The following is a 57,671-nucleotide window of genomic DNA, read 5'->3' as shown; positions in this document are numbered from 1 at the left end:
CGTCGCTGATCGACCTGGCGAGCCAGTCGGTGGCAAGCACCCCGGCCGTCCTCGCAACCCGCAAGGACGAGGTTCCGTTCTTCGACACGTGGCTCACCGCACTGAAGCTCGAAGGTTTGCGCATCGGTAATCCGTTGGCCAACACCATCTCCGACGCGGCGATCCTCGGGGCGGTAGCCGAGGCGGGTGGAGACGAGAAGGCCCTCGATGCGGTGTCGACGGCGCTCGTGCCGATCGCTCAGGCTCAGGCCGCCACCCGCGGCGAAGCCGATCCCACCACCCGGTTGGACGATCTGGTGGCCGACGGCGGCGTGGCCGTGGTGTCCGAGCAGACCATGTTGGAGTACCGAAACGACACCGGTGCCGAACTCGGTGCGACGGTGCCGCCGACGGGCAGCATCTTTCTGAACTTCCCGCTGGCCGTCACCGAGCCTGCAGGCGAGCGGCACGACAGCGCGAAGTCGGTCGGCAGCGCGCTGGCCGCGGTCATCGAATCCGATCGAGGTCGGGAGATGTTGTCCGAGGCCGGTTTTCGGTCGGAAGACAACGCGCCCCTCGAGTCCGATCGTGGTATCGGTGCCGTCGAGAGTCTGGCGATCGGCGACCAGCAGGCTGCCGAATCGGTGCTGCGTCAATATCAGGTGCTCGCGCTCCCGTCGCGAGCGCTCGTGATGGAAGACGTGTCCGGCTCGATGAACTACAGCGCCGGGGCGAACACCCGGATCGCGATGACGGTGCAGGCCAGCGAGACCGGGAATCGACTGTTTCCCGACAATGCGTCGATGGGATTGTGGGCCTTCTCCATCGGGCTCGGCGGCGGCGATCAGGATTACCGTGAGCTGGCACCGATCCGGCGCATGGACGAGAAGGTCGGCGACACGACCCAGCGTGAAGTGCTGCTGCAGCAGACCCGCACCCTTCCGTCCCTGGTCGGTGGTGGAACCGGACTGTACGACACCACGTTGGCCGCGTTCCGCACCGTGCAGCAGGGCTACGACCCCGATGCGGTGAACAGCGTCATCATCCTCACCGACGGTGCCAACGAGGATCCGAACAGCATCTCGCTCGACGAACTGCTGGCCACACTGCGTACCGAACAGGACCCGTCTCGTCCGGTCGTCATCGTCACCATCGGTATCACCGACGACGCCGATGCGGGTGTGCTGCAACAAATTTCTGCTGCCACCGGGGGCACCAGCTTCGTAGCGCGAAACCCCGCCGAAATACCGAACGTCTTCGTCAATGCACTGAGAAGCCGTTCCGGTCGCTGACGGGAGCGGCTATGCTGTGCGCCGCGTGCTCTCCGTCACGTGGGGTAGTGCGGAGAAGTCCCGCAACACAGTCGTGTCGGGGGTATAAGTAGGGGAGTCAGCGATGTCAGGACGTCACAGCGGCAGTAGTCGCAGGTTCAGTCCTGTCGTGACCTGGGGTGCGGCCGCGCTGGCAGTAGTCGTGGTCGCGGCCGGTGGCTGGTTCGGCGTCCAGGCCGTACGCGCAGCGGGTTCGGACTCGTGCGAATCGCTGGACACGGTCTCGCTCGCGGTGGACACCTCGATCGCCGAACCGGTGCAGCAGATCCTGGCCCAGGCGGGCGAGGTGGACCGCGGCTGCGTCGACTTCGAGGTGCGGGCCGAGCGCCCCACCGACACGGCGACCGAGATCGCAGGTACCGACGAGAACCGCCCCGACCTCTGGATCCCGGACTCGACGTTGTGGCTGCTCAAGACTTTGCGTTCGACCGGAGCCCTGCCCGAACTCGCCAAGACGTCGGTGGCGAACACACTGCCCGTGCTGGTGTCGGCGTCCGACGGCGCCCCGGTGACCGACACCTGGCTCAGCGTGCTGCAGATGCCGGGCCAACGCATCGGCGATCCGCTCACCAGTAGTGCGTCCAACGCTGCGATCCTCGGTGCGCTGGCCGAGTCCGAGGTCGCGATCTCCGACGCCAAAGCCGTGTCCGCCGCTCTGGTGCCCATGGCACAGGACTTCGGCCGGATAGCCGACACGCCCCACGACACCCCGGACCTCGTCGCCCAGGTGGCGACCGAGGGCGGAACCAGCGTCGCCACCGAACAGGCCGTGCTGGCCTACGAGGCAGCGAACCCCGGATCGTCGCTCACCGAGTCGGTGCCGCCGACGGGCAGCTACTTCCTCAACTACCCCCTCGCCGTCACGGCTCCGGCCGGGCCGGAGTACGACCGCGTCAAGGCCGCCGGGGCCGCGTTGGCGTCGGTGCTGGCCTCGCAGTCGGCGACGGACACACTCGTTGCAGCCGGCTTCCGAACGTCGAGTGGAACCCCCTTGGCCGACGGCAGAGGCGTCGGCTCGGTCGCCGCGTTGGAAATCAAGAATCCGCTGTCGATCGAGACGACGCTGCGCGACTGGGCGGTGCTCGCGTTGCCGCTGCGGACCCTCGTCGTCGAGGACGTATCGGGTTCGATGGCGGCGAAATCCGGCGACTCCACCCGCATCGCGTTGACCGTCGATGCGTCGCTCGGTGCCAACGATCTGTTCAGCGACCAGACGCAGATGGGGCTGTGGGCCTTCTCCATCGGACTCGGTGGTGCAAAGCAGGATTACCGAGAACTGGTGCCGCTCGGCCCGGTGAGCAACACGTTTGACGGTAAGCCGCAGCGTCAGGCCATTCTCGATGCAGTCCGTGGGCTACCGGCTCTGGTCGGAGGCGGGACCGGACTCTACGACACCACTCTGGCAGCGTTCCGACGTGTCAAGGAGGGCTACGACCCCGATTACGTCAACAGCGTCATCATCCTCACCGACGGCGCGAACGAGGACAACGGCAGTATTTCCCTGGACCAGCTTCTCGCCGCCCTGCAGAAGGAGCAGGATCCGGTGCGTCCCATCGTGATCATCACGGTCGGCGTCACCAGTGATGCCGATCCGGTTGCGCTGCAGCAGATCTCCGCGGCCACCGGTGGTACGAGCTATGTCGCGGAGGATCCCCGCGATATCCCGGACGTGTTCGTCAAGGCGTTGAACTCACGCACCGAGCGTCTCGCGGGGGAGTAGCTCACCGCAGCAGGAAGCTGATCGCGATCGCGGCCGCGCAGGCCAGCGTCACCACCCCCAGAGTCGCCGCGTCCGAGGCCTTGAAACGTGCCTCGGTGGCGGTGATCATGCCGGTGCCCCCGCGTGCGGTGATGGCTTCACCCATCTCGTCCGCGCGCCTGATGGCCACCGACATCACCGTGGTCACGATGTCGACCAGCGAGTTGTCCGACGCACTGTTGACCACGGGTTTCGGGCGCAGCCGTCGGGCGGCGTTGAGGGTGCGCATCTCCTCGATGAGCAGTGGAAGCGACCGCAGGCTGAGCGCTACGGCGATCGCCCACTCGTCGACCGGCAGCTTCAGCTTCTTCAGCGGTGCACCGAGTTTCGACACCGCCGGAGCGATGTCGCTCATCGACGTCGTCCACCCGATCATCATCGATGCACCGAGCAGAACGAACACGAACAGCGTCGCACGGAAGTACAGCAGAACCGCTGCGCCGCCGATGGGCAGATTGATCAATGCTCCGACGCCGAAGAGTGCCCAGATCCACCACGGCGGGCGCGGTAGTGCTGTGATCGGAATATGGGCAATGGCAGCGGCGATGACCAGCAGTGCGAACACGATGCCGAGGGCAGGCCACGTCGGAGCCACGACGAGCGTGATGCTGAGCAGCAACACCACGATGAGCTTGGTGCCCGCCCACAGTCGATGAATGGGTGAGAACCGCGGAACCTGGCGCAGTACGACGGTCGTCACGAATGCACGCTCCCATGAATCGAATCGGAGACGATATGGCCGTCGGCCATCGTGATGGTTCGACTGCAGACGGCGTCCATACCGTCCACGTCGTGCGAGATGACCACGATCGATACGCCGCGCTCACGCAGGCCGGCGAGGACGCCGATGATGTCGTCGCGTCCGGGCGGGTCCAGTCCGGCCAGCGGCTCGTCGAGCACCAAGATGCGGGGTCGACGAGCGATCAGACCGGCCAGCACCACGCGTCGCATCTGCCCGCCGCTGAGCGAGTCGACGTCGCGTGCGGCCAGTGACCGGTCGAGGCCGACGGCATCCATCGCGGCCGACACTGTGGCAGAACCGGTTTCGGGCCCCGCGGCCGCGGCGATGTCCTCGGAGACGGTCCGCCGCTGCAACTGCAGCCGCGAATGCTGAAAGGCCAACCCGACGTCCCCGACTCGCGACGTCATCGCCTTGCCGTCGAGCTGCGCGACGCCGGTGGTGGGCCCGGTCAGCCCGGCCATGATCCACGCCAAAGTCGACTTGCCCGAACCGTTTCCGCCGAGAACGAGAACTCCCTCGCCTCGCTTGACGGTGATGTCGACGCCGTTCAACGCCGATTGTGCCCACGGGGTGCGCCTGTTGTAGACGTGCCGCACGTCGCGTAGTTCGAGCAGGCGCGGGCTCGAATTGTCGTGCAGAACAGCAGCGTTGCCGGTCCTGGTCTGCATCCACAGAGTGTCGTGCTCCACCTGCATGCCCTCGTGTAGATGTACGACGCGATCAGCGGCAACAGTTTCCGAGACATGATGGGTGACGAGTACGACCGACATCCCGTGCCGACGGGGCAGTGCCGCGAGTAGCGAGACCAGATGTTCCCGGCCCGAGGCGTCGATCATGGCGGTTGCCTCGTCGGCAATCAGTAGAGCGGGACGCCGAGCCAGGGCCGCGGCGACAGCGAGTCGCTGCATCTCGCCGCCGGAAAGCGAGGCCGTGTCGCGAGCACCCATGCCGCTCAACCCCACCTCGTCGAGCAGGGCGTCGACGTCGGGGCGAGAGTCGCCGGGTGGCAGTCCCCATACGACGTCGTCGGCGACGCGGGTACCGAGGATCTGACTTTCGGGTCGCTGCAACACCACTGCGGTGCCGCCGTACCGTCCGAGTCCGGTGGAGCCGGGACGAGTCACCGAGCCCTCGGAGGGTTCACGGCCTGCGAGAATTCGCGTCAGCGTGGATTTGCCGGATCCGTTGTGGCCGACGATCGCGACGAATTCTCCCGGTTCGATGTGCAGGTCGATACCGCTCAACGCTGCCGATCTGCTGCCGGGATACCGGTAGCCCACGGCGGTCAGGGTGACGGGCAGTGGCGCGATCTCGTCGTCGATGCCCGAGACGAACGGCTCCGGGGTGGGGATGGCCGAGAGGCGATCGAGGATGGCGGTGAGGATCAGCCACGCGAACAGCGTTCCAGTGACGATGCCGAATGCGATGGATCCGCCGACCCACCACCACCAGTTGTCGAGTACCGCTGTGCTGCTGCTGCGAATCACATCGGGGATGGCCTGCGGGGCGGATACGCGCTCGAACAGTCGGGAGATGCCTTCGATGGTGTTGCGGAGCGTCTCGAGAAACAGCTGCCGTAGCGGGACGAGGATCAGCAGCAACAGCACCGCGAGGGCTCCGAGTGCCGGTCCGACGATTGCCGACGTGACGAGCACGCCGAACAGGCCTTGTTTCCGGCGCTTCGCCCGGCCGACCAGACCGCCCAGCAATGCCGCACTGGCCACGGTGAGCGCCGTCTGAGTGCCGGCCGCGACGAATCCTACGAGTATGCCCGCCACCGCTGAGGTGACCAATGCTCGCGTGCGATAGCGCAGGGCCACCACCGACATGGGAATAGCGGCGACAACCTGCAGAATCGCTGCCATCGGCACCAGCACGCCGATCACCGTCAGCGCGACGGTGAAGCTGCTCATCACCGCAGCGGTCGCCAATTCTTGCGGACCGAGGGGCCCGGACTCGGGACGGTGGGCAGCGCTGACGGTCACCGCTCCAGTGTGCCAGCTCGACTGAGGCACACTGTCTGCGTGACTTCCGAGATCGCGACCCGCAGGCGACTTCATCCGGCATGGATCGTCGCCGCGGTGGCCTTCCTCGCTCTCGTCGGTGCGGCGGGGTTCCGGGCCGCACCGAGCGTGTTGATGGTGCCGCTGCAGGAAGAGTTCGGTTGGCCGCGGTCGATGCTGTCGCTGGCGGTGGGCGTCAACCTGGTGCTGTTCGGTCTGACGGCACCGTTCGCCGCGGCGTTGATGGAGCGTTTCGGGATCCGAGCTGTGACGTCGACGGCGTTGGTCGTCGTGGCCGCGGGCAGCGCTCTGAGTGTGTTCGTGACCCAGGCATGGCAGTTGGTGTTGACGTGGGGCGTCATGATCGGGTTGGGCACCGGGTCGATGGCTCTGGTGTTCGCGGCGGTGGTGACGAATCGATGGTTCGTACAGCGTCGCGGGCTCGTCTCGGGCGTGTTGACCGCGGGCAGCGCGACGGGGCAGTTGATCTTTCTGCCGTTGATCGCTCAGCTGGTCGACCGATCCGGTTGGCGCGCAGCGTCGTTCCTCATCGCCGGGGGCTCGCTGATCGTGGTGCCGTTCGTGTTGCGGTGGCTGCGCAACATGCCGGCCGATGTCGGCGTGACTCCGTACGGCGCACCCGCCGACTACGTCCCGCCGGCGGCGGTGTCGACCGTGAACCCCGCGCGCGCAGCGGTGCAGGCGCTACGCGACGCGAGCCGAGTACGAACCTTCTGGGCGTTGGTGCTCGGATTCGCGATCTGTGGCGCAACGACCAACGGGCTCATCGGAACTCACTTCATACCGTCTGCGCACGACCACGGAATGCACGAAACCACCGCAGCGGGTCTGCTGGCGGTGGTGGGAATCTTCGACATCGTCGGGACGATCGCATCGGGTTGGCTGACCGATCGGGTGAATCCGCGGTATCTGTTGGCGGCCTATTACGGCTTTCGCGGAATCTCGCTGCTGTTTCTGCCGTGGTTGCTGTCGGCGACCATCCAACCGTCGATCGTCATCTTCGTGGTGATCTACGGATTGGATTGGGTGGCAACGGTTCCGCCCACGATTGCTCTGTGCCGAGAGGTGTTCGGCGACAAGGGTTCTCTGGTGTTCGGGTGGGTCTTCGCCTCACACCAGATCGGAGCGGGCATCGCGTCCGTCGTCGCGGGCATTGTGCGTGACGCCACCGGCGCATACACGATGGCGTGGTTCGGCGCGGCCGGCTTGTGCGCGGTTGCTGCCGTCGTGAGCATCAGAACAGGAAAGCCCTCGTAGCGAGGGCTTTCCTGTTTCAGAGGTTCGGGTCAGCGGCTGCGCTGGCTCGTTGCCGGGCCCGCTGCGCGACGGCTGTGGCCGCCGCCACCGCTACGCGGCTGTCCACCACTGCGCGGCTGTCCACCACTGCGCGGCTGACCACCCGAGCGGGCCGGGCCGCCGCGTCGCGCGTTGTTGTTGCGCGGGGCTCCGGTGCGTGCCGGTGCCGGCTCTGCCTTCGATGCAGGCTCGACGTAACGGGCCTGCTCGCCGACGAGGTTCGCCACTGCAGGCGAGTCGGCGGTGACGCGGATCGGGGTGACCTTGATGTCGGCCTTGCGCAGCAGAACTGCGGTGTCCTTGCGCTGCTCGGGCAGAACCACGGTCACGACGTCGCCTGCGCTGCCGGCGCGCGCGGTGCGGCCGGAGCGGTGCAGGTAAGCCTTGTGCTCGGCTGGGGGATCGACGTGGACGACGAGCTGAACGTCGTCGACGTGGACGCCGCGGGCTGCGACGTCGGTGGCGACGAGCACGCGGGCCTGGCCGGAGGAGAAGGCCGCGAGGTTGCGGTCACGTGCGGCCTGCGAGAGGTTGCCGTGCAGGTCGACGGACGGGATTCCGGCGTCGGTGAGCTGCTTGGCGAGCTTGCGGGCCTGGTGCTTGGTGCGCATGAACAGGATGCGGCGTCCGGTGCCGGAGGCGAGCTGGTGAACCAGCTTCTTCTTGGCTTCGACGCCGTCGACCTCGAACACGCTGTGAGTCATGGCCTCGACGTGTGAAGTGGCCTCGTCGACGGAGTGCGTGATCTGGTTGTGCAGGAAGCGCTTGACCAGTTTGTCGACACCGTTGTCCAGCGTCGCCGAGAACAGCATGCGCTGACCCTTGTCGGGGGTGGCGGCGAGGATCCGGGTGACGACGGGCAAGAAGCCGAGGTCGGCCATGTGGTCGGCCTCGTCGAGGACGGTGATCTGTACGCCGTCGAGGGTCAGGTGGCGCTGCTTCATGAGGTCTTCGAGGCGTCCGGGGCAGGCGACGACGATGTCGACACCCGACTTGAGTGCGGACACCTGACGGACCTGCGAGACACCACCGAAGATCGTCGTGACCTTCAACGAGTATGCGGCGGCGAGGGGTTCGATCGCGACGGCGATCTGGGTGGCGAGCTCACGCGTCGGCGCAAGGATCAGTCCGCGCGGGCGGCCGGGCTTGCGGTTGCCGGGGAGTTGGCCGGCGAGGCGCGCGACCATGGGGATGGAAAATGCGAGTGTCTTTCCGCTGCCGGTCTTTCCGCGTCCGAGTACGTCGCGTCCCTGCAGTGTGTCGGGGAGCGTGTCGGCCTGGATGGGGAAGGCCTCGGTCTTGCCCTGGCTCGCGAGTACGTCTGCGATGGCCTGGGGTACTCCGAGTGCAGCAAAAGTCTGTGGGGTCGTCATTGTGATGAAAAGTGCCTTTCGGGCAGGGTGTTGCACCTGCGGGCCTTCGGGCCGAGATGCAAGGTGGCGAGACTGCCGGTGGGCAGTTTCGATCGCCGTAAGAGAAGCCTGTGCGGGGTGCACATGGTGATTCGGGAGCATTCCACGACGTCTGACGTGCAGTTACGCGCGTCGATACCGAGTGTAACCGAGTGCGGACCCGATCTCTTCCCGCGGTCGACGGTCACGCGGCGTCGGAGCCGAACAGTCCGTCGATGTAGACGTTCTCCGCCGGCGAGCTGTAGAGCTCGACCACCGGCATCGGCGGCGCGCTCGAATCGTACGTGTGCCCGGTGGGTGAGATGAGCCTGTACCGATGTCGCGCGTTCCGTTTGTCTCGTAGTGCTTCGGCCGTCCAGCCTTCGCCTTCTTTCGCGTAATTGCATGCGGCACAAAGACCTGCGCCGTTTTCGGCGCTTGTCGCTCCGCCCGCGGTGTGTGCGGTGATGTGGTCGTGGTGCCGGATGGGCGCGTCGCACCACGGGGTGCGGCACGTGCGATCGCGGAGATCGATGAGGCGTCCCAATGCGGTGGGAAATGCGCGGGATGTGGATTCGACGGCTGTCAGTGCGCCGGTTTTCGGGTGGGCATAGAGGCGACGTAATGCGACGCGCGTCTCATTGCCCTGTGCGCCGTCGAGTGCGTCGCGCACGAGTTGGCGTGCGACGTCCGACGGGATGTCGCCGTAGCCGTGCAGATATGCGGACGTGTCGCCACCGGCGAGCAGGGTCGAATCCGAGATGACGATGTCGACGGTGACCGGTGGACCTTGAGCGGCCGATGCGCCGGTGACTCTCTCGAACACCAGGTCGGCCATGATCTGGTCGCGGCTGCGTGTGTCGCCACCTGCGTTGATGACGGTGTCGGCGTCGCGCCGCAGGGTCGCCCACATGCAGACGGTCTTCTCCATCGAGGTGAGCGCGGTGAAGAATCCCATCAATTCGGGTGCGGGGCGCGTACTGACTCGGCGTGCGGCGTATGCCTTTGCGCGTCGCTTGACCTGGGAGGCGGCGTCCAGTTCGTTGGCGAGTGCGCGGGCGCGACCCTCGATGGTGCGATCTCCTGCACCGGCGAGGGTGGCGGGGTCTGCGCACAGGCGTTCATCGATGGTTCGGCGATCGTCGACGGTGAGACACGCGGTTTCGCGGGCGAGAATCATGACGCGCCACTCGTTGAGTTCGCCGGCTTTCAGGCGGGCCAGGGTGTGTGGCATTTCGTGAACGAGCGCACGAGCAAGCCCGAGATGAGTGCCGCCGCGGTTGGGTGACTCTCGTCGAGCCAGGCCGATCTGCGACGCAATTCCTTTGCGCCACTGGGCTTTCGGCTTGCCACGTTCACGACGTTCGGTGCTGATCACGGTTGCAACGGCATCGGTCACGACGGCTTGGGTTGCCACGCTGACGCATTTGACGGTTTCGAGAGCAGAGATGAGATCGATGCCTGCTGCTGCGTCGACGACTATGTCGGACGCCTGAAGACGCGCAACGAACCTCAACACCTCAGCGGATGTGAGCGGTGATTCTGGTATAGCTGTGACCACGAGTTCCTCCCCAGTACTCGAATGCATGTTCGAATGTACGCCGGTTCGGGAGGTAGTGCAACAGGGCGGGGTGTGAAATCTGAGAGTGCGCGCCGAAAAGCGATGCTGGTGCCCTCGGCAGGATTCGAACCTGCGACCTACCCTTTAGGAGAGGGTTGCTCTATCCCCTGAGCTACGAAGGCTGGTGATCGAATGAGTGCTCCAAAGTCCCTGTGCGGCAAGGTCTTTCGATCAGTCGAACAATCGGGTTGCGGGTGGGTCGCTGTCGTACTGCACAGCGGGCCCACATCGCGGTCGTCAGTCTAGCGGTCCGCACCGCAGATCGTGAAGCAGGTTCGCGCTGCTGGTCACTACACCGGTCAGTGATGCGATCAGATTCAGGGCGGTGCGGTGCTGGTGGGCGGTGTAATCGGCGACCGATTCGATGCCGACGAAGCACTGAATGTCGCGGGCAAAAGCGTCGAACGTCGTCGCGAGAATTCCCGCCGAGGCGAAGACACCCACAATGACCAGCTGGTCACGGCCTCGTCGGCGTAGTTCGACCTCGAGATCGGACGCGTAGAACGCGCTGTAGCTGCGCTTCGCGATCGGAACGAAGTCCGATTCGGTGACCGCCACGTCCTCGGCAGACGGGCCCAACCCCCACATCGGCCCCAGCAGTCCACGCTGTTCGATCGCCTCAGCCGCCCGCGGACCGCTCGCCAGAATCGGCACTCCGGCAGACCTGGCGCACGCGAGCACCGCCGACGCTTCTGCGGCCACCCGCGCACGAACCGAGGAGTGCAGCACGTTCAGGTAGTACGGCTGCATGTCGTGGACCAGAAGTGCCGCGCGCTCGGGCCGCAACTCCCACTCGGGACCACCCACACAGTCGCGCAGAGTCTCGACCGCGTACTTCTCTACTTCGACGCTGAATGTGGCCACGTCGGTCATCCTCGTACAAACGCGCGCGCATTTGCCAGACGCGCGCAGAGTCGTCAGCCGCTGGCTGTCTATTTCGCTCGCACCTGACAAACGCGCGCGCGTTTGCGGATCCCTAGGCCCCAGCATCGCAGAACGAGCCCGATCCCCACCACTCAATCCGCGGCAATAGCATCCACGATGTTCAGGCGTGATGCGTGTACCGCAGGCGGAGCCGATCCCAGTAGTGAGAGGCCCAACGCGACGAGTCCGTACAACAGCACCGTCCAACTGGCGTTGTACTGCACGGGAATTCCGATGCTGGCACCGAGGATCAGTGTGCTCAGGTATTGCAGGCCGGCACCGATGATGAGGCCGAGCACACCGCCGACGATGCCCACAGACAGTGCCTCTGCGAGCACCATGCGTGCCAGGGTTCCTCGGCCGCCGCCCATGGCGCGCAGTACTCCGAGCTCACGTCGACGTTCGAGTACCGACAGCGTCAACGTGTTGAGCAGAGCGACGGCAGCGACCAGTGCGACGATCCACTGCAGTGCGATGGCCAGCGCACCGGATTGGCGGATGGCCGCGCTGGTGCCCTCGAGTGCCGCGGCGCCCGTGTACACGAATGCCTCGGGCGGCAGAGTCGATCGCAGCGAATCCTGCACGGCGGCAACGTCTCCGTCGACGGTGATCTCGAGGTACGTCGCACCCGGGCGGTCGTAGAAGCGCTGCATCGATTCCAGTGAGATCGCCATCGTGCCGCCTGCGGCGTTGATGTAGTCCACGAGATCGAGCACGCGTACGTTCTGCACTCCGGTCGGCGTCGGCAGATCGATGGAGTCTCCCGCCGTCACTCCCAGCGTCGTACCGAGCGCCTTCGAGAGCACCACGCCGTCGCCCGCGAGCAACCCGGCGCGTACGTCTGCGGGGAGCGAGGCCAGCGTCACCGCGTTGCTTCCGTCGGCGACGCCTTGGATGGAGACCAGCTCGTTGTCGATGGTCGCGTAGGCCCACTGCCCTTCGACGACGCGGGAGACGCCGGACGTCGCCCGCACGGCCTCGTCGACCGCGGCGGGAACGATCGGGCCCGACGGTATCGCGTCGGGTGAGCTCATCGATACGTACAGGTCCGTGTCGGCGAGCGAAGACAGTGATTCGGCGGCGGAGTCGGTCATGTTCGTCAACGAACCAGACACTCCCACACTGACTCCCACGGCGATGACGATGGTCATCACCGTCGCCCAGATGCGCCGCGGAGCGCGTTCGATGGTTGCGGTGGCAAGGCGTCCGGCACCACCCCATCGGCGGGGCACAGCGCCGGTGGCCCAGACGATCGGCCCGGTTCCGCCGACGCACAGTGCGACGACGCCGAACATGAACAGGGCACCGGCACCGAGGGTCAGTTGCCCGTCGACGTTGACGGCGAACACGAACGATCCGGCGATGGCGAACAGACCGAATACGGTGGCGGCCAACGTGAACGACAGCTTCGGACCGCCGGACGTTTCTCCGCCGCCGACCGCCAATGCTTCGATCGGCGAGATGCGATACACCTGCACGGCAGCCAGAGCGGACGCGCCGACGCAGGCCAGCACGCAGGCCACGATCGCGACGGGAATGGCGAAGCTCGGCAACACGTATTCGATTCGCGCATCGAATGCTTGCGACAGGAACGGCGGCAGGCTCTCGATGGCGATGCGGCCCATGATGATTCCGAGAGGTACCCCGACGGCACCGCCGACGAGACCCACCAGTACCGACTCGAACAACAGGTCGCGGACGATGTCCGCGCGCCGACCGCCGACCGCTCGGAGCAGGGAGATGGTGGGGCGACGCTTGGCGATGGCCATGTTCATGACGTTGAACACCAGGAACGCCGCGACGACGAACGCGATGAGGGAGACCATCAGCGTCGCATTGCGCGTCAGACTCATGGCCTGATCGGCTCTGTCGGCCCGGAATTCCGGATTCATCACCGAGACTCGGCCGGCCAACGCTGCGTCCAGGTCGGACCGTAGCGAATCCCCGCCACCGAGAACGAAGATGGAATCGAGCTGACCCGGACGGTCGGTCAACGCCTGCGCGGTGGGCAGCAACGTGACCGCGAACATGCCCCCACCGATGCGCTGCGTACCAGGGCCGTCGATCACGCCCACCACCGCAGTGGGTCGGTCGGCGATCGTGACCGTGTCACCCTGCGTCAATCCCGTTGCTGCTCCGACCAATACGCCCGACGGGTCGGACAGCAGACCCGCTGCGTTGCCCACGGCACCTTGCAGATCGGACTGCAGTGCCGTGATCGATGAATCGAAACCCAGTACCGTCAGCTCGCCGACATCGGATCGCACGATGGTGCGGAGCAGGGGTACCGCCGCATCGACGCCCGCAACACCGCGTACGACGTCGAGTTCGTTCTGGTCGAATCCGGAATCGGTCACGCCGACCACTTCGTACTGCGCGTTGCCTGCGATCGACACCGCCAGACGTTCGACTGATCCGGTCAGCGATCCGTAGGTGCCGAGGACGGCGATGAGCAAACCCGCGGCGACGGCCACGACTCCCGCCGAGACCAGCGAACGCACCCAGTGCATTCGGAGGTCTCGGAGGCTGATGACGCGAAATCTGCTGAGCGCGGTACCGATCACCGAGGTGTACCAGCGGTGTCGGTGTCGACGCGGCCGTCGATCATGCTGACGACGCGATCGGTCGATCGAGCCGCCTCGAGATCGTGGGTTGCCATCACCACTGCCCGACGTCCCTCGCTGCCGTGGGCGACGTCGGCAAGAATCTCGAGGACGTTGTGGGAGGTCTTGGAATCGAGGTTGCCCGTCGGTTCGTCGGCTATCAGCAGCGCCGGGTCCATCATCAGGGCTCGGGCTATGGCGATGCGTTGAATCTGACCGCCCGACAGTTGCGCCGGGCGGTGTTCGGATCGCTGCGCCAACCCCACCATGTCCAACAGCCGCATTGCGTCGGCTTTCGCCTTCTTGATGGGGGTGCCGTCGAGCAGCTTCGGAACGGCGACGTTCTCCCACGCCGACATGGTCGGGAGCAGGTTGAAGAACTGGAAGACGAAGCCCACCTGGTGGCGTCGGAAATCGGACTGGGCGTTGTCGTCGAGGGTGGTGACCTCGACGTCGTTGAATCGGATGGACCCGGCCGTCGGGGTGTCCAGCGCGCCGAGCATGTGCAGCAGTGTCGACTTACCTGCTCCGGACGGCGCGACCAGCGACACGAACTGACCACCGTCGATCGTGAGATCGATGCCGTCCAACGCACGGACCGGTTGTTCGCCGGTGGGGTACTCCTTGACCACGCCGGACAACTGGAGCTTCAACTTCGTCATGCATGATCCCCTGCTTCTCGAATACTTCCGACGCTACCTGCCGTCGGGTCGAGAAACCGGTCGGAGTTCTCAGATCACGCTGCGCCGCGCGAGGATTCGAGCCGTCTGGCCACCAGTGCCGCCTGGAGGTGGCGGATACCGGAGGGACGAGTCGGGTCGAACCCGGTCAGTTGTGCGATTCGCTTGAGGCGATAGTCGACGGTGTTGGTGTGCAGATGGAGTTGCCGGGCGGAGCGCTGACGGTTGAGGTCGTGCGAAATGTGGATCTCGAGGGTCTCGAGCAATTCGGGTGACGAATCGAGTGGCTCGAGGATCTGGGTGAGGTGGCGTCGACCCGGTCCGGGACGAGTGAGCTGGTACTCGAGCACCAGGTCGTCCATCCGGTACAACCCGGACGGGCGGTGCAGCTGATGAGCCAGGGACAGCAGTTCGTGGACCTGGTCTGCGGCGGTGGGAATGTCGGCTGTCGCAGCCTGCTCGGCGGTCGCGGTGACGGGGACCTCTGCGGCGGTACCGATGCGGTGCACCAGCGCCTCGACCCACTCGTCGTCGTGGACGCCGGGGATCAGGACGGTTCCGCCCTCGGTGCTGAGCAGCGACAGGGGAGTGCGTCCGCACACGGTGGCCAATTCGGCCTGCACGCGACGCAGTTTGCGTCGTGCAGCCACCGTCTTCTGGATGTTGGGGTCGTTCTCGTCGGGGTGCGGCGGTACCGACAGTGCGAGCACGAGGTAACTGTCGGCGAGTTCGATGCCCGACTGGCGGGCCATCGAGACGGCGTTGTGTCCGCTCAGCAACGAGGTGACCAGCGTGTGCGCGGCTGTGTGATGCTCGCTCGCCACTGCCTGAAGCTCTTCGACGTAGCTCTTGCTGGCCGCGATCGAGACCTTCTCCGACAGCAGCACGAACATGCGTGCAGCCTCGATCAACTGGGCGGCGTCGCCTTCTCCTGCCCGCTTGGACACCAGATTCCAACCGATCTGAATGCCCTCGTGGTAGACGCTGAGGACGGACTCGAGCGGGACACCCTCACGAGCCCATTGACTGGCCTTGGCGCGCAGTTCGGCCAAGTCGGACTCGGCAGGTGCGCGGCGCTCGTCGAGCATCTGCACGGCGATGCTGATGCACTTGACGGTGAATTCGGTGACGTCTCCGTGGAGTTGTTCACCGGGAAGTGAACCGCAGGGAGTATTGGCGGCGAAGTGGCCTACCAGGAGGCGCGCCACTGCGCGAAAATCGCGAAGGGGAGCCGAAGCAGGCTGCCCTGCGACCATGATTCCGAGGCCAGTCGAGTTGTGAACGGTCACAGATCAACCCTTCGTGTTGGATTCTTCAGGTTTTGAGAGAGCTAACGTACTCACGCGTAGAAACGCGCTTCCTGTCGTGAATCTATGCAACTTCAGCCGAAATGGCAGGTTTTTCAAACTTTGAGTTTGTTTCCTGGCCTCTAACAGGATCGATCATAGGTTGTTATCTACGTGTGATCCATGGTTTCGGCAAAACTCGTTGTGATTTATCTCGAGCGGGCCACGAGAGGCCTTGCGACTTGCCCTAAACAATGCAGAAGGCGGTCCCATCGCCTGCGCTGCGCGCCTACTTTGATCTCGGATCGGTCCGGACGAGCGGGGTGAGAGGACGAGTATGCGCAGCGACATCGGGCAGTTCACGGTTCTACGGGAACTGCAGCCGACGATCGACGACAACCTCGCGCGCCACCGCTCGACAGCTGTCTCCTGGCAGCCCACGGATTTCGTCCGGACCGAGATGTACTGGGGAACGCGTACGTCACCGCTGACCGAAGCCGCCAAGGCTGCACTGGTCACCGATCTCCTCACCGAGCAGAACATTCCGCTGTATCGGTGCGAGGTCGCGGCGTCGGGTACCGGCTCATGGCCTGCCTGGCTCGCCGAGTGGAGCGCCGAGCGCACCCGGCATGCTGCAGCCGTCACCGACTATTTGGTCGCCACGCGCAGCGTCGATCCGACGGCACTCGGTCGAGCTCGCGCACAGTGCAAGACGGTGGGATTCGACTCCCCGATGAACGGCGCTCACCTCCTTCGTTCTCTGGCGCAGGTGACCCTCGACGAAACGATCAGTAGCGTCTGCCATACGAATACCGCGCACCAGTGCCACGATCCGGTTGCCGATCGCTTGCTCGGCCGGATAGTCGACGACCAGAACCTGCACGTCACCTTCTTTGCGAATCTGGTGTCGGCAGCGCTCGACGTCGCCCCCGCTCCGACTGTCACGGCAATCACCGAAGTAGTCATGAACGCGCAGTTGCCGGGTACCAACCTGCCCGGCTTCGGTCGGAGCGCCATGCTCATCGAGCGGGACGGGATCTTCGATCTTCGACGTCATCTCGACGAGGTGCTGCTGCCGACGCTCGCTCGGTGGCGCGTCTTCGAGCGGACCGACCTGGGCGTCGGTGTCCGCAGCCGCGACCAATTGGCCGACTACCTGGTCCATCTCGACACCCGGGCCGCGGCAGCCGAGGCGAACCGCACCCGAACTCCGGGGTACGCAGACGCGCTGCGCGCCAGCTGACGTGAGTGCATCACGCCTTCGGCGACCATTCATCGACTAGCCTGAACCCCTGTTCGTCATTCACCGAGCCAGCGGGCTCGGGGCTACTACCGGAGGCCGGCACGTGACAGGGCATCGACCGATCATCGTCGGCATCGACGGTTCCGCTGCGGCCGACAAGGCTGTGATCTGGGCGGCCCTGTGCGCTCGGCGACGGGATCGGCGATTGCACATCGTGACGGCCGTCGACATGCCGGGGGTTGTCGATCTGAGCGAATTCGCAGGCGAGGCAACGGAATTCGTCGCCACGGCTAAATCCCGGCTCGCAGCCGCGGAAACGCTGGCCGTGTCGGTCGTCGACGACCCGACGTTCGAGGTGACCTCGAGTGCCGTCGAAGGCGGCGTGATGGACGTACTCATCGGCGTGTCGGCCCAAGCCGAGCTCCTGGTGATCGGAGCGAGCGAAACGGGCGCTGTCACACTCTCTCTGGCCGCCCACAGCGTGTCACCCGTCGCCGTCGTACGCGGCCGGGACATCGACGGCCGTCCCGTCGCCGAGGGCCCGGTCGTCGTCGGCGTGGACGGATCCGACGTCAATCAGGCAGCGGTGGAGTGGGCGTTCGTCGAGGCCTCGGCACGTGATGCTCCGTTGATCGCGGTACACGTGTGGTCCGACGTGGATCTGACGCGCTCGTTCGGTCGCGCGCCTGCGGATTGGCAGGCCATCGCCGACACCGAGGAAGCGTTGCTGGCGGAAAGTCTCGCCGGGTGGCAAGAGCGGTTCCCGGAGGTCGACGTCCAACGCGTCGTCGCCCAGGATCGCCCCGTTCGAGTGCTCAGCGGACTGTCCGAAACGGCAGCGGTGATCGTGGTGGGTAACCGGGGGCGCGGCGGATTCGGAGGAATGCTGCTCGGGTCGACGAGCTTCGCTCTGGTCAACACCGCAGATTGCCCGGTGTTGGTCGTCAGGAAAGCGGTTACATAGCGACGGTCAGCAAGAAGCTGACGTCTTCGAGCGCCTCGACGCTGTGCCGTGCGTCGGGGATGACGAGGAGATCGCCGGTCGAGCCTTTCCAGGTCTTCTCACCGCTGATCAGCTCCAACTTGCCGCTGAGGACGAGGACGGTCGACTCACCGCTGAGATCGTGTTCGGCCAGCTTGTTACCTGCGGCCAGCGCCACGACGGTCTGCCTCAATTTGCGACTGTGGCCGCCGTACACCGTCTGCGAACTGCGGCCACTCGACGCGCCGACTGCGAGCTTGAGTTGCTGACGGGCAAGTGCGGTGAGTGACTTCTTGTCCATAGCCGCCAGTATGACGCACCACCCGCAGCCGCGATGGGGGAATCATGAACGCGCTCAAACAGTTTGGGTAGGCTTCCCGTACTCCACATATCTGAACTGCCTACCGTCCACTCTGCTGGTGAGCCAGTCGCCCGTCTTCTTGATCCAATCGCCTTCCACCGTTGGCGCATCCGTATCGCCCGGTACCTCGACATCGATCTCGGTCACATGCAGGGTTGTGGCGAATGGCATTGCCGATCGGTAGATTTCACCGCCGCCGATGATCCACACGGTCTCGCCTCCGACCAGGGCCAGGGCTTCGTCCACCCCGCCACAGGTCTCGGCACCGGGTGCCTCGAGTGAGCGGTTGCGGGTGACCACGATATTGCGACGGCCCGGAAGCGGTCTGAATCTTGCGGGCAGAGACTCCCAGGTTTTGCGTCCCATGATGACCGGGTGATTCATCGTCACGGCTTTGAACCGGGCCATGTCCTCCGGTACTTCCCACGGAATCCTGCCGGCTTCGCCGATTTTGAGGTTGGAACTCTGCGCCCAGATCAGGCCGACTTCTCTCGATGCACTCACACCGCTACCGGGGCCTTGATTGCAGGGTGGTGCTGATAGTCGACGATCTCGACGTCGTCGAAGGTGTAGTCGAAGATCGAATCTCGCTGTGCCAGTTTCAGAGTCGGGTAGGGGTACGCCTCGCGGGAGAGCTGCTCGGCAACCTGGTCGCGGTGGTTGTCGTAGATGTGGCAGTCGCCCCCGGTCCACACGAACTCGCCTACGTCGAGGCCGGTCTGTGCGGCGACCATGTGGGTGAGCAGCGCGTAGCTGGCGATGTTGAAGGGCACGCCGAGGAACATGTCTGCGCTGCGTTGATACAGCTGGCACGAGAGCTTGCCGTCGGCGACATAGAACTGGAAGAACGCATGGCACGGCGGCAGGGCCATCTGCGGGATTTCGCCGACGTTCCACGCCGAGACGATCATTCGCCGCGAATCCGGATCGGTCTTCAGAGTCTCGATGACCTGGCTGATCTGGTCGATGTGCTCGCCCGACGGGGTCGGCCACGAACGCCACTGCACTCCGTAGACGGGGCCGAGTTCGCCGTCCGGCGCTGCCCACTCGTCCCAGATGCTGACGCCGTGTTCCTGCAGCCACGTGACATTGGAGTCTCCGCGCAGAAACCACAGCAGTTCGTAGACGATCGACTTGAGATGGACCTTCTTGGTGGTGATCAACGGGAAGCCCGCGGCCAGATCGAAGCGCATCTGATGCCCGAACACGCTGGTCGTCCCGGTTCCCGTCCGGTCGGATTTGGCTGTACCGGTGTCGAGGATGCGGCGCAGCAGATCTTCGTACGGAGTCGGAACCATCACGACGGCCATCGTAGCTGCATACTGGACGCATGCCGGAATTACCCGAGGTGGAAGCCCTTGCCGGCTTCTTGCGCGAGCATGCCGTCGGTGCCGTGATCGGCCGCATCGACATCGCGGCACTCAGCGTTCTCAAGACCTTCGATCCGCCGATCACCGATCTGCAGGGTCGCGACGTCACCGATGCCGCGCGGTTCGGAAAACATCTGGCGCTGCAGGCGGGTGACCTGTGGCTGATCACCCACCTGTCGCGTGGGGGTTGGCTGCGATGGGTGGACAACCCCAGTGTTGCTCCGCCGAAACCGGGCAAGGGGCCGCTGGCGCTGCGGATCCACTTCTTCACTCCCGAGGGCGCAACCCCGGCGATCGACCTGACCGAAGCCGGTACCAAAAAACGATTGGCGGTCTGGGTGGTCCGTGATCCTCAGCAGGTCGCGAGCATCGCCCGGCTCGGGCCGGACGCAATGACGGTCACCGAGCTCGAATTCGCCGAGATACTGGGCGGCACCACAGCTCGTCTGAAGACCTCGTTGGTGGACCAATCGTTGCTCGCCGGAATCGGCAACGCCTACTCGGACGAGATTCTGCACGTCGCCAAGCTCTCGCCGTTCGCGTCGTCGAGCAAGCTCGACGCGGAATCTGTTTCGATTCTTCATGCCGCGATGCGTTCGGTCCTGTCCGACGCGGTGGACCGCTCGGCCGGGCAGGATGCGGCGCGTCTGAAGGGGGAGAAGCGATCCGGCATGCGGGTGCACGCCAGAACCGGGCTGCCGTGCCCGGTGTGCGGAGATCCGGTGCGCGAGGTCGCCTACGTGGACCGCTCTTTTCAGTACTGCGCGACGTGCCAGACGGCCGGCAAGATTCTTGCCGACCGCCGGATGTCGCGGTTGCTCAAGTAGCGGGTTCGAGCGTCTGGCTGGCGTAGCCGCGATAGCCTTCCCACGCTTTGCGGCGATCGCTGCGCGGATCTTTCTGCACCCGAGTTCGCGTGTCGAAGATCAATGTATTGCGCTCGGTTTCGTCGTAGGCCGGCCACGATTCCAACGGCTTTCCGTTGGTGGCGAACGCAATCCAGTGTGACTGCACCTGCTCGGTGACCTCCGCGAACGACTTTCGTCCCCCTGTCGCGGTCAAGGCCTTGCCGAACAACGTCTCGTTGATGCCGAAGACTGCGAACAACTCGAACCCGTGAGTGGCGTCGAGGCCCAACAACTTCATCGACCGAGGGGCGAAGTCGAAGCGATAGAAGTACGTCGGTGCGTGACGCGAATGTCCTTCGGCCACTTCGAGAGACGGCTTCCAGAACGTGAAATCCCCGCCGAAGTCGATGGCGGCCCGCTCGCTCGGGTATCCACGGTATCCGCCGGTGACAACCGGTTCCGCCGAGGGATCGGTGAGGGAGAAGAGTTTGGAAATGCGTTCGGGGTTGGTGGGCAACGCGTCCAGAAACTTCGGAAACAGTGTTCCCTCACGGGCGTTGGTGCCGATGATCAGCGGCACATTGTGTGCGGTGCCGTTCGCGTACGCCTCGACCGGATCGACAGGAAGGAAGTCACCGTCGATCACCGGGCCGAAGGGGAGCAGGCCGGGAGTGCGGTGCAGCGTGGTGAGTCCGAGCTTGGTGCCTGCTCGGCCGAGTGCCAGTACCTCGGCGTTCTCCAGGGTTTCCACCGCGGTCTCGGCGGTGCCTCCGAGGTACCCGACGTACTCGCTCGCCCACTGGTCCGCCCGGTGCTTGGCGGTCGTCATGCCCGGTGCTGAGCTTTCGGCAATTGCCTGGGCGAAAAGGCCTTTCGCGGCGGGCACTGTCATCAGGGTGGTGACGGCATTGCCGCCTGCGGACTCGCCGAAGACGGTGACGTTGTCGGGATCTCCGCCGAATTCGGCGATGTTGCGCTTTACCCACTCCAATGCCGCCACCTGGTCGCGTAGTCCCAGGTTGGAATCGAACGGCCGCTCGGGGGTCGAGAAGCGCGACATGTCGAGGTAGCCCAAAGCGCCGAGTCGGTAGTTGACCGACACGTAGATGATGCCGTCGCCGTCCTGCAGCGAGCGCCGGACCAGCGAACCTCCGCCGTACAGCGGGGTGGCCGACGTGCCGAGGGTGTACGCACCGCCGTGGATGAACACCATGACCGGTCTGGGTGTCGTGCTCGGCGTGCTCGGTGCCAGGACGTTGAGTGTCAGGCAGTCCTCGCTCGACGGTTGGTACTTGCCGATTGCGAGCATCGTGCCCCGCTTGTGCTGAACGGATGCGTTGCCCCACTCGGTCGCGTCGCGCACGCCCTGCCACGGCTGGGTGGGTTGAGGTGCGCGAAACCGAAGCGGACCGACGGGAGGGGCGGCGTAGGGAATGCCCCGCCAGGTGGTGAGATTGCCGACCGGCTTTCCCTCGATCATGCCGTCCGTAGTGGTCACGCGTGTTTTCACAGCCATTTCGCGATACTACCGGGCGCTTCTTACCCGGTGGTAAGAACCGGCAGGGTCGGGTACCGGGCAGACTCGAAAGCATGCCTTTCGAGTATCGAGCCGAGATAGTGGAGCTGCTGCGAGCGCCCTCGCACGCGTACTTCGGGAGATCCAAGGACGGCCCGGCCGAGGTGCCGACCGAATTGCCGGACAGCGTCGAGATCGTCGCCCACAAGGGCATCCGCGGCGATCGGTTCTTCGGGGTCAAGGCTCATACCGAGGCAGCGGTGAGCTTTCTGGCACTCGAAGCCTGGGACGCCGTCGGCGAGGTACTGGGCGTCGACGTTCCCGACCCGGCCGTGGCCAGGCGAAACGTTGTGGTCCGCGGTTTGGAGCTCGACCCACTGCGCGGACTGGAATTCGAGCTCGATTCCGGTGACGGCTGGATTCGCTTCCGGGGCGGGCGACCTGCCCATCCGTGCGCGTGGATGGACCGCATGGTGGTCGACGGCGCTCGCAAGGCACTGATCGGTCGCGGTGGATTGCGGGTCGAGCCGCTCTCGGACGGAATCCTGCGAGTCGGGCCGCTGTCGGTGCGTTCCCCGGTCGAACTGGATGCCTCGCGAGCTGCGCTGTCGATTCGGCGCGCACAGCCCATCTGACGCAAAGCTGGGGGTCACTCTTGCTCACAAAGTAAATCTGTGCCCATAATGTGAGCAATGGTGCGACGCATCACACCGGCCCGTCATGCATGGCGGCGGTCACTCTCTGGTGGAAAGACCTACCGATGTCCGATTTGTGGATCGTGATCAACACCGTCGTCGCAGTACTGGCGGTGGTGGTCTTCATCGTTCGTTTCCATTTCAACCCGGTGATCTCGCTGGTGCTCGGGGCTGCGTACCTGGGCCTGGCGACCAAGCTGGGAGTGTCGACCACTGTCGACACGATCACCGGCGGATTCGGCGAGATCATGGCCGAGGTCGGATTGCTCATCGCGTTCGGCGTCCTGATGGGTTCGGTGCTGCAGGAGATGAGCGCCATCCAGCGTCTCGTCGGCACTTTGCTGAGAGCCTTCGGCCCCAAGCGGCTCCCGTACGCGCTGTCGCTGACCATCGCGACTCTGTTGCAGTCCATCTTCCTCGACGTGTTGCTCGTGATCTCCGCACCGCTCGCTCGCAACCTCGCACCCAAGATCGGCAAGTACGGCACGGCGAGGATGGCGACGGCGCTGGCCATCGCTCTGGAATGCGGCATCGTCTTCATGGTCCCCGGAGTCGCGACGCTGGCGTTGGCCGGACTGCTCGGCGTGCCGTTGGGCAAGATGATGATCTACGGACTGATCCTCATCATTCCTGTCGTCGTGCTGTCGGTGGCCATCATGTCGTTCGTTTTCCGGCACGGTTGGTGGAACGAGGAGAAGGACGAGCAACAGATCATCGCGGTGTCGGAGCCGGTGGTCTCGGAGCCTGTCGAGTCCGACGACGAGCCCCTCGGCGCCGGCGGCGGCGTGGCCCAAAAGGTGCGCACCGAGAAGCAGACCTCGCTGCTGGTGTTGCTCTCGCCGTTGCTGCTCGCGCTCGTCCTGATCGCCATCGGTGCCGTTCTCGAAGTCGCCGAGATCTCGGTTCCGGTAGTCGAATTCATCGCCAGCCCGGTCATCGCGTTGCTCCTCGGACTGGTCGGGACGTGCCTCATCGGCCGTTACCACGTCGGTCAGGAGCGGGTGGAGAAAGCTCTCGCTCGTGGTTTCGCCGAGAGCGGCCAGATCCTCATCCTCACCGGTGTCGGTGGATCGCTCGCAGCCGTCATCAACGAGGCGGGTCTCGGCGACATATTGGGCCAGTACTTCACGGCCAGTACCGCGGCTCCACTGTTGATGGTGTGGGTCATTGCGGCCGCGTTGCACATCGCCGTCGGATCGGTGACGATCTCCGCCATCACCTCGGCCGGCATCCTCGCGCCTGTCGCGCCGCTGATCGGTCTCGACCCGGTGTTCATCGCGCTCGCCGCCGGTGCCGGATCGCTGTTCGCCGTGCACGTCACCAGCAACACGTTCTGGCTGCTGCAGTCCTTGATGGGCCAGTCGACGAGGGGCACACTCAAGACGTGCTCGGTGGGTGTGTCGGTGGCATCGGTCATTGCCATTGCCTTGATCGTGCCGATGAGCTGGATCCTGTGACCTCTTCCGCGAATATCGAAAGGAACACAATGGCATTGCCGCTCAGTGGAGTTCGAGTTCTCGAACTCGGCAACTACATCGCCGCACCCACGGCGGCCAGGATGCTCGCCGATTTCGGTGCCGAGGTGATCAAGGTCGAAAGGCCGGGTACCGGCGACGAATTGCGCAATTGGCGGCTGTATTCCGGTACGACGTCGATGCTGTACCGCACGATCAACCGGAACAAGAAATCGATCGTGTTGGACCTGCGCACCGAGCAGGGCCGCAAAGATGTGGTCGACCTCGCCGCGCACTGCGACATCGTGCTGGAGAACTTTCGGCCCGGCACACTCGAGAAGTGGGGGATCTCGCCCGAGGTTCTCAGTGCCGCCAATCCGGAGCTGATCATCACGCGCATCTCGGCATTCGGGCAAACCGGTCCGATGTCGCAGCGACCCGGATTTGCCGCTGTGGCAGAGGCGTACGGCGGTTTCCGCAACCTCGTCGGTGATCCGGACAGGCCGCCCGTGCGGGTCGGTGTGTCGATCGGCGACTCGATCGCCGGTCTCTATGCGGCGTTCGGATGTGTCATGGCGTTGTTCCAGCGACAGACGCAGCGCGCAGCAGAGAAATCGGACCCGTTGTCGCTCGAACAGCGTTCCATCGACGTGGCCTTGAACGAATCCATCCTGTCGATGATGGAGTCGCTGATCCCGGATTATCTGGCCTACGGCGTCGAACGTGAACGGACGGGCGGCCGGATGGAGGGCATCGCGCCCTCGAATGCGTACCCGTGCAACGACGGTCACTCGATCATCATCGCCGGTAACGGCGACGCCATCTTCCAGCGTTACATGGAAACCATCGACCGTCCCGATCTGGGAGCCGATCCGGACCTGGCGACCAACGCCGGCCGGTGGCGTCGCCGGGACGAGCTGGACGCCGCGATCTCGGCTTGGACCGGATTGCGTTCGCGCGCCGAGGCATTGAAGATACTCGATGCCGCGGGGGTGCCGTCGGGTCCGATCTACACCGCTGCGGACATCGTCGCCGACGAACAGTACGCGGCCCGCAACATGATTCAGCACTTTCCGGTCGACACCGGCCAGGGAGAGCCCACCGACGTCGGGTTCGTCGGAGTTGTCCCGGTGATCGGTGATGCATCCCTGCCGATCCGTTCGGTCGGGCCGGATCTGGGCGAGCACACCAGAGAAGTACTGTCGACGCTGCTCGGCCGGACCGACGAAGAGATGGGCCTGTAGATGTACCGATTCACCCCCACCGCGGAGCTACGCGACGTCACGATGCGCGACGGACTACAGCTCACCGGCAAGATGCTCCCCACCGAACGCAAACTCGAGATCATCAGGGCCCTCATCGAACTCGGCGTGCCGGCACTCGAGGTCGGCTCGATGGCACGCGGCGACAAAGTGCCGCCCATGGCCAACACCCTCGAGGTCATCGGCGAGCTGACCGCCGAGGAACTCGAGCGATGCTGGGTGTGGGTCGCCACTCCACGCCACGTCGAGAAGGCCGCTGCTGCAGGGGCTCGCAACTTCCAGTACTGCTTCTCCGCGTCGGACTCACACAACCAGGCCAACATCGGGCGCACCACCGAGGTGTCGCTGGCCGCGATGCCCGATGCCGTCGACATCACCCGCTCGGTGGGCGGACAGATCGAGCTGTGTATCGCAACGTCGTTCACCTGTCCTTTCGAGGGACAGGTACCGCCGGATCGGGTCATCGAGATCGCCAACGACGAACGAGCCACGGGCGCAACGGATATTGTCATCTGCGACACACTCGGACAGGCAGTACCGGTTCAGGTGTCGTCGCTGATCTCACGGGTGCGCGCGGAAACGCCGGACCGCCGGGTGGTGTTCCACGGTCACGACACCTGGGGTCTGGGCGTCGCGAACACTCTCGCCGCCATCTCGGCCGGAGCCGCGATGGTCGACGGTTCGCTCGGCGGACTGGGCGGCTGCCCCTTCGCCCCCGGTGCCAGTGGCAACACCTCGTCCGAGGACATTCTCTTCGCGACGAGGCCGGATTGGTTCGAGCCGAAGACGCTGGCACGCATGGTCTCTCTGTCGGAGGGCCTGCTGGTCGAACTGGAGGAGCCCATGCGATCGAAAACCGTGCAGGGTGCCAGGTCCGAGGCGCACGTGTTCGAGTGGGTCGTATGAGCCGCATTCTCGTCACGTCGGAAATCCCGGCTCCCGGCATGGACATTCTGCGGGCCGCCGGCGAGGTCGACCTCCGCTCGTTGGACCACGAGCAGCTTCTCGACGCCTGCGCATCGGGTACGTATTCCGTGGTCGTCTCGCAGTTGCGCGACCGGTTCGACGCGGAACTTCTCGCTACGGCGTCGATCACCGGGATCTCCAACTACGCCGTCGGATTCGACAACATCGACATCGCGGCCGCCACACGCCACGGAATCACCGCGGCGAACACTCCAGGTGTGCTGACGGATTCGACCGCGGACATCGCGATGCTCCTCATTCTGTCCACGGCCCGCCGCGCCGTCGAGGCCGATGCCTTCGTTCGGTCCGGATCCTTCACCGGGTGGGAGCCCGAACTGCTGCTGGGCAGCGATGTCTCGGGCCGTGTGCTCGGCCTTGCCGGTTTCGGTCGGATCGCGCGGGCCACCGCTCGGCGGGCACTGGGGTTCGGCATGACGGTGAAGTTCTGCCCCCGGCCGCCCGGCGACCGCGAGGTCTCCGACGACGAACTCGGTGAGTTCGCCGGCCGCGTCGAACATGCGGCGTGGGACGAGATCGTCGCAACGAGTGACTTTCTGTCGCTGCACGTCCCGTTGTCGGACTCCACCCGGCATCTGGTCGATGCTGCCGTGTTCGAGGCCATGAAGCCGTCGGCGATTCTGATCAATACCGCGCGTGGGCCGGTGGTCGACGAGGCAGCGCTGGTGATTGCTCTACGTGAGAAATCGATCGCTGCAGCAGGATTGGACGTCTACGAACGCGAACCTGCGCTCGAACCGGGCCTGGCCGAACTGTCCAATACCGTGCTCCTACCGCATGTGGGCAGCGCGACGGTCTCGGTGCGCTCGGAGATGGCGCGCCTGTGCGCCACCAATGCCGTGGCGATGCTGCGCGGTGAGCTCCCGCCGCACCCGGTCAATCCCGAGGCCTGGGGTCACGCGGGGTAGCGGCCGCCGAGGGTCCGGGTGATCTGTTCGGCATGCGAGATCAGCAGGTCCACCCAGGCCTCGCACTGCGACTGCGGCATCCGTAATGTCGGGCCGCTGATGGTGACGGCACCGACGATGTCCGAGGCCGAATCGAACACCGGAGCGGACAGCCCCGATGCGCCGGTTTCGCGCTCACCGGTGGTGATCGCGTAGCCGTCGGACCTTGTCTGCGCCAACAGTTCCCGCATCGTCTCGGCCTCGGTCACCGTCTGCTCGGTCAGCGATTCGAGTTCGCGGGACAGAACACGCTCTGCCAGTTCCGAGTCCCAGGCCAGTAGGACACGGCTGGCCGATCCTGCGCTGAGCGGAATGACCTTGCCGACGTACATGTCTCGTCGCAACGCATGCCGCGTCTCGGCAATGGCCACGCATACACGGTAGTTCTGCTCGGGCCGAAAGAAGCACGCGGTCTCGGTCGTCAGATCGCGCATGTCCTTGAGGATCGGGTTGACGACCGACAACACGTCGAGATCCTTGGTCGCCGTCGCGGCCCAGTACGCCATCCGCACCCCGATGCGGATGCGATCGCCGCCTCGATCCAGGAAGCCCTGTTGAACCAGGTTGGTGACCAGACGCTGCACCGTCGAGGTGGGCAGCCCGGTGCTCTGCTGAATCTCGCCCAGCGTCATGGCCGGGCGATCGAACGAGAACGCATCGAGAATCTCGGTGATCTTGCCCAGCACGAGAAGCGGCTGCTGCTTCGGTGAATTCTCGGTCACTCGACCAATCTACGTGTAGTGCGTCGATCGGCGAAGTGGTTGATCGGCTTGGCCAGCAGCAGGATCAGCAGTGACCACAGGCCGAGTGGTGTGAACGCCAGACCGAACGCGATCAGGATCAACGCCGAGCCGACGGCGCCGGTGCGGACTCGTTCCACGTCGCGAGAGTCAGCGGCCACGATCGACGGGTGCCGCGAGACGACGACGTCCGCGACGAACATGGCGATGACGGAGACAGCGATTGTGGCGACGTACAGCGTCGACGAACTCGAGTCGTATCCGTTCTTCTCGGCGATCAGCTTCGTCGGAAAGGGGAGGAACACGATGGACAGTAGCCACACGAAATTGATCCACATCAGTGCAGGTGTGTAGCCGATCAGATTTCGGAAGACGCGGTGGTGGCTGAGCCATTGAGTGAAGATCACCAGAAAGCTCAGGACGAATGCATAGAATTCCACACCGTGCTCACGAAAGACGTCCACGAAGCTGTCGCTCCGGCCAGGGTCGGCCAACTCGACGAGCGGTAGAACCAACAGCGTGGCCGCGATGGCTACCACGGCATCGCTGAAATTGACCAGTCTCTCGAAACCGCGTTGATATTCCATGTCAGCCCATCTCGTATTCCATGTCAGCATTGTGCTCCCAGTACGGGTAGCGTCCCAACGATGTCCGAGCGACGTACTCTGACCACCGGGCGAGTGGTGTTTCTGGTGGTTGCTGCCGCAGCACCGATGGCGGCCATGATCGGTAATGTGCCACTGGCATTGATTCGCGGAAACGGGGCTGGGTTGCCTGCCGCGTACGCGATCAGTTCCGTTGTGCTGCTCTGCTTCTCGGTGGGGTTCGCGGCGATCGCGCAGCAGGTCTACAGTACCGGTGCGTTCTACACCTACATCGGTCTCGCGTTGGGTAAACCGCCCGGAATTGCTGCCGCATATGTCGCAGTTGTCGCGTATACGTCACTTGCGTGCGGGCTTTCGGGAGCATTCGGCTATTTCACCCATCTGGTCTTCGCCGATTCGGGCATCGATATTCCGTGGTACGTCTTCACCGGCGTTGCCGTGGTGATCGTGGCAATTCTCGGGTTCAGAAATGCCGACCTCTCCGCCAAGGTCTTGGGGACACTGATGGTGCTGGAGTTCGCTTTTCTGGTGGTGTTCGACGGCTTGGTCGTCAGGCAGAAGGGCGCTGCCGCAGTGCCACTGGAGTCGTTCACACCCACTCAGGTGTTCTCCGGTTCGCTCGGTATCGCCATGATGTTCGCCTTCTCGAGCTTCATCGGGTTCGAATCCGCAGCGTTGTACGGGGAGGAGACCAAGGACCCGCGGCGGAGCATCCCGCGTGCGACGTTCATTGCGGTGTCGATCATCGCGGTCTTCTACGTCACGACGAGCTGGATCGTCGTCGGTGCGGCAGGCGGTGTCGACGCTCCGGCGCTGGCCCAGACCGAACTGGGCAACCTACTGTTCACGCTGGCGCGTGAGTACGGCGGAACCGTGCTGTACGACGGCACCGCAGTGCTGCTGTGCACCAGCGTGCTCGCGTCGTATCTGGCGGTGCACAACGCCGCCAGTCGTTATCTGTTCGCGCTGGGGCGTGAGCGGGTACTTCCGGTGTGGCTCGGCCGAATTCACCCGCGGCACGCGAGCCCCCATATCGGAAGCATCACCGCATCGGTGGTGGCAGCGGTATCGCTGACGGGCTTCGCGGTGGCCGGTGCCGACCCCTACCTGAGTTATGCGGCCGGTGCCATCGGCCTCGGCACTCTGGGTGTCATTGCGCTGCAGGCCGCCGCGGCACTGTCGGTGGTCGTGTTCTTCATCGGCCATCCCGATCGATCCGTGTGGCGCACCGCGATTGCCCCGGGCATCGGATTTCTCGGGTTCACGACCGGATTGATCCTCGCCGGAACGCATTACAGCGTGCTCACCGGATCCGATTCTGCCGTCGTCAACGCGGTACCGGTGGTGTTGATCCTCGCAGCGATCCTCGGGGTCCTGGTGGCTCTACGCCTGAGGCGAACCGACCCGACAACTTACGCAGGCATAGCTGCGGCATATGCGCGGAGCTGAACCTGTCACCGGCGCGATTCGAGTAGTCGGAGCCAGATTTCGCTGACAGTCGGGTACGACGGCACCGCATGCCACAGATCGTCGAGCGATACCTTCCCGACCACGGCAACGGTGGCCGCGTGCACCAATTCCGCCACCCCCGGCCCGACGAAGGTCGCCCCGACGAGAGTGTCGGTGGCCCTGTCGATCACCAACTGCGCACGACCCGAGTAGTCGTCCTGCTGTAGGGAGGAACCCGCGACGGCGATGTCCTGGGCCGCGATCTCGACGTCGATACCGGCTTCGCGCGCCTTGGCCTCGGTGAGCCCGACCGAGGCGACCTCGAGGGGCGTGAACACGACCTGGGGAATCTGTCCGTGGTCGGCGGTGGCGCGAAACTTCTTGTGATCGAGCGGCTTTCCCTCGGCCCGGGCGGCGATGACGTCACCGGCCACCCGTCCCTGATACTTGCCCATGTGCGTCAACGGTGCCCGGCCGTTGAGATCGCCGACGGCATAGAGCCAGTCGTGGTCTCCCACAGTGAGGTGGTCGTCGACGTCGACGTATCTGCCGTCGGGAAGACCGACGGAGGACAGTCCCAGATCCGAGCTCGCCGGGGAGCGGCCCGCCGCGACCAGCACCTCGTCCACGACGAGGTCCTCGCCGCCGACTGTGAGAGTGACCGGACCACCGTGGATTCGGCCGACGCCGGTGTCGGCGGGATCTTGCCGCGACACGGCCGTCAGGGACGCGTCGAGCATGATCGTTGCGCCGCGTTGTTTCAGTGCGTCGGCGACGAGCTGCCCGGCGAACGGCTCGGAGCCGGCCAGCAGGGACGAGCCGCGCACGATCATCGTGACTTTCGCCCCCAGGGACAGCAGCCACGTCGCTGCCTCGCTCGCCACGACACCGCCGCCGATGATGGCCACGTGGCCGGGGGTCTCGTGAATGTTCGTGGCGTCGCGGGAGATCCACGGTCGGGCATCGCGAAGGCCAGGCGTGTTCGGCACCGACGCGGTGGTGCCGGTGGCCAGCACCACCGCATGCCGAGCTGTGAGCGTTCTGCCGTCGACCTCGACGGTCTTGACCCCGCTGAGCCGTCCGTGGCCACGGATCACCGAGATGCCCGCGGACTCGGCCCACGACACCTGCGACGAGTCGTCGAGGCCGTGGGTGAAGGATTCGCGTCGGGCCAGTACGGCGTCGGCGTCGAGGGGTTGGTCGCCGACCAGTTCTTTCACGCCCGGCATGTTTCGGGCGGTATCGAGCACCTCGCTCGGCCGCAGGAGCGCCTTGCTGGGCATGCATGCCCAGTACGAGCATTCGCCGCCGACGAGTTCGTGTTCGACGATGGCGGCGGTGCGGCTGCTGCCTTGTATCGCGTACTGCGCGGCATTCTCACCGACGGGTCCTCCGCCGATGACGATCACATCGAATTCCGAGCTCTCTGGGGCCATTGCTCCACAGTGACATAGGCTCCCCGCTTATGGCGACCACTCGGAGCAAGATTCTGATCACCGGCGCGAGTTCAGGACTGGGCGAGGAGATGGCGCGCCGCTTCGCGGCCATGGGCCGGGATCTCGCGCTCTGTGCGCGACGGGGCGAGCGGCTCGACGAACTCCGCTCCGAACTCATGACGCAGCACCCCGGGATCACCGTGGCGGTGCGCGCCCTCGACGTCACCGATCACGATGCCGTGGTGACGGTGTTCGGCGAACTGCGCGACGAGTTGGGCGGCCTGGATCGAGTTGTCGTCAATGCCGGACTCGGCAAGGGTGCGAAAATCGGATCCGGTCGCGCGGACGCCAATCTGCAGACCGCGCGCACCAATTTCGTCGGTGCGCTGTCGCAGGCCGAGGCCGCGTTGGCGATATTCCGGGCCCAGAAGCACGGGCACCTGGTGTTCGTCTCATCCATCAGCGCCGATCGGGGTCTGCCCGGTGCCAAGGCGACCTACTCGGCCAGCAAAGCGGCGGTGGCCTCTCTGGGCGAATCGTTGGCCACTGAGCTGGCTCGCACCGACATCGTCGTCACGACGCTGCTGCCGGGCTTCATCGCCACCGACATGTCGGCCGGCGCAGGTGACAGTGCTGCTCTCACAGCCACTCTGGACGAAGGCGTCACCGCGATGGTCCGTGCCATCGAAAGCGAAACGCGCCGCGCCGCGCTGCCCGGCCTGAAATGGCGAGGCATCGACGCGGCGCTGCGGTTCCTGCCGAACGTGCTGACGGATCGAATGGTCTGACTGCAGGAGTGGAGCCTGCGGAATGACCCGGTTACTGCAGGAGTGGAGCCTGCGGAATGACCCGGTTACTGCAGGAGTGGAGCCTGCGGAATGACCCGGTTACTGCAGGTATCCCTCGACCTGGTCGACGCTGTTGGCCGTCGCGGAGTCGGGGTCCTTGCCTGCGTCGATGCGTGCGCGGCGCTGCCGGAGCAGGTCCCAGCACTGATCGAGAGCGTGTTCGAGTGACGCGAGCTGCGCCTTTTCGGTGTCGGGATCGATCTCCCCGGCCTGGGTGTCGGTGCGCAGCTTGTGCTCGGTGGCGATCAGCTGCTGAATCTTGGTGTGGATATCGTGCTCGTTCATGGCTGCAACGGTAGACCTACCAGGGTGTACCGGCCAGGTTTCGCCGCGCCAGAGCGCGGTGCACCGCTGCGGTGAGCTCTGCCGCCGATCCGACCAGCGCGTCGTCGGTGCACACCAGGGAGAGTGTGTAGCGCCCGTCCATCCGGGACAGGTAGGTCGACAGCCTGATCGTCGACAGCGGGATCGGTCCCGTCGGTGCGGGGTGGATCGCGCGGGTGGCCAGACCGCAGGATCGATGCGGCCCGAGGGTCGTCAGAGCATGCGGAATGTCGCCGATGTTGGAGCACAACACTTCTCCGCGCCCCGGCGTCGAGGTCAACTTCGCCGCAAGGCGGTGGGGGAGCAGTTGGACAACCTCGGGCGGGTACCCCGCGGGCGCTCCGACGGGCGCGGCGAAGGCAGCTTTGCACGCCGCGCGCACTGCCGCCGGTGAATCGTCTCCGCGAACGTCGACGGTGGCCATCCCGATCGAGTTCGCGTCGCCGGATCCGGTGCGGAAGGGGATGTCGACGGTCACCGTGGGTGAGCCGAGTTCTGCCATGGTCGCGGCGACGACGCACACGAACAACGAATTGGGTGAGCCACCACCGAGCTCGGCAGCCGAATCCCACTGCGCTGCATCGATATCCAAAACCACCGAGGAGGCGCGTCGAACACTGTGGGGGCGTGTGCGATTCGAGTCGGATGCCGTGAACGCGCGCAGCTCGGCCCGAGCCTTCGCGCTCACCCACAGTCGAGCGGTCGCGACGATCGACCGCACGAGCACGGTGACGATCATGCGCAGAGCGTCCGCCGCGTCCGAACCGGGGGAGGCGATCGGTTCGGTTTCTACCGAGCCCGAAAACGACTGTGCAGCAGCGTCGATGAGCCCACGGGCGTCGGCGAGCGCATGCGAGCACACCAGCGATACGACGGTACCGCCGCCGGCCAGCGGAGCTGCCGTCAACCGCCAGCCCGGTCCGTATTGCGGATCCAACTGCACATCGGCCTGGTGGTCGGCCCACTCGATGGCGTCGTCGACCGGCTCGGAGGCGACGGTCAGCGGCAGCGAGGTGGAACAGACGTCCCATCGGAGCCGGGCACCGGGGATGCGAGGCACGCCGACCTGCCGTCCCAGCTGCCCGCGTGCGAGCGCAGCGTGTACCCGTTCGAGTTCGTCCTGGGTCACCGACTCGGCAGTACGCCAAATACCCTGCAGTGCAATCGGTGTGCCGTACCCGCGGTGTGTGCGGAGAAAGATCTCGTCGATCACCGACAGGCGGGTCGAGGTCACGGACTGGGGGTACCGTGTCGCCCCGCGCCCGAGGCGAACCGACTCGCTCCGGTGAGCGCGTCGGCGGTGATCGAGATGGCACCGTGCCGAAACTCGTTCTTCAGCGCGGCTTCCTCGTCGAGGCCGTCCTGCTCGAGGACGGACAGTCGATCCTCGCGCATGCAGGTCTGGGGCAGCAATGCCAGTTCGGCGGCCAATGCCTCGGCCTCGGATCGGGCACGGCCGACCGGAACCACCCGGGTAACCAATCCGATGTCCAACGCCTCCTGGGCGGCCACGGCACGACCGGTGAGAATCATGTCCATCGCTCGTCCGGTACCGATGATGCGCGGCAATCGCACTGTGCCGCCGTCGATCAGAGGCACGCCCCAGCGTCGACAGAACACGCCGAACGTGGTGTCGTCCTCCGCGATGCGTAGGTCGCACCACAGGGCGAGTTCGAGCCCACCCGCGACGGCGTATCCCGACACCGCGGCGATGACCGGCTTGGACAACCGCATTCGCGTCGGGCCCATCGGACCGTCGCCGTGTTCGGTCGCGTGGTTCGACCTGGGTGTGCCGAGCGACTTCAGATCGGCACCCGAGCAGAAGGTTCCTCCTTCGCCCCACAACACGGCAACCGACGCGGATTCGTCGGCATCGAATTCCTCGAAGGCCTGGGTGAGTTCCTGAGCAGTGGGCCCGTCGACGGCGTTGCGTGCCTCCGGGCGTGAGAGGACCACGGTGGTGACGGGGCCTGATCGTTCGATCCGTACCGGCATGGTTACGAACCTACTCGAGTCCCCTTGCGTGAAGCACTGAATCAGTGCTTCAATCCTTCAATGGCCTACCGGCGAACACCCGCAGTGCAGGCCCGGCTCGATGCCGGCCGAACGAAACTGCTTGCTGCCGCCGTCGAGGTCCTGTCCACCAAGGGATACGCCGGCCTGTCGGTGGCCTCGGTCGCCGCGGCCGCCGGCGTGTCCGCGGGCAGCGTCTACACCCACTTCGACGGCAAATCCGACCTGGTCGTCGAGATCTTCCGGCAGGTCTGCACCCGAGAAGTGGCTGCGGTGGTCGCCGTCGCCGCACACGGCAGCACATCCGAGCGAGTCGCCGCGGTGGTGCAGACCTTCGCCGGGCGGGCCCTGAAGAACCGCACGATGGCCTACGCGCTGCTCGCCGAACCGGTCGATCCAGCAGTGGACGCCGAGCGGTTGGTGTTCCGGCGCAAATTCACCGCTGCGTTCGCCGACGCGATCGTGGCAGGAATCGCGGCCGGGGAAATTCCCGATCAGGACGCGGCGATCTCGGCCGCCGGCCTCGTGGGTGCCGTCGGCGAGGTGCTGGTCGGTCCGTTGTCCTCGCACGAGTCCGTGGACGTGGTCCCCGGTCTCGTCGCTTATTCGTTGCGTGCGTTAGGAGTTCGAGATGAACACACATGAGGTCTTCAATCAGGCGACCGACCTGACGCCCTACGACGTGTCCGACGACGCCTCGCTGCTGGACGGTCTCGACCGAGCCGGCGGCGGCTGGGCGCGCGACGAGGTGCGTCAATTGGGCGCTCTCGCAGGCGGAGTCGAGGCCCAGGAGTGGGGCAGGCTCGCGAACGAGAACCCGCCGGTGCTCAGGACTCACGATCGGTACGGCCATCGCGTCGACGAGGTCGAATTCCATCCGCACTGGCACGATCTGATGACCGTCGCGGTGCAGCACGGACTGCACGCCAGCCCGTGGACGGACGACCGAGTGGGTGCGCACGTGGCCCGCGCCGCGAAATTCTACGTATGGGGACAGGCCGAAGCAGGCCACATGTGCCCGATCTCGATGACCTACGCCGTCGTACCGGCGTTGCGGCACAACCCCTCTCTCGCCGCGCAGTTCGAGCCTCTGCTCGCGTCCCGGGAGTACGACTTCGGGCTGCGCGAGCCGTCGAGCAAACGCGGCTTGATCGCCGGTATGTCGATGACGGAGAAGCAAGGCGGCTCGGACGTTCGCGCCAACACCACCACCGCTACCCCGTCGTCGGACGGCACCTATTCGATCGTCGGTCACAAATGGTTCACCTCGGCACCGATGTCGGACATGTTCCTGACGTTGGCCCAGGCACCGGGCGGGCTGTCGTGCTTCATGTTGCCGCGGGTGCTGCCCGACGGCACCCGTAACCGAATGATGTTGCAGCGCTTGAAGGACAAGCTCGGCAACAAGTCCAACGCCTCGGGAGAACTGGAGTACGACGGTGCGACCGGCTGGCTCGTCGGCGAGGAGGGCCGCGGGGTGCGCACCATCATCGAGATGGTGAACATGACCCGGCTGGACTGCGTCATCGGCTCTGCTGCCGGTATTCGCAACGCCACCGTCCGCGCGGTGCATCACGCACGTCACCGAGCTGCCTTCGGTGCGCAGCTGATCGATCAGCCACTGATGCGAAACGTGTTGGCAGACTTGACCATCGAATCCGAGGCCGCCACCGCCGCCATGATTCGTCTGGCGCAGGCCACCGACGGTTCCGCCCGCGGCGACGAGCAGGAGAGCGCCCTACGCCGAATTGCGTTGGCCGTCACCAAGTACTGGGTGTGCAAGCGCGCACCCGCACACGCCGCCGAAGCACTCGAATGCCTCGGCGGCAACGGCTACGTCGAAGAATCGGGCATGCCTCGGTTGTTCCGCGAATCGCCGCTGATGTCGATCTGGGAGGGCTCGGGCAACGTCGCCGCACTCGACTCCCTGCGTGCACTGGCCCGTCAACCCGACAGTGTCGAGGCCTTCTTCGGTGAGATCGGCAAGGCGTCGGGCGTGGACTCTCGACTGGACGACGCCATCGCCCGCGTCGGGAAAGAACTCTCCGACACCTCCGACATGGAATACCGCGCCCGCCGCGTCGTCGAACTGATGGCACTGACCTTCCAGGGCGCGCAACTGGTGATGCACGGAAATCCCGCAGTGGCCGACGCCTTCTGTGCGAGCCGACTCGACCGAGACTGGGGCATTGCCTTCGGCACCCTGCCCGTCGGAGTCGATACCTCAGCTGTGTTGGGTCGGGTGTGACGATTTGGCTCGTGTCCTGCGGATCAGCTCCCCACATTCGTAAATGTGACGCCGATCGGAGTCAGTTATCCGAAACTGGGGAGCTGATCCGCCGCCATCCTCTGGTCGCCGAACCATCCGCTGGGTGCCGGTAGCGCAGCTGCGCGGGCGAAGGCCTGCTCGAAGCGGCGAAGCAGTGCTCGGGGATCGTCGAGTTCACGCCAGTTCCACCGCACGATGACCCAACCCAGTTCGCGAAGTCGGTCCTCGCGATACTTCTCATCCAACAGAACGCGTTTCGAGTCGTACTTCGATTCGCCGTCGAATTCGCCGATGACACCCAGCTCCCAGAACAGGAAGTCGACTCTTCCCACGAAGCGGCCGGCTCCGTCGTGCACCCATTGGTTGAGCAGAGGTGTGGGGAGCGGGAGGGTTTCGAACAGCACTCGGCTGCGCGATTCGCCGACGCTCTCACTACGCCCGTTCATCAGAGACACCGCGCGTCGGGCGGCTGCGATGCCGGTTCGGAATCGTGCGGATTCGACCGCGTGGGCCAGCGCGTCCGAGTCCGTGTGGCCGGATCTCAGTGCACTGTCGCCGACGCATACCGATCGATCCACACTGCTGGTGCGAGCGATGTCCACGACCGTTCGAGCCGCGGTGGTGACCGGGTAGCCGTTGACGGTTGTGCGTTCGGCGGGGTCCAATGTAGTCCCGTGGAGAATTCGGAGCGGGCGACGCTTGCTCGCGTAATCGAGACCGTGTGTCATGTGTACCTTGTCGAGCGGCAGCTTCCAGACGTCGAAGCCCCAGGCGATGGCCGCCGAGACGTGGCTGAGCACTTCGTCCGCCGGTGCGGACATCAGATACGACCGCGCCAGCAGGAAATGACGTTCGGTCGGGCTGGCCTCGTGCATCAGCGTGGTAGGCACATAGAAGCCCGGTCGCAGCACCGACAATTCACCGGCGCGGCGCAGCCTTTTCAGGTCGTCGTCGGTCAACCCGAAAGTAAGTGCGTCAGCTCTGGTGAACAGGTCGGTGTGAGGTAGGTCCATGGATGCTTGGACGCGCCGACCGTCGATTCGGATCCGTATGCAGCGAAAAAGCTCCCCAGTTTCGGATATCCGACGCCGATCGGAGGCATAAATCCGAAACTGGGGAGCTGATCTGCGTCCCGGCCGGGCCCGACCGAACTCAGGCCGAACGACCCCGCTGCGCCCGGTACCAGCGCACCAGGGCGTCGGTGGATGAATCCGATTGCACGGCAGGGGCTTCGGGGTCGGTGAGTACCGGTGTCAGTTCGAGTGCCTGGGTCTTACCGAGTTCGACGCCCCACTGGTCGTAGGAGTCGACTCCCCAGATGACGCCTTCGACGAAGACCTGGTGTTCGTACAGGGCGATCAATTGTCCGACGACGGACGGGGTGAGTTTGGGGGCGAGGATCGAGGTGGACGGTCGGTTGCCCGGCATCACCTTGTGCGGCACCACATCTGCGGGTGTGTCCTCGGCGGCGATTTCCTCGGCGGTCTTGCCGAACGCGAGCACCTTGGTCTGGGCGAAGAAGTTGCTCATCAGCAGGTCGTGCATCGAGCCAGTGCCGTCACGGGTGGGCAGGTCGTCGGTGGGCTCGGCGAAACCGATGAAGTCCGCAGGCACCAAACGTGTTCCCTGGTGCAGCAATTGGTAGAAGGCATGCTGTCCGTTGGTGCCCGGTTCGCCCCAGAAGATTTCGCCGGTGGAGGTGGTGACGGGGGAGCCGTCGGCCTTGACGGACTTGCCGTTCGACTCCATGGTCAACTGCTGCAAGTACGCGGCGAAGCGGGAGAGATCATTCGAATACGGCAGCACTGCACGGGTTTCCGCGCCGAAGAAGTTGCTGTACCAGAGGCCGATGAGGCCGAGCAGAACTGGTGCGTTCTCGGCGAGCGGTGTCGACCGGAAGTGCTCGTCGATCCGATGAAAACCGTCGAGGAATTCGGCGAATGCCTCTTTGCCGACGACGGCCATGACCGACAGTCCGATTGCCGAGTCCACGGAATAGCGTCCGCCCACCCAGTCCCAGAAGCCGAACATGTTGGCGGTGTCGATGCCGAAGTCCGCGACGCGCTCGGCGTTGGTGGACACGGCGACGAAGTGCTTGGCCACGGCGTCTTCACCGAGCGCGTCGACGAGCCAGCGGCGGGCCGCGGTGGCGTTGGTCAGCGTCTCGAGGGTGGAGAACGTCTTGGAGGCGATGATGAACAGCGTCGACGCCGGGTCGAGTCCGTCGAGTGCGCCGACGAGATCGGCGGGGTCGACGTTCGAGACGAATTTCGCCGAGATCCCCGCGTCGGCGTAGTGACGGAGTGCGTTGTAGACCATGACCGGGCCCAGATCGGATCCACCGATGCCGATGTTGACGACGGTGGAGATCTTCTCGCCGGTGGCACCGACCCATTCGCCCGAACGCACGCGATCGGTGAATTCGCCCATGGCCGTGAGGACTTCGTGCACATCGGCGACGACGTCCTGGCCGTCGACGGTCAACGACGCGTCGGCGGGAAGGCGCAGCGCGGTGTGCAGAACAGCGCGATCCTCGGAGGTGTTGATGTGCTCGCCTGCGAACATGGCGTCGCGCTTGCCTTCGACGTCTGCGGTGCGGGCCAGTTCGATCAGCAGGTCGAGAGTCTCGCTCGTGACCCGGTGCTTGCTGTAGTCGATGTGAAGATCCGCGGCGGCGAGGGTGAAGGTGCGCCCTCGGTCGGCGTCATCGGCGAACAGAGTTCGGAGATGAGTATCGGCAATCTCGGAGTGGTGATCGGTCAGTTTCTGCCAGGCATCCGTGCCGGTGATATCGACGCTCATACGAACCAACAGTAATCCGGTGCCGAGTCATGCGCGCGTCGTTTGTCGTTTGCATCGGGCGCTGCGGAGGCATCATGGACGGTATGGACCAACGTGCATTGATCGATTCGATTCCGGCAAAACTGTGGATCGGCGGCAAGGCCGTCGACGCCGAGGGCGGTAAGACGTTCGCGGTGAACGATCCGGCGACCGGCAAGCCCCTGACGGAGGTGGCGGACGCATCCCCGGCCGACGCGATGAAGGCCCTCGACGCGGCTGCTGCGGCGCAGAAGAGCTGGGCGGCAACACCTGCCCGCGAACGCAGTGAAATTCTTCGAGCGGCGTTCGAGAAGGTCACCGAACGTGCCGACGACATCGCGCTGCTGATGACCCTGGAGATGGGCAAGGCCCTCGCGGAGTCGAAGGCCGAGGTGAAATACGGTGCGGAGTTCTTCCGGTGGTTCGCCGAGGAAGCGGTGCGCATCGGTGGTCGCTACACCCCGGCCCCGGCGGGCAACGGCCGCATTCTCGTGACCAAGGCTCCGGTCGGCCCGGTACTGGCGATCACCCCGTGGAATTTCCCGTTGGCGATGGGTACCAGGAAGATCGGCCCTGCCCTGGCCGCCGGTTGCACAATCGTGGTCAAGCCGGCACGAGAGACCCCGCTGACGATGCTGCTGCTCGCGCAGATCTTCGACGAGGTGGGTCTACCGGAGGGCGTGCTCTCGGTGCTGACGACCTCGAAGTCCGGCGACGTCACCGGGCCGCTGCTCGAAGACCCGAGGCTCCGCAAACTCACCTTCACCGGATCCACCGGCGTCGGCAAATCGCTCGTCGAGAAGTCCGCGACGAGGTTGCTGCGGACGTCGATGGAACTCGGTGGCAATGCCCCGTTCGTCGTGTTCGACGACGCGAACATCGACGACGCGGTGGACGGCGCGATGCTGGCGAAGATGCGCAACGGCGGCGAGGCCTGCACGGCGGCGAACCGTCTGCACGTGCACAACAGCGTGCGTGAGGAATTCACCACCAAGTTGGTGGCGAAGATGTCCGAGATGAAGCTCGGACCCGGCGTCGACCCCGACACCAAGCTCGGACCGCTGATCAACGCAGACCAGCTCGAGACCGTGCAGGAGCTCGTCGACGATGCCGTGGAGAAGGGCGCGACGGTAGCGCTCGGCGGTAGCGCACCGGGTGGCGACGGCTACTTCTACCCGGCGACCGTGCTCACCGACATGCCGACGTCGGCCCGCATTCTGAAGGAAGAAGTGTTCGGCCCGGTGGCCCCGATCGTCGGGTTCGACACCGAACAGGAAGGAATCGACGCAGCCAACGCCACCGAGTACGGATTGGCGTCGTACATCTACACCGAGAGCCTGGACCGTGCGCTACGGGTGGCCGACGCGATCGACAGCGGCATGGTGGGTGTCAACCGCGGAGTGATCTCGGACGCGGCAGCACCGTTCGGTGGAGTCAAAGAATCCGGATTCGGCCGTGAGGGCGGATCCGAGGGAATCGAGGAATACCTCGAGACCAAGTACATCGCACTGAAGTAGAGCATCGGTTGGGCGTGCATCCTGCGCGCCCAACCGGGGTTCGATCAGTGGCCGAGGCGACCGCGGCCGAGGCGGAGCAGGAGCATGGCCAGCGTGTGGCCTTCCTGACCGAGGCTGCTGAAACGCTCGAGAACTTTCATCTCACGGCTGTGCACGAGGCGCGGGCCGCCGGACGCCATGCGGGTGCGTCCGATGATCTGCGAGACCTCGGAGCGACGCCGCACTGCCGCGAGGATCTCGGCGTCGAGACGGTCGATCTCCTGACGCAGGTCGTTGATCTCGGCTTCGCTGGAAGGCAATGCAGTCTCTGAATCGATCTTCGTCGTCATAGCCATCGTCTCTCCTCGGGTCACATCTTGGATCGTTGCGTCGTCCGGCACCGTTACGCCTTTCGTATTCGGAACTGCAGCGGCTGTCGGCTGGGTTTCGTCTCGAAGGACCGAAATCGACGAGATTCCCGCCGGGAAAGCTGGGGCGTTACGACTGTCGACAGGCTCCCGCTCGTCCGGCTGCGCAGTGGCCGATCCGACGCAAGCGATGACGCACGACTTTTTCGATCACCGATCCAGTGTGCCACGGGGTAACCGTCCTGAAAAGTCGGAGATGACGCCGACGACCACGGGATGTGGGTTTGTCGGTACGCGCCGGTAGCCTGGCCAGACGATGAACACATTCCTCCAGGGCCTCGAGTCCCGTAAGAACACCTCGTCCGACGCGCTGCTGGAGGGGCTCAATCCTCAGCAGCGCGAGGCCGTCGTACACACGGGATCGCCGCTGCTCATCGTGGCCGGTGCAGGCTCGGGCAAGACAGCGGTGCTGACGCGTCGCATCGCCTATCTGCTCGCGGAGCGGGGGGTGTCGCCGGGGCAGGTCCTGGCGATCACGTTCACCAACAAGGCCGCCGCCGAGATGCGCGAGCGAGTGGCAGGTCTGGTGGGGCCGCGGGCGAACGCCATGTGGGTGTCGACGTTCCACTCCAGTTGCGTGCGCATCCTGCGCGCCCAGGCGGCATTGTTGCCGGGATTGAACTCCAACTTCTCGATCTACGACGCGGACGACTCACGTCGGCTGCTGACGATGATCTCCAAAGACCTGCAGATCGACACCAAGAAGTTCTCGGCTCGTCTGCTCTCGACGGCGATCTCCAACCTCAAGAACGAGCTGATCGGCCCGGACAAGGCCGCCGAGGACGCCGACGGTGACCCCGCCGAGCTGCCCCGACTCGTCGCGAAGGTCTATCGCATCTACCAGCAGCGTCTGCGCGCAGCCAACGCCATGGACTTCGACGACCTCATCGGCGAAACGGTGGGAATTCTGCAGGCCTTCCCGCAGGTGGCGCAGTACTACCGACGCCGGTTCCGGCACGTACTGGTCGACGAGTACCAGGACACCAACCACGCCCAGTACATGCTGGTTCGCGAACTCGTCGGCACGCCCGATGCAGACGGCGCGCTCGAGGGCACCGTCGCGCCGGGTGAACTCTGCGTGGTGGGTGACGCCGATCAATCGATCTACGCATTCCGCGGCGCGACCATTCGCAACATCGAGGAGTTCGAGCGCGACTACCCCGACGCTCGCACCATTCTGCTCGAGCAGAACTACCGATCGACGCAGAACATTCTGTCGGCGGCCAATGCCGTCATCTCGCGCAACATCGGACGACGCGAGAAGAAGTTGTGGACCGACACCGGTGAAGGCGAACTGATCGTCGGGTACGTCGCCGACAACGAGCACGACGAGGCGTCGTTCGTCGCGTCGGAAATCGATCGTCTCGTCGACAGCGGGGATGTGCGTTTCGACGAGGTGGCGGTGTTCTACCGGACCAACAACTCTTCGCGCGCGCTCGAAGAGATCTTCATTCGTCTCGGCCTGCCGTACAAGGTCGTCGGCGGCGTCCGGTTCTACGAGCGCAAGGAGGTCCGTGATCTCGTTGCGTACCTGCGCGTGCTGTCCAACGAAGACGACACCGTCAGTATGCGGCGCATCCTCAATACCCCCCGCCGCGGCATCGGAGACCGCGCCGAGGCGTGTGTGGCCGTGCACGCCGAGCAACGCGACATCAGCTTCTCGCGAGCGCTGCACGACGCGGCCGCGGGCAAGGTGGCGTTGCTCAACTCGCGGCAGCAGAAGTTGATCGCTCAGTTCATGGAACTACTCGACGAGTTGCGTGCCGTACTGACGGCCACCGACGGAGACGGCAACGACATCGCCGATATCGGCGACGTGGTCGAAGCAGTTCTGGACCGCACCGGCTATCGCGCCGAGCTCGAGGCCAGTAGCGACCCGCAGGACGGTGCTCGCCTGGACAACCTCAACGAATTGGTCAGCGTCGCACGAGAGTTCACGTCCGAGGCGCGTAACCAGGCCGCAGTGGCCGAAGAGGCGCTCGAAACAGGTGACGACCGAAACGACGACGACGGCGGGGTCGACGGTCTGGCCGAGCCCGGTTCGTTGGCCGCTTTCCTCGAACGGGTTTCTCTGGTTGCCGATACCGATCAGATCCCCGACTCGGGCACCGGCGTCGTGACGTTGATGACGCTGCACACCGCCAAGGGGCTGGAATTTCCGGTCGTCTTCGTCACCGGGTGGGAGGACGGCCAGTTCCCGCACATGCGTGCGCTCGGTGATCCGAACGAGCTGTCCGAGGAACGACGCTTGGCGTACGTGGGCATCACTCGCGCGCGGCAGCGGCTCTATCTCACGCGCGCGATCATGAGGTCGGCGTGGGGTCAGCCCATCGCCAACCCGGAATCACGCTTCCTGCAAGAGGTTCCGCAACATCTGATCGACTGGCGTCGCGAAGACCCGGGCACCGGCGGCGGCCGCGCAATCGGCGGCGGTAGATCCGGCAGCTACGGATCGAACAGTTACGGCTCGGGCGGCGGTTACGGCTCGGGCAACTACGGCTCCGGTAGCTACGGCGGGTCGTCGAGTCGTGGCCAGAGTTCGTCTCCGAGCTTCGGTGCCGCGAAGGGCCGAAACTCCAATCTGGTTCTGGCCGTGGGTGATCGAGTCAGCCACGACAAGTATGGACTGGGTACGGTGCTCGAATCCACCGGTGCCGGAGTCAAGGCGATGGTGCTGATCGATTTCGGCTCGGCAGGTCGCGTCAAGATGATGCTCATCGGCGGCGTTCCGATGACCAAGCTGTAGAAGTCCCGACAACGCGAAAGCCGGGCCCTGCGAAAAGCGGGGTCCGGCTTTGTTGTGAAGCGGTGGAGAAGGACTCAGTCCATTTCGGGTCCGAGGGAGATTCCTCGGGACGCGAGCCAGGGGAGGGGATCGATCTTGACCTCACCCGGAAGGTGGACCTCGAAGTGCAGGTGCGGGCCGGTGGAGAAGCCACGGTTGCCCATGGTTGCGATCTGGTCGCCGGCCATGACGTCCTGGCCCACGGTGACTGTCGAGGTGTCGATGTGGCCGTAGACCGTGATCGTGCCGTCGGCGTGCTGCAGGCGAACCCACATTCCGAAGCCCGACGCGGGACCGGAATCGATCACCTTGCCGTCGGCGACGGCGTAGATGGGGGTTCCGATGGCATTGGCGACGTCGACGCCGGCATGCAGGACGCCCCATCGAGTGCCGAAGTTGGAGGTGTACGTGCCCTGAGCCGGGAGGGAGAACAGCGGGCGACGGGCCGCGGCCTCGCGGGCGGCACGCTCTTCGCTGAAACGCTGGCCCTTGGCGAGCAGGTCGTTGAACTGGCTGAGGTCGACCGGTGCGGCGACGCTGAGGATCTGCGGTGCCTGCGAGGGAGTTGCGCTCGAAGCGTCGGCTACCGGCTCGTCGGCCTGCGGTGCGGTGGTGGCTGCGAGTGCTGCGGCGGCCGGTGCTTCACCCGCGGCGAGTGCGTACTCGGAGGTGGCGACTGCGGTGGGCGCATCGTCGTTGATGACGGCTTGCCCTGCGGCCACGACGGCACCGGCGGCCACGGCCAGCACGGCGGCGCGACCCTTCAGTGCAGTCGGAGGAACGGGGATGCGGTGCGCTCCGCCGCGACGAGCCACGGGGGCGGCGTCTGCGGTGGTTGCGTAGGTCGTGACGACGGTCGGTGTCTCGTCGGCTGCTGCTGCACCGGCGAAATCGGCTTCGACGTACTCGTATGTGGGGTAGGAATAGGCCTCGTATGCACTCGGCTCGGTGGTGGGCTCGTAGCTGTACACCGTGGTCGCGTCGTCCGCCGTCGGGCGAGAGAATCGGCTGGAAGTAAAGGACGCGCGGTGCTGCTGCAAGACCTACAACCTCCGATATCTGTGACCTGGCCGTTACTGAAAGACTCGGCAGACGGTAACGAAATGGTTGCGGCGCGCGCAAGTTAACAGCCGAAACCAGGGCAATATGTGAGATGGCTCACAGGGTGACCAGGGTTTATGTGGGGACACGCCACATCCGTAATCGGACACGAATGCGGCACGTACCGTGACCGACGGCTCGGGGCGCGACCGAGCCGATACCGTCCTACGGGTGCCGACCCCCACCTTCGACGACTCGTCCGCCCACGGCTCCGACCGAGCCGAACCGCAACGTATCGCGCCGCAGGATGCCCGCGGCGGCGTGGAGGATCATTCGCCCACGTCGCGCATCGTCGCCGCCGTCGTGCTCGCTGTCGTCGCCGCACTGTGTGCCGCTGCAGCTCCGTTGATCGGCGTCGTCCAGGCCGTCGACGGTTCGCCGGTGGGCGACGGGGTTTCGTCGGCCGCTGTGCTGGCCGTTGCGCTCCCGGTCGTGGTGGCGGTTGCTGCAGCCGTCAGTGCTGCGATGCGACGCGTCGAATTCGGTGCCGCTCTGCTCGCAGGCTTCGGCGCGGTGACGCTCGGAATCGCGATCCTCGATCTCGCTGTGCTGTCCGATCCGATCGATGCGAACCGGCTCGAGCTGTTCCGTCCCCTGAGCGCCGCGATGCTCGACGCCACCCTTGGCTCTCATGTTCTGCTCGCCGGTCACGCTGCGTCGGTTCTGGCGGGTGCAGCGGGGTGGTCGGCAGTGCATCGCGCAGCGCTCGGTGACGGGTACGGACATTCGGTCTACTCGGAGCACGTGGGACGGGCGACGGCGGGCCGGGTGGGTCCGATGTTGGCGATCCTGCTCGGAGCGTTCGGTGTCGTGGCCGTCGCAGCGGCATTCGCCTCGCTGTACCGGTCGGCCGATCCGGTGGTGATCGTCTCGGCGGTGGTGGAGTCGCCGGTGTTCGTGGCGGTGGGGTCCGCGCTGGTCGGGATCGGCGCGCTCGTGGTCACGGCCTCGGCGTTGGCGTCGCTGTCGCCGGTGGTCGCGTCCGGTGCCGCCGTCGGCGCGGGTCTCGGGGTCCTCTCGTTCGCGGGTGTCGGTCTGCTCGCTGGAGTGGCTACCGGTGCTCGGATCGAGGCCGGCCTCGGGGCATACCTCGGCACCGTTGCCGGGCTCGGGTTGACTGTCGGAGGCGCTGTACTCGCACCTATTGCCTCCGGCCGTGATCGCCGCGCTCTGGCGGCGGCGCGATCCGTCGCCGAGGGTGGTCGGGGTCCGCGCGGGGTCTCGGGGCCCGGCACCACGAGGTGGCATGCGGCAGCAGGCAGTGCGGGCGTACTTGCCGGCGTACTGCTGGTGGCGGGGTCGCTGTTGCCGATTCTCGAGACCGACGCCGCGGGAACTGCGCCCACGATCCTGGCGACCCGCGTGGTGCTTATAGCGGGCTTCGTCTCGATTCTGGCCTCGGTGCCGCTGCTGTTCTCCGAGTTCGCTGCGGCGGCTCGTCCGTTCTTGTCCGTCTTCTGGCTCGCCGCGGTGTCCGCCGCGGCGGCCGTGTTGCAGTCGGTGGTGCTGGCCGAGGATCTCGCGGGCGTCGATACCGGGACGGGTGCTCTGCTGATCATCGCGGGCGTCGTGTTCGCGGCCGTCGCCGGACTGCTGGCCCTGTTCGCCGGATCGGCCGAGCGTGACGACGTCGACACGTCCGAGGATGCGGCCACTTACTTACCGGTGCTGGGAACTGCGCTCGTCGGGGCCCTTCTACTGGCAGTCGGATTGGCCCTGCCCCTGTATCGAGGCAGCGATCTGACCGCGGCGACCATCACCGAGTTCCCGTGGGGTTGGGATACCTGGGGGCAGCTGCTGCTCGCCGTCGGCGTCGTCGTCGCCGCCCTCGTTGCCGCCCGGGCCCGCCCTGCGCGTGGCAGCGTTCTGCTCGCCGGTGCGGCCGTCGCGGGTGTCGTTCATCTCGCGTCGTGGCCACTGACGTCCGCTCGCGCAGCCGACCCGGAGATGGGACCCGGTGTGGTGCCATCGGTCGCCGGAATCGTCGTTCTCGGTGTCGCGGCGGCACTTTCGGCTCGTCGCACCGATCGGTGACGCCGGTTTCACTGCGGCCGCAGCGGTGAGATAGACCACATAGCATCCATGCGCCCGATGCGCCGTCGGGGCACCTGGATAAAGTCCATGCTCAGACCCGCTCACACCCCTGGAGCGGGCGTCAACGTAGACGAGACGGTGAGCTGATGGATCTCTTCGAATACCAGGCGAAGGAATTGTTCGCCAAGCATGGCGTACCCACCTCCGCCGGTCGTGTCACCGACACGGTCGCCGGAGCAACACAGATTGCCGAAGAAATCGGCAAGCCAGTAATGGTCAAGGCGCAGGTCAAGGTCGGCGGCCGCGGCAAGGCCGGCGGCGTCAAGTACTCCAAGGACGTCGCAGCAGCAACCGAGAACGCAGAAGCGATTCTCGGACTCGACATCAAGGGCCATGTCGTCAAGAAGCTTCTCGTCGCAGAAGCCTCCGACATCGCCGAGGAGTACTACATCTCCTTCCTGCTCGATCGCACCAACCGCACCTACCTCGCGATGTGTTCGGTCGAAGGTGGAGTCGAGATCGAGGTGACGGCGGAGGAGAACCCCGACGCACTCGCACGTATCCCCGTCGACGCAGTCAAGGGCGTCGACCTCGCGTTCGCTCGTGAGATCGCCGAGAAGGGCAAGCTGCCCGCCGAGGTGCTCGACGCCGCTGCGGTGACCATCCAGAAGCTGTGGGAGGTCTTCATCAACGAAGACGCTCTCCTGGTCGAGGTCAACCCGCTGGTTCGCACCCCCGACGATCAGATCCTCGCCCTCGACGGCAAGGTCACGCTCGACGCCAATGCAGACTTCCGCCAGCCCGGCCACGCCGAGTTCGAGGACAAGGACGCAGCCGATCCCCTCGAGGCCAAGGCCAAGGAGAACGACCTCAACTACGTCAAGCTCGACGGACAGGTCGGCATCATCGGAAACGGTGCCGGACTGGTCATGTCGACCCTCGACGTGGTCGCATACGCAGGCGAGGCACACGGCGGCGTCAAGCCGGCCAACTTCCTCGACATCGGCGGCGGCGCTTCGGCCGAGGTCATGGCCGCAGGCCTCGACGTCATCCTCGGTGACGAGCAGGTCAAGAGCGTGTTCGTCAACGTCTTCGGTGGCATCACCGCGTGTGACGCAGTGGCCAACGGCATCGTCGGCGCGCTGAAGAAGCTGGGCGACGACGCCAACAAGCCGCTGGTCGTCCGTCTCGACGGCAACAAGGTCGAAGAGGGCCGCAAGATTCTCGCCGACGCCGCGCACCCGCTGGTGACGCTCGCCGGAACCATGGACGAGGGCGCCGACAAGGCCGCCGAGCTGGCAGCGAAGTAGAGGAAACAATGTCTATCTTTCTGAACAAGGACAACAAGGTCATCGTCCAGGGCATCACCGGCGGCGAAGGCACCAAGCACACCGCCCTGATGCTCAAGGCCGGCACCCAGGTCGTCGGTGGCGTCAACGCACGCAAGGCCGGAACCACGGTCAAGCACGTCGACGCACAGGGCAACGACATCGAATTGCCGGTGTTCGCTTCGGTTTCCGAGGCCATGGAGAAGACCGGAGCCGACGTGTCCATCGCGTTCGTGCCGCCGGCATTCTCCAAGGACGCCATCGTCGAAGCGATCGACGCGGAGATCCCGCTGCTCGTCGTCATCACCGAGGGCATCCCCGTGCAGGACTCCGCATACGCGTGGGCCTACAACGTGGAGAAGGGCAAGAAGACCCGCATCATCGGCCCGAACTGCCCCGGAATCATCACTCCCGGTGAGGCATTGGTCGGCATCACGCCCGCCAACATCTCGGGAACCGGCCCCATCGGCCTGGTCTCCAAGAGTGGCACGCTGACCTACCAGATGATGTTCGAGCTCCGCGACTTCGGATTCTCGACGGCCATCGGCATCGGCGGCGACCCCGTCATCGGAACCACCCACATCGACGCCATCGAGGCGTTCGAGGCGGACCCCGATACCAAGATCATCGTCATGATCGGCGAGATCGGTGGCGACGCCGAAGAGCGTGCAGCCGACTACATCAAGGCCAACGTGACCAAGCCGGTCGTCGGCTACGTCGCAGGCTTCACCGCTCCCGAGGGCAAGACCATGGGCCACGCCGGCGCCATCGTCTCCGGCTCGCTGGGAACGGCACAGGCGAAGAAGGACGCACTCGAGGCCGCAGGCGTCAAGGTCGGCAAGACGCCGTCCGAGACCGCTGCCCTCGCGCGCGAAATCCTGGAATCGCTGTCCGTCAAGTAGGACTCGCTTCTGAAAGAGCCCGCCACCGATTTCGGTGGCGGGCTTTTTCGTGCCCCAATCCCTTGTGCGCGTTTTGCGTACCTGAAGGTACGCAAAACGCGCACGACGTATGGGCAGCGCTATTCGGTCTCGAACTTGTCCACTCGCCACAGGACGAACACTGTCATCGCTCCGAACAGCGCCGCCGCGAGTGCGTAGTAGAGCGATTCGAAAGTTCCTGCAGCCCATGCCAGGACGATCGCGGACATCAGAAACAACGCGACTTTGAAGTACTCGAACCTCTTGCGTGTCATGTCTTGCCCTCCCGTTCGACGATGTCGCTGCCCATTCTTCCTGAAAAGTGTTGTGTTGCATAGTAATTGAAATTCACAATGAAGGTAAATGGGAGTCAATAGCTAAAGTAACGACATCATGTCACAATCTCTGTGACACCGTTCGGGGAGGGCTGATGTCGGAATTTCTGCACCGTCTGTATCGACAGGGGTGGCACGCGGACCCGGCTGTACGACCGGTCGGCCGGTTGATGATCGCGGCCATGGTGGTCTCGTGTCTGTATGCACTCGCCTCGGTGGCGCTGGCGAAGTCGCTGGCGGATTTCCAGATGCATCGACAGGGCATGGACGACGACTCCCTTCCGGCCTCGGCGAAAGCGATCGTCTACGGGGCCTACTCGCTGCGGGTGATCACTGCGGTCAGCCTGATCTTCGGCTACTCGTATCTTGTCCAGCGACTCTCCAGGCGCAGTCCATCCGAACATCGGCTCTTGTTGAGCTGGAGCATCTTCGGAGTTGCTGCCTACTCCTACCTGATCTTCACCCCGAATCTTCCGTGGACCCACGTGGTGCAAGCGATTCAAATGGTCATCCTGCTGGCGGTCGCAGTGCTGCTGTTCACGCCTCGTGTGCGGGCCTACTTCGCGGGCGCGTCGGTGGACTAGATTGGCCCCGTGCACAACATCTTCACCACCGCTTTCGTGACGGTCCATCGGCTCTACATCAACAAGGTCGAGCGAAAGGGCCGCACTGCAGCGGAGGTCGACGAGATCGTCCGGTGGTTCACCGGGTTCGATCAAGCGACTCTGAAAGAACACCTCGAGGCCGAGACGACGTTCGAGGACTTCTTCGCGGCGGCGAACCTGAACCCGAACGCGACACTGATCACCGGAGTGGTCTGCGGCATCCGCGTCGAGAATGTCGAAGATCCCCTGATGAAGAAAATCCGATTGCTGGACAAGCTGATCGACGAACTCGCCAAAGGCAAAGCAATGGAGAAGATCTTGCGCGGATGACCGTTGCTCAGTAAATCGAATGAGTGAGCGTTGCGGTGTAGGTGTCGGCGAGCAGATCGCTGTTCGGTACCAAGATGTTCACGGTGGCCGTCCAACTCGTCAGGCACGCTACGCCCCCACCGGTTTTCGCATTGACGGCCGTAGCCGAGAGCGGCACGTTGCTGACGCCAGGGGATTTCACCAACAGAAGCAGGCAGTTTGTCTCGGGAGCGGAGTAGGACGCGACCGGCGTGACCGTCCTACCGGTGTTTTGGCCTCGGAACGGCGAGAGACTCACCGTAGAAGTCCAGTTGCCGAGCACGTTGACGACGCTGAGGCCCATATTTCCGGTCCACGGCACACCAGGCGTGAGCGCACCTTGTCCTGCCTTGGGTGTCAAATCGCTGGTCGTTTCGATATTCAGCAGGCTAGCCGCAGAAGGTGCCGCGGCCGCGCGCGCTGCCGGAACAGGTGATGGGGCAGAGCCGGTCGTAGTCTCGATCGGAACCGTAGGAAGCGTCGGTGTCGTCGTATTGGTAGTCGGCGACACGGCTGGCTCTGTTGTGGGTAGCTCGAAAGTCGGTACGACGCCGGATGTTTCGGTCGGTGCGCTGGACACATCCATCGTGGTCGTGGTGGTGGTCGTGGTGGTGGTCGTGGTTGTTGCGGATGGTGCCGGAGCGTCAGTGGTGGCGATCTGTACCGGAGGGATCGAGGCGGTCGTGTCGGTGGTCGTACATGCCGGTGTCGGAACCGCAGTGGTGGTGGTCGGCACGGGACTTGTGGTCGTCGTAGGTGCGACGACGCAATTCTGTTCGGCTGCAGGGGGATCTGTCAATTGTTGCGCAGACGCTGCTGGGTTGGCGGCGGCTGCAAGAACCACCGCCAACCCGACAGCTACCGCGTGGCGTCGCATCTCAACTGACCTTTCGTCGCCGTATCAGCACGACGACCGCAGCTGCGATCGCGACGGCGATCAGCGCGGCGAGTCCCCAGATCCATACAGGAACACCGGAATCCGACGATGTTCCAGCCGCCGTGACCGAGCCCTGATCAGGGAACGTCAACTCGACGGCCGATGTCTTGCTCACCAACCCGCTCGTGACGGTCACGGCCGCCTGCCACGGTCCCGCGGGAAGCGCGGGGCCGAGCGTAAAGGTAACGCTTCCCGATTGCCCTGGCGCGACAGATCCCCCCGAACCCTTGACCGGTGCAGTCGAAATCCCGCCGGGACCGCCCGACAGCTCCACGGTTCCGCTCGGGTCGAGGGCTCGGCCGCCGGTGTTGGTGATGTTCGCGACGACCTGTGGGGCACCGTCATCGCTGCGAGCAGCGGTGACCCCATCGACGGACAGGTCGGCGGCGGGACCGTTTCCGGCTCCGACCGAAAGATAAGTGCGAATACCGACACGGCTGACATTCTGAATTCCGGTTCCGGTTGGGGCACCGGCAGTTTGCGCCCATACGACGGCATACTGCTCACCCTCGGGGGCGTCGGGTGGAACTGCGATGGTCACCACCGCTTCGGCCGCCGAGTTCGGAGCCAGCGTGAGGTCCGTCGGCGTCACCGACATCCACGTCGTGAGCTCGTTGACGGCGCGGTCGTCACCTACCTCGAAGCCGGAGTCGTCGGCTCCGATCGATGCAGCAGCGGGGTACAGGGTGACCGGCTGCTGCTGATCGGTGCTGTTGCTGACCTCGATGCGCCTGGTGATGGTGGTGCCGGGCGGCAGGTTGTCGATGATGTAGGCCAGCGCCCGCGGATCGTCCTGTAGCGATACGGGCGCCTCGAGCAGGCGAATGCCCACGCTGCCCACCGGTGCCGATTCGGTTGGTTGTTGAGCGGCAGCCGGAGCCTGCGCGACGAACGCCGAAGCGAACATCAGCACGGTCAGGACTCCGGCCGCCAATCCCCGATGAAGTGACATGTACAGATCAGGCCACCGAATGCGTGACAACGCCCGTGTACGTACCGGCCACGACGTCGCTGGGCAGTGCGACGGAGACGGTGCCGGTCCAGGTGGCGGTGTTCGCTCCGACGACCGCTGTCGCGACCACGACAGGCTTGGTGGAGTCGATGGTCTGAGGAACCAGTACTCCGGCCACCGTCGAGACGCCGGTGCGCGCAGGCAGGAGCGGTGCCGAGTAGGTTACTGCGGTCGCAGGGATGGACGCGGGGTCCGGCGCGGGCTTGTCGAACGCGGTGCTGATCGCCGACGCAGTCCAGCCGTTGATTCCGAGTCGCTGGTCGGACACGACGACCGGGGTGATTCCTCCGCTCGCTGTATTGCCGGTGACGGTCAGCGCCTGGGATGTCGGGGCTGTGATGGTGAGTGCACCGCCCGCGACAACGAAGGTCACGTTGGTGGGGACGGCGTTGGAGACGGCGGGCGTGATGACGGCAGCGGCGAGGGCACTGGCAACGGCAACGGTGGCGAAGAGGGACTTGCGCATGAGGGGCGTCCTAGGGGAGTGCGAGTGTTGCGACCCGCCGGTTTGTGATGTGTACAACACTAATCGTCAATTGGTGTGACACGTTACAAATCGTCCTTATCTGTCACGGAGATTTTTTGGCGGCCTGTAACAGGGCGGCGGCCTGAGTTATCGGGTGCACGGTTTTCGACTCGGCTGGCATATTCGACTGGCAATCTTCTTCCTGCGATGGCCGACAGCTGAGAGATACCAGAGTGTTTCTCAGAATCACGCTGAGTCGAACTGTGGTCATCGCTTCGACGCGGGACTTCACTGTGCGTCATGACAACTACCGAAAATCGTGCACTCGCCAAGAACTGGCCCGACGCTCCCACCACTGCCGCCGGATGGGTGTCCCGCGCAGGTGAGGTAGCGCAGCTTCTCGCTGTCGACGCCGTTGCCCGTGACAAGGGTCGTGAGCTTCCGTCCGCAGAGGTTCAGTTGCTCAAGGACGCCGGGCTCGTCACGCTGCTCGGTCCCGTCGAGCACGGTGGCGGCGGCCAGGATTGGCCCACGGCCTACCAGGTGATTCGCACCGTCTCGAAGGCCGACGGCTCGATCGGTCAGCTGCTGGGCTACCACCTTCTCTGGTTCTGGGCTGCGCGTCTCGTGGGCACACCCGAGCAGATCGAGGCCGTCGAGGCCGACGCCACGAAGAACAAGTGGTTCTTCGGCGGTGCCGTCAATCCCCGCGACAACGACGTGTCGGTCACCGACGAGGGCGACACCATCGTGTTCGACGGTTCCAAGACGTTCTCCACCGGCAGTCGTGTCTCGGACGTGACCGTGCTCGAAGGTGCGCTCGAGGGCAGCACCGATCACGTGTTCGCAATCGTGCCGTCGAACATCGAGGGTCTGTCCTTCCACGACGACTGGGACAACATCGGCCAGCGTCAGACCGAAAGTGGCAGCGTCACGATCGACAAGGTTCGCGTCGACTGGGCAAGTGCAGCGGGGTTCGTGGACAAAGTGTTTCAGCCACGCGTCTACAACACCCTCAACGTGCCGACCATTCAGTTGGTGTTCGTCAACTTCTACCTCGGAATCGCGAGGGGTGCTCTCGAGGAAGCCGCGTCGTACACCAAGGACAAGACTCGCGCGTGGCTGCACAGCACGGTGGACAAAGCAGTCGACGAGCCGTACATCATCGACATCTACGGCGATCTGACCGCCAAACTGTGGGCCGTCGAAGCTCTGGCCGACGCAGTTGCGTTGGAAGGACAGAAGATTCACGACAACGCGTGGAACGTCACCGCCGAGGAGCGTGGTGACCACGAGGTGCGGGTGGCCGCAGTCAAGGCTCGCGCCACCGACGTCTCGCTCGAGATCACCTCGACCGTGTTCGAGGCCCTCGGTGCCCGCGCCACGGCCAGCAAGTACGGGTTCGATCGCTTCTGGCGCAACGTCCGTACCCACACCCTGCACGATCCGGTTGCCTACAAGCGACGCGAAGTCGGCCGCTGGGTGCTCACCGGGGAGCTGCCCGAGCCCACCTGGTACTCGTAGTCCCGACATCTCCGGCCCCGATCCGACCCCCGATTTCCGGATGAATGTGCCATCCACGCCATCTGAGCGCGTGGATGGCGCATTCATCCGATGAAGGATGACGCACACATGAGCACCGAAAAGATCGCCGATGCAATCAAGTTCGCGTACTGGGTTCCCAATGTCTCGGGTGGCCTGGTCACCAGCACCATCGAGCAACGGACCAGTTGGGACTACGAGTACAACAAGAAGCTGGCGCAGACCGCCGAGAACAACGGCTTCGAGTACGCGCTCAGTCAGGTCCGTTACGAGGCGAGCTACGGGGCCGAGTTCCAGCACGAGTCGACGAGTTTCTCGCTCGCGTTGCTGTTGGCCACCGAACGTCTGAAAGTCATTGCCGCCGTGCATCCCGGGCTCTGGCAGCCTGCCGTGTTGGCCAAGCTGGGAGCGACGGCCGACCACCTCTCGAACGGCCGTTTTGCGGTCAACGTCGTCAGTGGCTGGTTCAAGGACGAATTCACCCACCTCGGTGAGCCGTGGCTCGAGCACGACGAAAGATACCGTCGCAGCGCCGAATTCCTGCAGGTGCTGCGCAAGATCTGGACCGAGGACGACGTGGATTTCCGGGGCGATTTCTATCGGATCCACGATTTCACGCTCAAGCCGAAGCCGCTCAACACCCCGCAACGGCCCAATCCTGAACTCTTCCAGGGTGGTAACTCGTCCGCCGCGCAGGAGAATGCCGGCCGGTACTCCGATTGGTACTTCAGCAACGGCAAGGATTTCGACGGCGTCACCGAGCAGCTCGACAACCTGCGTCGGGTCGCGCGCGATCACCGGCGTGAGGTCAAGTTCGGGCTCAACGGCTTCATCATCGCGCGAGACAGCGAGAAGGAAGCACGAGATACGTTGCGAGAGATCATCGACAAGGCCAACAAGCCTGCCGTCGAGGGTTTCAGGGGTGCGGTGCAGCAGGCGGGCAATTCGACGGCCGACAAGAAGGGGATGTGGGCCGACTCGACGTTCGAGGACCTCGTTCAGTACAACGACGGGTTCAAGACGCAGTTGATCGGCACCCCGGAGCAGGTTGCCGAACGCATCGTCGCCTACCGACGCCTCGGCGTCGACCTCGTTCTCGGTGGCTTCCTGCACTTTCAGGAGGAAATCGAATACTTCGGAGCGAAGGTGCTGCCGCTGGTGCGGGAGCTCGAAGCGGCCGAATCGAACGACCACGAGTTGGTCACGTCCCACTGACCTGGAGTTCCTCGAGCGGTCGGGTCCGTGCAGTAGCGTGAGATCTCGGACCCGACCGACCTGGGTACGGCACTATCAGGATGAGGAGACGCGATGACCTACTCGCCCGGCAGCCCTGACAACGGGGGCTCCAACTCTGGTGGCTACGGCGGAGGCGGACCGTCCTACGGCCCCCCGTCCACGCCGAATCAGTCCACGCCGAATCAGCCGTCATCCGGTGCCTACACACAGCCCGGTCAGAACCAGCCGTTCCACCAGCCGTCGGTATCCAACCCGTTCGGCCCGCCCGTGCCAGGAACCTCCGCACCGAGCGGGTCCGCGCCGGGCACGTCCGGGCACTCGACGAAGTCGTCCGGTGCCGGGCTCGCACAACTGCCGAAGATCCTGACCTTCGTGGTGCTCGGTCTCGGTATCGTCAACTTCCTGCTCGGCCTGCTCGATTTCGTCACCGCCGAAGTGTCGTCGTCCGAGCAACTGCCCAGCGGCATCCAGACCTCGTTCAGCACCAACTTCTTCGAGTCCGGCGGAAGTGCGGCGTCGATCGCGTTTCTGCTCGCCGCCGGTCTGATCGCAGGTGCGTCGCTGCTGCAGAAGGATGCCCGGAACCAGGCCGTGATCGCGGCACTGGCCATCGCCGGATTCCTGGTGCTGGTCTTCCAATCGTTCAGCCTGCCCAGTGCCGAGGGCAACGAGTTCGCCAGCACCAGCAGTTCGCTCGGAATCGGCGCGATCCTGGTACTCGTGTTGGGCTTCGTGCAGGCAGCGGCCGCTGTGGTTGCGCTGCTGCTCGATGCAGGCATCGTCAAGGCCCCGGCACCCAAGCAGTCCGGCTTCGGGAACCAGGGTCAGCAGTCCGGTTACGGCCAACAGAATCCCTACAACGCGCCGACGACGTCGTTCGGTGGACCGTCCGGACCGCAGAACTACAGCAACCCGCCGGCCTACGGTCAGGCCCCGTCGAACACAGCAGGTTCGTCGAATTTCGGGCAGGCACCGAGTGGACAGACGTCCGGCCAGCATTCCTACGGTCCCGGCGCACAGTCGCCGTACGGCAATCAGCCTGCGCCGAACACGGGACCGCAGGGTGGCTATTCGCCGCCGCCCTACACCGGTCCGAGCGGTCCGCCCGCAGGGCAGGCGTACCCGCCGAACCAGTACCAGTACGGCAACCAGCCGTCCGGTTACGGTCAGCCGTCGAGCACACCCGACGAGTCCGAGTCGGGCTCACAGTCGACGCCGTACGGCGCACCGACTCAGTCGTTCGGTGCCACTCCCGCGGAAGACGACAACAAGCGCGACTGATTTCGCACGTCACAC

General features: G+C 64.9%; 51 protein-coding genes and 1 tRNA gene (1 of these 52 running past the window's edge). 25 read left to right on the top strand and 27 right to left on the bottom strand.

Annotated features, from left to right (window positions below; all coding sequences use genetic code 11):
• Positions 1-1,271, top strand: the 3' portion of a protein-coding gene (locus J2X62_RS03140) for a substrate-binding domain-containing protein (protein ID WP_094694777.1). The gene continues 361 nt to the left of window position 1, outside the view; only the last 1,271 of its 1,632 coding nucleotides appear in the window; its start codon lies beyond the left edge, outside the window; it ends in the stop codon at positions 1,269-1,271.
• 148 nt (positions 1,272-1,419) lie between these two features.
• Positions 1,420-3,030, top strand: coding sequence for a VWA domain-containing protein (locus tag J2X62_RS03135; protein ID WP_310177438.1), 1,611 nt, complete (start codon positions 1,420-1,422; stop codon positions 3,028-3,030).
• Between the two features lies 1 nt (position 3,031).
• Here the strand turns inward: J2X62_RS03135 and J2X62_RS03130 are convergent, their stop codons facing one another.
• On the bottom strand, positions 3,032-3,769 hold the full coding sequence (locus J2X62_RS03130) for an energy-coupling factor transporter transmembrane protein EcfT (RefSeq protein WP_310177435.1): 738 nt from the start codon (positions 3,767-3,769) through the stop codon (positions 3,032-3,034).
• Positions 3,766-5,796, bottom strand: a complete 2,031-nt coding sequence (locus J2X62_RS03125; RefSeq protein WP_255175854.1) for a DUF2232 domain-containing protein — start codon at positions 5,794-5,796, stop codon at positions 3,766-3,768. Before J2X62_RS03125 ends, J2X62_RS03130 begins: the two co-directional genes overlap by 4 nt.
• 39 nt (positions 5,797-5,835) lie before the next feature.
• Here J2X62_RS03125 and J2X62_RS03120 point away from each other — a divergent pair, with 39 nt between their 5' ends.
• The gene (locus J2X62_RS03120) at positions 5,836-7,092 is read left to right on the top strand and encodes an MFS transporter (RefSeq protein WP_032365954.1); all 1,257 of its coding nucleotides are present in this window, start codon (positions 5,836-5,838) and stop codon (positions 7,090-7,092) included.
• A gap of 29 nt (positions 7,093-7,121) precedes the next feature.
• Here J2X62_RS03120 and J2X62_RS03115 read toward each other — a convergent pair whose 3' ends face one another.
• The 7 genes from J2X62_RS03115 to J2X62_RS03085 all read right to left on the bottom strand — a co-directional run bounded on the left by J2X62_RS03115 (position 7,122) and on the right by J2X62_RS03085 (position 15,639).
• A complete protein-coding gene (locus tag J2X62_RS03115; protein ID WP_310177429.1) occupies positions 7,122-8,504 on the bottom strand; it encodes a DEAD/DEAH box helicase in 1,383 nt (460 codons plus the stop codon).
• A 223-nt stretch (positions 8,505-8,727) separates the two neighbouring features.
• Positions 8,728-10,083, bottom strand: coding sequence for an HNH endonuclease (locus J2X62_RS03110; RefSeq protein WP_310177427.1), 1,356 nt, complete (start codon positions 10,081-10,083; stop codon positions 8,728-8,730).
• A gap of 106 nt (positions 10,084-10,189) precedes the next feature.
• Positions 10,190-10,265, bottom strand: a tRNA-Arg gene (locus tag J2X62_RS03105).
• Positions 10,266-10,380: 115 nt separating this feature from the next.
• Positions 10,381-11,007 carry an isochorismatase family protein gene (locus tag J2X62_RS03100; RefSeq protein ID WP_162182896.1) on the bottom strand — a complete coding sequence of 209 codons (627 nt, stop codon included), beginning with the start codon at positions 11,005-11,007 and terminating at the stop codon, positions 10,381-10,383.
• A 152-nt stretch (positions 11,008-11,159) separates the two neighbouring features.
• On the bottom strand, positions 11,160-13,631 hold the full coding sequence (locus tag J2X62_RS03095) for an FtsX-like permease family protein (protein WP_310177424.1): 2,472 nt from the start codon (positions 13,629-13,631) through the stop codon (positions 11,160-11,162).
• Positions 13,628-14,332 (bottom strand): ABC transporter ATP-binding protein, encoded by a 705-nt coding sequence (locus J2X62_RS03090; RefSeq protein WP_176456678.1) that lies wholly within the window; start codon positions 14,330-14,332, stop codon positions 13,628-13,630. Before J2X62_RS03090 ends, J2X62_RS03095 begins: the two co-directional genes overlap by 4 nt.
• A 74-nt stretch (positions 14,333-14,406) precedes the next feature.
• Positions 14,407-15,639, bottom strand: a complete 1,233-nt coding sequence (locus J2X62_RS03085) for a CdaR family transcriptional regulator (RefSeq protein ID WP_027495984.1) — start codon at positions 15,637-15,639, stop codon at positions 14,407-14,409.
• Between the two features lie 334 nt (positions 15,640-15,973).
• On the opposite strand from J2X62_RS03085, the gene J2X62_RS03080 reads away from it, so the two are divergent.
• Together J2X62_RS03080 and J2X62_RS03075 are read left to right on the top strand one after the other, a co-directional pair.
• Positions 15,974-16,879, top strand: coding sequence for an acyl-ACP desaturase (locus J2X62_RS03080; protein ID WP_032365952.1), 906 nt, complete (start codon positions 15,974-15,976; stop codon positions 16,877-16,879).
• A gap of 103 nt (positions 16,880-16,982) precedes the next feature.
• The gene (locus tag J2X62_RS03075; RefSeq protein WP_032365951.1) at positions 16,983-17,843 is read left to right on the top strand and encodes a universal stress protein; all 861 of its coding nucleotides are present in this window, start codon (positions 16,983-16,985) and stop codon (positions 17,841-17,843) included.
• On the opposite strand, the gene J2X62_RS03070 is transcribed toward J2X62_RS03075, so the two are convergent.
• Genes J2X62_RS03070 through J2X62_RS03060 form a run of 3 tightly spaced genes read right to left on the bottom strand, consistent with a single transcriptional unit; the run spans position 17,836 to position 19,523 of the window.
• Positions 17,836-18,162 carry a cupin domain-containing protein gene (locus J2X62_RS03070; RefSeq protein WP_027495987.1) on the bottom strand — a complete coding sequence of 109 codons (327 nt, stop codon included), beginning with the start codon at positions 18,160-18,162 and terminating at the stop codon, positions 17,836-17,838. The two genes, J2X62_RS03075 and J2X62_RS03070, sit on opposite strands and share 8 nt — an antisense overlap.
• Before the next feature lie 54 nt (positions 18,163-18,216).
• Positions 18,217-18,726 carry a dihydrofolate reductase gene (locus J2X62_RS03065; RefSeq protein WP_032365950.1) on the bottom strand — a complete coding sequence of 170 codons (510 nt, stop codon included), beginning with the start codon at positions 18,724-18,726 and terminating at the stop codon, positions 18,217-18,219.
• On the bottom strand, positions 18,723-19,523 hold the full coding sequence (locus tag J2X62_RS03060) for a thymidylate synthase (protein ID WP_027495989.1): 801 nt from the start codon (positions 19,521-19,523) through the stop codon (positions 18,723-18,725). Before J2X62_RS03060 ends, J2X62_RS03065 begins: the two co-directional genes overlap by 4 nt.
• Positions 19,524-19,552: 29 nt before the next feature.
• Between J2X62_RS03060 and J2X62_RS03055 the strand changes: the two genes are divergently transcribed.
• Complete coding sequence (locus J2X62_RS03055) at positions 19,553-20,419, top strand: DNA-formamidopyrimidine glycosylase family protein (protein ID WP_032365949.1); 867 nt, start codon at positions 19,553-19,555, stop codon at positions 20,417-20,419.
• Here the strand turns inward: J2X62_RS03055 and J2X62_RS03050 are convergent.
• Positions 20,412-21,956 (bottom strand): carboxylesterase/lipase family protein, encoded by a 1,545-nt coding sequence (locus J2X62_RS03050; protein WP_032365948.1) that lies wholly within the window; start codon positions 21,954-21,956, stop codon positions 20,412-20,414. The two genes, J2X62_RS03055 and J2X62_RS03050, sit on opposite strands and share 8 nt — an antisense overlap.
• Before the next feature lie 74 nt (positions 21,957-22,030).
• On the opposite strand from J2X62_RS03050, the gene J2X62_RS03045 reads away from it, so the two are divergent.
• The 5 genes from J2X62_RS03045 to J2X62_RS03025 all read left to right on the top strand — a co-directional run bounded on the left by J2X62_RS03045 (position 22,031) and on the right by J2X62_RS03025 (position 27,259).
• A complete protein-coding gene (locus tag J2X62_RS03045) occupies positions 22,031-22,591 on the top strand; it encodes a molybdenum cofactor biosysynthesis protein (protein ID WP_032365947.1) in 561 nt (186 codons plus the stop codon).
• A 125-nt stretch (positions 22,592-22,716) separates the two neighbouring features.
• Positions 22,717-24,108, top strand: coding sequence for a GntP family permease (locus J2X62_RS03040; protein WP_032365992.1), 1,392 nt, complete (start codon positions 22,717-22,719; stop codon positions 24,106-24,108).
• A 29-nt stretch (positions 24,109-24,137) separates the two neighbouring features.
• A complete protein-coding gene (locus J2X62_RS03035) occupies positions 24,138-25,349 on the top strand; it encodes a CaiB/BaiF CoA-transferase family protein (protein ID WP_032365946.1) in 1,212 nt (403 codons plus the stop codon).
• Positions 25,350-26,273 (top strand): hydroxymethylglutaryl-CoA lyase, encoded by a 924-nt coding sequence (locus J2X62_RS03030; RefSeq protein WP_032365945.1) that lies wholly within the window; start codon positions 25,350-25,352, stop codon positions 26,271-26,273.
• Positions 26,270-27,259: a D-glycerate dehydrogenase gene (locus J2X62_RS03025; RefSeq protein ID WP_032365944.1), complete on the top strand. Its 990-nt coding sequence runs from the start codon at positions 26,270-26,272 to the stop codon at positions 27,257-27,259. The genes J2X62_RS03030 and J2X62_RS03025 overlap by 4 nt, the downstream gene beginning before the upstream one ends.
• Here J2X62_RS03025 and J2X62_RS03020 read toward each other — a convergent pair.
• A complete protein-coding gene (locus J2X62_RS03020) occupies positions 27,247-28,020 on the bottom strand; it encodes an IclR family transcriptional regulator (RefSeq protein WP_228139160.1) in 774 nt (257 codons plus the stop codon). The genes J2X62_RS03025 and J2X62_RS03020 overlap by 13 nt on opposite strands.
• A complete protein-coding gene (locus J2X62_RS03015) occupies positions 28,017-28,625 on the bottom strand; it encodes a TMEM175 family protein (protein WP_027495998.1) in 609 nt (202 codons plus the stop codon). Before J2X62_RS03015 ends, J2X62_RS03020 begins: the two co-directional genes overlap by 4 nt.
• Before the next feature lie 60 nt (positions 28,626-28,685).
• Here J2X62_RS03015 and J2X62_RS03010 point away from each other — a divergent pair, with 60 nt between their 5' ends.
• On the top strand, positions 28,686-30,092 hold the full coding sequence (locus J2X62_RS03010; protein ID WP_032365942.1) for an APC family permease: 1,407 nt from the start codon (positions 28,686-28,688) through the stop codon (positions 30,090-30,092).
• 5 nt (positions 30,093-30,097) lie between these two features.
• Here J2X62_RS03010 and J2X62_RS03005 read toward each other — a convergent pair whose 3' ends face one another.
• Complete coding sequence (locus J2X62_RS03005; protein ID WP_032365941.1) at positions 30,098-31,528, bottom strand: NAD(P)/FAD-dependent oxidoreductase; 1,431 nt, start codon at positions 31,526-31,528, stop codon at positions 30,098-30,100.
• A gap of 29 nt (positions 31,529-31,557) precedes the next feature.
• Between J2X62_RS03005 and J2X62_RS03000 the strand changes: the two genes are divergently transcribed.
• Positions 31,558-32,316, top strand: a complete 759-nt coding sequence (locus J2X62_RS03000) for an SDR family oxidoreductase (protein ID WP_032365940.1) — start codon at positions 31,558-31,560, stop codon at positions 32,314-32,316.
• 99 nt (positions 32,317-32,415) lie between these two features.
• Here J2X62_RS03000 and J2X62_RS02995 read toward each other — a convergent pair whose 3' ends face one another.
• The 3 genes from J2X62_RS02995 to J2X62_RS02985 are packed head-to-tail and all read right to left on the bottom strand — an operon-like array spanning position 32,416 to position 34,695.
• Entirely contained in the window at positions 32,416-32,661 is a 246-nt protein-coding gene (locus tag J2X62_RS02995) for a DUF2630 family protein (protein WP_032365939.1), read from the bottom strand.
• Positions 32,662-32,677: 16 nt separating this feature from the next.
• Positions 32,678-33,934, bottom strand: coding sequence for a hypothetical protein (locus J2X62_RS02990; protein WP_032365938.1), 1,257 nt, complete (start codon positions 33,932-33,934; stop codon positions 32,678-32,680).
• A complete protein-coding gene (locus tag J2X62_RS02985) occupies positions 33,931-34,695 on the bottom strand; it encodes a crotonase/enoyl-CoA hydratase family protein (RefSeq protein WP_032365937.1) in 765 nt (254 codons plus the stop codon). The genes J2X62_RS02990 and J2X62_RS02985 overlap by 4 nt, the downstream gene beginning before the upstream one ends.
• Positions 34,696-34,755: 60 nt before the next feature.
• Between J2X62_RS02985 and J2X62_RS02980 the strand changes: the two genes are divergently transcribed.
• Together J2X62_RS02980 and J2X62_RS02975 are read left to right on the top strand one after the other, a co-directional pair.
• Positions 34,756-35,358 carry a TetR/AcrR family transcriptional regulator gene (locus J2X62_RS02980; RefSeq protein WP_032365936.1) on the top strand — a complete coding sequence of 201 codons (603 nt, stop codon included), beginning with the start codon at positions 34,756-34,758 and terminating at the stop codon, positions 35,356-35,358.
• Positions 35,345-36,961 carry an acyl-CoA dehydrogenase family protein gene (locus J2X62_RS02975; RefSeq protein WP_032365935.1) on the top strand — a complete coding sequence of 539 codons (1,617 nt, stop codon included), beginning with the start codon at positions 35,345-35,347 and terminating at the stop codon, positions 36,959-36,961. Before J2X62_RS02980 ends, J2X62_RS02975 begins: the two co-directional genes overlap by 14 nt.
• Positions 36,962-37,026: 65 nt before the next feature.
• On the opposite strand, the gene J2X62_RS02970 is transcribed toward J2X62_RS02975, so the two are convergent.
• Together J2X62_RS02970 and pgi are read right to left on the bottom strand one after the other, a co-directional pair.
• Entirely contained in the window at positions 37,027-37,995 is a 969-nt protein-coding gene (locus tag J2X62_RS02970; RefSeq protein WP_032365934.1) for a type IV toxin-antitoxin system AbiEi family antitoxin domain-containing protein, read from the bottom strand.
• Between the two features lie 139 nt (positions 37,996-38,134).
• A complete protein-coding gene (gene pgi, locus J2X62_RS02965; protein ID WP_310177376.1) occupies positions 38,135-39,784 on the bottom strand; it encodes a glucose-6-phosphate isomerase in 1,650 nt (549 codons plus the stop codon).
• A gap of 83 nt (positions 39,785-39,867) precedes the next feature.
• Between pgi and J2X62_RS02960 the strand changes: the two genes are divergently transcribed.
• Complete coding sequence (locus tag J2X62_RS02960; RefSeq protein WP_032371555.1) at positions 39,868-41,319, top strand: NAD-dependent succinate-semialdehyde dehydrogenase; 1,452 nt, start codon at positions 39,868-39,870, stop codon at positions 41,317-41,319.
• 44 nt (positions 41,320-41,363) lie between these two features.
• Here J2X62_RS02960 and J2X62_RS02955 read toward each other — a convergent pair whose 3' ends face one another.
• Positions 41,364-41,654 (bottom strand): chorismate mutase, encoded by a 291-nt coding sequence (locus tag J2X62_RS02955; RefSeq protein WP_027496010.1) that lies wholly within the window; start codon positions 41,652-41,654, stop codon positions 41,364-41,366.
• Positions 41,655-41,982: 328 nt separating this feature from the next.
• Here J2X62_RS02955 and pcrA point away from each other — a divergent pair, with 328 nt between their 5' ends.
• Positions 41,983-44,472 (top strand): DNA helicase PcrA, encoded by a 2,490-nt coding sequence (pcrA, locus tag J2X62_RS02950; RefSeq protein ID WP_032388643.1) that lies wholly within the window; start codon positions 41,983-41,985, stop codon positions 44,470-44,472.
• A gap of 74 nt (positions 44,473-44,546) precedes the next feature.
• Here pcrA and J2X62_RS02945 read toward each other — a convergent pair whose 3' ends face one another.
• Positions 44,547-45,551: a M23 family metallopeptidase gene (locus J2X62_RS02945; RefSeq protein ID WP_222057357.1), complete on the bottom strand. Its 1,005-nt coding sequence runs from the start codon at positions 45,549-45,551 to the stop codon at positions 44,547-44,549.
• 232 nt (positions 45,552-45,783) lie between these two features.
• On the opposite strand from J2X62_RS02945, the gene J2X62_RS02940 reads away from it, so the two are divergent.
• The 3 genes from J2X62_RS02940 to sucD all read left to right on the top strand — a co-directional run bounded on the left by J2X62_RS02940 (position 45,784) and on the right by sucD (position 49,876).
• The gene (locus tag J2X62_RS02940; protein WP_222057358.1) at positions 45,784-47,646 is read left to right on the top strand and encodes a hypothetical protein; all 1,863 of its coding nucleotides are present in this window, start codon (positions 45,784-45,786) and stop codon (positions 47,644-47,646) included.
• A gap of 146 nt (positions 47,647-47,792) precedes the next feature.
• On the top strand, positions 47,793-48,956 hold the full coding sequence (gene sucC, locus J2X62_RS02935) for an ADP-forming succinate--CoA ligase subunit beta (protein ID WP_027496014.1): 1,164 nt from the start codon (positions 47,793-47,795) through the stop codon (positions 48,954-48,956).
• 8 nt (positions 48,957-48,964) lie between these two features.
• Positions 48,965-49,876, top strand: a complete 912-nt coding sequence (gene sucD, locus J2X62_RS02930) for a succinate--CoA ligase subunit alpha (RefSeq protein WP_027496015.1) — start codon at positions 48,965-48,967, stop codon at positions 49,874-49,876.
• Positions 49,877-49,995: 119 nt separating this feature from the next.
• Here sucD and J2X62_RS02925 read toward each other — a convergent pair whose 3' ends face one another.
• Positions 49,996-50,169: a hypothetical protein gene (locus tag J2X62_RS02925; RefSeq protein ID WP_155288490.1), complete on the bottom strand. Its 174-nt coding sequence runs from the start codon at positions 50,167-50,169 to the stop codon at positions 49,996-49,998.
• A 155-nt stretch (positions 50,170-50,324) separates the two neighbouring features.
• On the opposite strand from J2X62_RS02925, the gene J2X62_RS02920 reads away from it, so the two are divergent.
• Positions 50,325-50,813 (top strand): hypothetical protein, encoded by a 489-nt coding sequence (locus J2X62_RS02920; RefSeq protein WP_310177363.1) that lies wholly within the window; start codon positions 50,325-50,327, stop codon positions 50,811-50,813.
• A 9-nt stretch (positions 50,814-50,822) separates the two neighbouring features.
• Positions 50,823-51,164: a DUF2200 domain-containing protein gene (locus tag J2X62_RS02915; protein ID WP_310177361.1), complete on the top strand. Its 342-nt coding sequence runs from the start codon at positions 50,823-50,825 to the stop codon at positions 51,162-51,164.
• A 7-nt stretch (positions 51,165-51,171) separates the two neighbouring features.
• On the opposite strand, the gene J2X62_RS02910 is transcribed toward J2X62_RS02915, so the two are convergent.
• From J2X62_RS02910 to J2X62_RS02900, 3 genes are all read right to left on the bottom strand, one after another.
• Positions 51,172-51,504, bottom strand: coding sequence for a hypothetical protein (locus J2X62_RS02910; protein WP_143537073.1), 333 nt, complete (start codon positions 51,502-51,504; stop codon positions 51,172-51,174).
• Positions 51,505-52,060: 556 nt separating this feature from the next.
• Positions 52,061-53,071, bottom strand: a complete 1,011-nt coding sequence (locus J2X62_RS02905) for a hypothetical protein (RefSeq protein WP_310177356.1) — start codon at positions 53,069-53,071, stop codon at positions 52,061-52,063.
• Positions 53,072-53,078: 7 nt separating this feature from the next.
• Positions 53,079-53,597 (bottom strand): hypothetical protein, encoded by a 519-nt coding sequence (locus tag J2X62_RS02900; RefSeq protein WP_032365926.1) that lies wholly within the window; start codon positions 53,595-53,597, stop codon positions 53,079-53,081.
• A 300-nt stretch (positions 53,598-53,897) separates the two neighbouring features.
• Between J2X62_RS02900 and J2X62_RS02895 the strand changes: the two genes are divergently transcribed.
• The 3 genes from J2X62_RS02895 to J2X62_RS02885 all read left to right on the top strand — a co-directional run bounded on the left by J2X62_RS02895 (position 53,898) and on the right by J2X62_RS02885 (position 57,656).
• Positions 53,898-55,121, top strand: coding sequence for an acyl-CoA dehydrogenase family protein (locus J2X62_RS02895; protein ID WP_027496018.1), 1,224 nt, complete (start codon positions 53,898-53,900; stop codon positions 55,119-55,121).
• Between the two features lie 108 nt (positions 55,122-55,229).
• Entirely contained in the window at positions 55,230-56,354 is a 1,125-nt protein-coding gene (gene sfnG, locus J2X62_RS02890; RefSeq protein ID WP_310177350.1) for a dimethylsulfone monooxygenase SfnG, read from the top strand.
• Between the two features lie 93 nt (positions 56,355-56,447).
• On the top strand, positions 56,448-57,656 hold the full coding sequence (locus J2X62_RS02885; protein ID WP_167325311.1) for a DUF5336 domain-containing protein: 1,209 nt from the start codon (positions 56,448-56,450) through the stop codon (positions 57,654-57,656).
• The last annotated feature ends 15 nt before the right edge of the window (positions 57,657-57,671 follow it).

Source organism: Rhodococcus sp. 3258 (genome assembly GCF_031456475.1).
Classification (GTDB): domain Bacteria; phylum Actinomycetota; class Actinomycetes; order Mycobacteriales; family Mycobacteriaceae; genus Rhodococcoides; species Rhodococcoides fascians.
The sequence above is the reverse complement of the archived record's forward strand: the minus strand, read 5'-3'. Positions and strand labels throughout refer to the sequence as shown.

Bases quoted from the DNA above. Each gene is read 5' to 3' on its own strand.
- J2X62_RS03115 (WP_310177429.1), bottom strand. From the start codon at position 8,504: ATGACGACCCCACAGACTTTTGCTGCACTCGGAGTACCCCAGGCCATC.
- J2X62_RS03090 (WP_176456678.1), bottom strand. From the start codon at position 14,332: ATGACGAAGTTGAAGCTCCAGTTGTCCGGCGTGGTCAAGGAGTACCCC.
- J2X62_RS03080 (WP_032365952.1), top strand. From the start codon at position 15,974: ATGCGCAGCGACATCGGGCAGTTCACGGTTCTACGGGAACTGCAGCCG.
- J2X62_RS03070 (WP_027495987.1), bottom strand. From the start codon at position 18,162: ATGGACAAGAAGTCACTCACCGCACTTGCCCGTCAGCAACTCAAGCTC.
- J2X62_RS03055 (WP_032365949.1), top strand. From the start codon at position 19,553: ATGCCGGAATTACCCGAGGTGGAAGCCCTTGCCGGCTTCTTGCGCGAG.
- J2X62_RS03050 (WP_032365948.1), bottom strand. From the start codon at position 21,956: ATGGCTGTGAAAACACGCGTGACCACTACGGACGGCATGATCGAGGGA.
- J2X62_RS03045 (WP_032365947.1), top strand. From the start codon at position 22,031: ATGCCTTTCGAGTATCGAGCCGAGATAGTGGAGCTGCTGCGAGCGCCC.
- J2X62_RS03040 (WP_032365992.1), top strand. From the start codon at position 22,717: ATGTCCGATTTGTGGATCGTGATCAACACCGTCGTCGCAGTACTGGCG.
- J2X62_RS03035 (WP_032365946.1), top strand. From the start codon at position 24,138: ATGGCATTGCCGCTCAGTGGAGTTCGAGTTCTCGAACTCGGCAACTAC.
- J2X62_RS03030 (WP_032365945.1), top strand. From the start codon at position 25,350: ATGTACCGATTCACCCCCACCGCGGAGCTACGCGACGTCACGATGCGC.
- J2X62_RS03025 (WP_032365944.1), top strand. From the start codon at position 26,270: ATGAGCCGCATTCTCGTCACGTCGGAAATCCCGGCTCCCGGCATGGAC.
- J2X62_RS03015 (WP_027495998.1), bottom strand. From the start codon at position 28,625: ATGGAATATCAACGCGGTTTCGAGAGACTGGTCAATTTCAGCGATGCC.
- J2X62_RS03010 (WP_032365942.1), top strand. From the start codon at position 28,686: ATGTCCGAGCGACGTACTCTGACCACCGGGCGAGTGGTGTTTCTGGTG.
- J2X62_RS03005 (WP_032365941.1), bottom strand. From the start codon at position 31,528: ATGGCCCCAGAGAGCTCGGAATTCGATGTGATCGTCATCGGCGGAGGA.
- J2X62_RS03000 (WP_032365940.1), top strand. From the start codon at position 31,558: ATGGCGACCACTCGGAGCAAGATTCTGATCACCGGCGCGAGTTCAGGA.
- J2X62_RS02995 (WP_032365939.1), bottom strand. From the start codon at position 32,661: ATGAACGAGCACGATATCCACACCAAGATTCAGCAGCTGATCGCCACC.
- J2X62_RS02985 (WP_032365937.1), bottom strand. From the start codon at position 34,695: ATGCCGGTACGGATCGAACGATCAGGCCCCGTCACCACCGTGGTCCTC.
- J2X62_RS02980 (WP_032365936.1), top strand. From the start codon at position 34,756: ATGGCCTACCGGCGAACACCCGCAGTGCAGGCCCGGCTCGATGCCGGC.
- J2X62_RS02975 (WP_032365935.1), top strand. From the start codon at position 35,345: ATGAACACACATGAGGTCTTCAATCAGGCGACCGACCTGACGCCCTAC.
- J2X62_RS02970 (WP_032365934.1), bottom strand. From the start codon at position 37,995: ATGGACCTACCTCACACCGACCTGTTCACCAGAGCTGACGCACTTACT.
- pgi (WP_310177376.1), bottom strand. From the start codon at position 39,784: ATGAGCGTCGATATCACCGGCACGGATGCCTGGCAGAAACTGACCGAT.
- J2X62_RS02960 (WP_032371555.1), top strand. From the start codon at position 39,868: ATGGACCAACGTGCATTGATCGATTCGATTCCGGCAAAACTGTGGATC.
- J2X62_RS02955 (WP_027496010.1), bottom strand. From the start codon at position 41,654: ATGGCTATGACGACGAAGATCGATTCAGAGACTGCATTGCCTTCCAGC.
- pcrA (WP_032388643.1), top strand. From the start codon at position 41,983: ATGAACACATTCCTCCAGGGCCTCGAGTCCCGTAAGAACACCTCGTCC.
- sucC (WP_027496014.1), top strand. From the start codon at position 47,793: ATGGATCTCTTCGAATACCAGGCGAAGGAATTGTTCGCCAAGCATGGC.
- sucD (WP_027496015.1), top strand. From the start codon at position 48,965: ATGTCTATCTTTCTGAACAAGGACAACAAGGTCATCGTCCAGGGCATC.
- J2X62_RS02925 (WP_155288490.1), bottom strand. From the start codon at position 50,169: ATGACACGCAAGAGGTTCGAGTACTTCAAAGTCGCGTTGTTTCTGATG.
- J2X62_RS02920 (WP_310177363.1), top strand. From the start codon at position 50,325: ATGTCGGAATTTCTGCACCGTCTGTATCGACAGGGGTGGCACGCGGAC.
- J2X62_RS02905 (WP_310177356.1), bottom strand. From the start codon at position 53,071: ATGTCACTTCATCGGGGATTGGCGGCCGGAGTCCTGACCGTGCTGATG.
- J2X62_RS02900 (WP_032365926.1), bottom strand. From the start codon at position 53,597: ATGCGCAAGTCCCTCTTCGCCACCGTTGCCGTTGCCAGTGCCCTCGCC.
- J2X62_RS02895 (WP_027496018.1), top strand. From the start codon at position 53,898: ATGACAACTACCGAAAATCGTGCACTCGCCAAGAACTGGCCCGACGCT.
- sfnG (WP_310177350.1), top strand. From the start codon at position 55,230: ATGAGCACCGAAAAGATCGCCGATGCAATCAAGTTCGCGTACTGGGTT.
- J2X62_RS02885 (WP_167325311.1), top strand. From the start codon at position 56,448: ATGACCTACTCGCCCGGCAGCCCTGACAACGGGGGCTCCAACTCTGGT.